A 57,671-nucleotide genomic window follows, 5' to 3' on the forward strand; every position below is an offset into this window, starting at 1 on the left:
AAGGATAAGTCACGAGCAGCTTGGCGAACTGCTGCTGGGTTTCAATCTCGCGGTAACCCCACTGGTCGCGGGGTACGTAAGGCTGGTTCAATATTTGAAAGATTTCCGGTGTGAAATAAGGAAAAGTGCTGAAACGGTCCACATCCTCCACCTGGCGCTGGATCGCCGCATTCAGCTGTCCGGCAATGACGCCGAGATCGGCGTTCACCCGCGACTCCAGCGTGCTGACCGATTTGAAATATGCCATCGTGCCGATCACAATCGACGGGATAATCCCAAGCATGAAGAAGGCGAGCATCAGCTTGCTCTGGTATGTTAAGTTGTTCCACCGCCGCATCATCAGCCTCTCCTCCTGGTCCGTTAAATTTTATTCAGTATAAAGGATTCTGCAGACTGCTGCATGGAAAATAACGGAGTAAATATTTAACATCCTCTCACTCCAGACTTGGCAGAATAGCCAAACCCTTGATATACAAGTATTTATATCTAACATATATATGCCGCAACTTAATTAGTTTAAATTCACCATTGTTAGTTTATCTGCCACAAGCGTAAGGTTGGTCATGGCTAACCGGAGACGTGCGGGAGTGCGGGAACCTAGCGCTGAGCTTATAGCCGCAGCAGAAGCAGCACAACTAATAACACAAGTGTGGTGTAGGACGGTCCCGGCCAGCAGTGAAATGAATGCGGCTTGTGAAGGCCGGCCTCAAAATGAAAATGTTGTACGTTTTGCAACTCGAACCTCCCAATAATGGAGGATTCCTAAGGATTGTTATACGAAATACAAGATTTTTCCCGCTTGGCCGCTTTCAGGAGAGAAAATGTTGCCTTTCGTACAACAATCCTGGATTAGAGCCGCTATCCTGAAGAAAATGTTGTATTTTCTGCAGGATTCTACAGCGTAACCCATCCGCTAAGCGCGGCAGCACAAAAAAAACCGCCAGACCGTTAGGTCTGGCGGGTAACTTTTTCATCGACTGCAAGGCTATAGGTTATACGCCTACTGTGCTTCTAATCGGCTCCAGCGCCTCGGAATGGCCGTACACCGGAACATCACGCTTGACCGGAGCACACCAGTTCACGCCGTTGATGATAACCTGCTGAATTTCCTTGTTGTAATAGGTTGGATAGGACTCGTGGCCGGGCTGGAAATAGAAAATATTCCCGCTGCCGCGCCGGTACGTTGATCCGCTCGGGAACACATTGCCGCCTTCGAACCAGCCGACAAAGATCAGGCTCTCCGGTGCAGGCACGTCAAAGTGCGCCCCGTACATCTCTTCCTGCTCCAGGTCAATATATTCGCCGATGCCTGCGGCAATCGGATGGCTGGGCTCCATCACCCAGAGGCGTTCTTTCTCCCCGGCTTCGCGCCATTTCAGATCACAGCTTGTGCCCATGAGCTTGATGAAGATTTTGGACATGTGGCCTGAATGCAGCACCACCAGCCCCATCCCCTCCAGCACGCGCTTATGAATCCGGTTCACTACCTCGTCACTCACTTCCTGATGGGCAACATGTCCCCACCATACCAGTACATCAGTGTTATTCAGCACTTCTTCTGTCAGGCCATGCTCCGGCTCGTCCAGCGTTGCCGTTCTCGTATCCAGTCCCGCTGCGCTCAGAAAAGAGGCCAGCTGTACATGTATGCCATTCGGATAGACCTGGCGGATTCGTTCTTCCTGCCGCTCATGGCGGTATTCATTCCATACGGTTACTCTGGTCACTATGGACACTCTCCTGTTTCAAAGGTGAATTTTACGGTTAAGTTAAGTTTTTGACTACTTTTTATACCTCTATCATACAAATCCGCAAGCAGGCTTTCTTCCTGTATTCTTGCTCAATTATTCCCGGATATTGTCTTGCGGTATTTAAGCGGAGAGATCCCCGTTGCTTCCTTGAATAAATGGTGAAAGGTCTTCCCGCTGCCGAACCCGGCCGCTTCCGCTACCGCTGACATCGGCAGGTCTTCGTTGAGCAGAATCCATTTGGCCTTATTCAGCCGGTATTCCGTCAAAAAAGTGACAAAGGTCATGCCCGTATTCTTCTTAAACAGCTTGGTGAAATAATACGGGCTGAAGCCCATGTAGCCGGCCACCTCATTCAGTGTAATCGCTTCCTGATAATGCTGCTCCACATAGCTGAAGATCCGCTCCAGCCGCTCCAGCGTCTCTCTGGACTGGGACAATGTGTCTTCCGAGAACTTGGGCTGCTTCTTGACCCTGCTCTTCGGCACCTCCCGCATAATAACCGTCAGCATTTCAAACATCCTGGCCTTAATCAGATAAGCGTAGCCTTCCCGGCGCTGTGTATCCTCCTCATAAATGCTCTCAATCAGAGCCTTTATACTGGCGGCAGCCCCTTTCGGCCACTTTGAACTGGAGAATTCCATCTCCGTGAACATATCCCGCAGCGGATAGTCATTGCCTCCCAGTGCTGCAACCTCCTGAAAGAAATTCAGATCAAACTGTATCACTACCCGCTCACTGTCAGGTGACGCCAGGAAATAATGCACATCTCCGCCGTTGATGAACTGCACTTCCCCCTGCTCCATGCGGATCGGCACATCATTGATTCCCAGATTCAGACTTCCTTTGGTTACATAGATAATTTCGATTTCTTTATGCCAATGCGGATAGGTCAGATCATCTCCTCCGCAGACCAGGCTGCGAAACGGAAAATGCTTGTCCACATCCGGAATTTCCAGATAGATATTCATAAGCGCGGCTCCTTGTCCGGGATATTGATCATTGCACACTCTATATTCATTTTAGAGAAATATGCCTGCCCATGCCAACTTAAAGTATAGGAGAGCCGCACTAGACCAAAGACCAGTATTATTCCCGCCTCCGGGTGCGTGTATTGTATGGATTTAACCTTTATACTGAAGAAGGTAAAATTTGGAGAGGGGTTGCCCTGATGTTACGACGAAGTATAAACGCGTGGAAAATGCTCATGCTTTCTTTGCCCAAAGGAATAATCGCTTTTGTTATTGCCATTACAGGCCTATGTGTAAGTCTGCCTCTGGTAATTATATGGGTTGGGCTGCCTCTGCTGGCCCTGACACTAACCTGGTGCCGCACGTTGATGATCAGCGAACAGAAGGCTGCCGAAGCCTGGTCTCACGGTAAAGGGGAAGCCGCGCAGCATATTATGCCAGAGCATCCGTCTGCCTTCCGCTGGGAAGGTCTGCGGACATTAGGATACCAGCTTCGCCAAGGCCAGTCGTACCGGGGAATTCTGTACAGCATACTGCAGCTGCCCGCAGGCATTCTGGGATTCACCCTTGCTCTTGCCCTGCCCTCGGTTGCCATTAGTGCCCTCCTGTCGCCTGTAGTCCAGAGAGTCAGTTCTTCCGTATTCTCCTATGACCAGAATATGCTGGACCCGGACGTCTTCGTGTTCCTGTCTGGTACAACACCGGATGAACGCTCCTGGATCGTATGCGGAATGGGATTTGTACTGCTGCTGATGCTGCCGTTACTGCTTTCGGGCCTTGGACGTTTGTATACTGCCTGGATCAACATGATCTCTGGAACACACCAGGATGTGAAAGCTCCGCTCGAAATCCTACATAACGCTTAGAGGTTCCACTTCTGACGAAGGTACTTCTCTCCGGTGTTGGGTGAAAATAAAGCATTAGAGGAATAGGTGATTAAACGCTATGAAAGAATGGCCAGCCCCTGAAAAATTATTTTTAAATTGAGACTTAAAATGAAGCAGCGGCAGAACAAGACTTGATAAATCAAGTCTTGTTCTGCCGCTGCTATTGAGTTAACGTTTTCCGTTAGCTTAACGATTGATTACTCGTCGATCCGTCACCAGTGAGTTTAAATAAATGTTCATTTCCACTTTTAGCAACGGGTCCTATACCGCCATCCTCCGTCTAATCATATAAAATCAGCCCGTCAAAAAAACTACTATAGTCGACGTACTCATCGCCCATGGTGTACCAGACTTCCTTACCCGTGCTAGTCTGAAGCTTGATATGGCCGAGCTTGTCGTCACCCATGAATTTCACGTTGTCTCCAGGTTCCAGCGAAAAGGCTTCGTCCGTGCCATCTTTATGAAATTGCACGGCAATTTTCTTTTTGATCGTTAAAGGCGTCGGTGGTTCCATCGGATAAAAATCCTGTTGCTCTTCATGGAGAGAATGTTCGGCATCCAGACGGAATACCAAATTACGGAACCAGGTCTGAAAGTCGTTGCTTTCTTTTGCGCTGACCACTCTCCCATGGCCGTCAAACATAGAGCTGCGTGCCGAGAAATCGGGAAGCTCACCCATTTGCTTGAGGGTTTCACCGTCATAGGTATAGAAAGATGTTGATCGTAAAGAGACCATCTGCGAATCCATTTGAAGTGCAATCTCGAAATACGGATCATCAATATCCAGATCGACAATATCCAGATATGGAAGCAGCTCACTGTCCACCTCCATAGTGATATTATTCACCTTCAGCTTGAAGGCTCCTAATTCCATTGCCGGCGATATTAACTGGATCTCTTCTTCACGACCATCTCCGTTCAGATCCACGTTCATCTTCTTCTGTTTAAAGCCCGAATCGCCTATGTAACCACGTAAATGGACGTCATCTGTATGTGAAGGTTCGAGCCTATAGCCAGCGTATTTGGCTTCGTAGTCACGAAGTAGCGCAACGTTCTGTTTCTCAATCGGGCTAAGATGCTCTTTGTAGGCAGAGTCTGCATGATACCAAGGCTTGGCGGCAAAGTAGTCCTTCAAATCCTTCTGTTTAAATACATACCCATGCCTTGCAAATATCTCGTTGCGTGCAAGCTTCAGAATACGGTTGTCCAGACTGCCGATCTTTTCAGGGGACAGCAACGTATTCGAGCTGTCTTTCAAAATATATTCCCGTATTGCAACTGCAACAGTAGAAGGAGCAGCAGTTGTCTCACTTGCCGCAACTATATCACCAACCGCTCCTTCAGCGGCTTTCTCTTTTTCCGCATAAGTACACCCAGAAACGATTAATGACAGAGCAATTACCCCATATATAATCCGAAACTTCCAAAAATCCATTTTGTTGACCCACTTCGTCATATGAATTTGATTTGATAATCTTTTGACAACGGGAAGCGTTGTGCCGGCAGCTTAACCAGCAACGGCTACACCGTCCCCTGAGGGTCAGCATAGCCGTTGCTCCTAGTCCTAACAAAACTATAGCTTAATCTTCAAAACTACCTTCCGCACAGCCCCGGGCTTGCCTGCTTCAATCCCTGTCATATGTCCGTCCTGCGGATAACACACGATAAGAGCCCCCGGTCCTGCAGTTACCGTAGATTCTACTGCACCGGTGAAGAAGATCGCATCCTTCTCTGCGCTGTAGTCATCTCTTACGTCAAGCTGCTCTATGGCAGCATAGCCGATCCGCTCTGTACCTTCCAGAATATAATGCAGATCCAGATTCACGCGGTGCGCTTCCCAGAAGCATTCTCCGGCATCCTTGGTCTGATATTCGTTGATGAAATAGAACATCTCATCATTGACCTCATGGCGTCCGGCCGCTAGCCCGGTGAAATCGGTATCGCGCAGAAACTGCAGCCCCCTCTGGATCTTCTCTCCGTATGCAGCCTCATCTTTGAGCAAATGGCTAAGTGTATCAACAATCATGCCTGGAATCCCCCTGGAATCTCTGAATTATTCCCCGCCTTGCAGAATACCCAAATAATATATGATCCCGGCAGGCCCGGTCTATGTATTTGTTCACGTACTCCCCGCATATCTATTAAATAGTTACCTTTTAGGAGGCGGTTCAGTGCTTATTATTCTGATGTACATGTTTGCTGTGCTTGGCGTTTCGCTCCTGCTGTCAGCTGCGGTGCTTCAGTTCATACGGTCCCATCCCCAAGCACCCGGCCGGAAAGAGGCCATCCATGCCTTGTCCGCATTCAATCTTAAATTTCCCCAGCGGTTCATCACACCTGATGAATCCCATCTGATCGCCTTGGATGAGGCGGGCCAGACTATGGCCATCGGTCTGCTGCATCCCGGCAGGCAGGAGCCGGCGACAGCCACCACCTACACGTTCGACACCATTCTGGGAGCGGAGATCGTCGAGAATGCCTTAACGCTCAGCAAAGTCAGCAAGACCAGCCGGATTACGACCAGTGCGCCGAGAATCCGCCCCAGTGTAGCCGCCACCCCCGGGTTCGCAGAAGCTGTCCAAGCCATAAGCAATGCCGAAGAGATCAGCGAGCTGACGCTAAAAATCTATTTTAACAACGCGGATACGCCTGTCGTATCGATTCCCTTCCTGCCCCGGCTGCTGCCGGCCAGAAAAACAGATCTTCAGTACTCCGCAGCCTTTCTGGAGGCGCAGCAGGTGCACGAGAGAATCCGCAATATCGTCTCAGCCTGAAATCATGCTTAACGTGAGGCCGCTGTGAAGCTCTCCAAGGTCCGTCCTTGTCTTAGCTTACCGATAATCGTCAGCAGGAAGCTCTCCGCGAGACTGCCCTCCAGTATGGCGTCCGCAGCTTCATCCAGCGTGAACCATGCCGCATGATCCAGCTCAGCGCTCATTGCGCTTAGGTCCTCCGTGTCAGCCACACTGATGAAATTAAGCATCAGCGTATTGGAAGGGGCGAAATACTGGCTGCGCATATATTCATAAGCGATGATCTCAAGCCCTGCTTCTTCCTGCACTTCGCGGATCAGCGCTGCCTCGGCGTTCTCCCCTTTATTCACGTAACCGGCCAGCAGGATATAATCCTTGCGGTTATACTGCTGGATGAGCAGGATTCTATCCAGCTCCCTGTTCAGCACCGCTGTACTCATTGCCGTGCTGAACACCGGGAACCGGAACGCGGCACAGGACTCACAGTAGGGTACCTCCCCCTCTCCGTTACATTCCTTCAGGACCAGACGGCTTCCACATTCGAGACAAAACTTCAAGTGTATCGCTTCTTTCTGTTATGGGTATAGTTCAGACTTATTCTAAGCGATTGCTGAAGAACACACCAGCCGTAATTCAATACCGCACATAGACCGCTTCCCGGCAAAAAAAAGCCCGCTGCCGGCAACACGCGCAGGCAACGGACTTACAATTCTTCATTACTCGGCTGTAAACACATACTCGCCTTGAGCAATAGTGAGCGTACGGCCCGCCAGGCCCGGAGCATCGCCGCTTAGCAGCAGCCGGGTCATCTGCCGGTCTTCCCCGCGCCGGAATTCAAATACCTTATCGCCAACCGCGAGTGAAACGCTATCGCCGGGGGTTGCAGATGAACCGGCCTGGACTTCCGCCAAGCCGAAGATTTCTCCCCAGTGAGCCGCCGCCGCTGCCGGATCAGGTACGGAGAATACAGCACGGCGGACCGTCACTTCTCCTGCCGGATGTGGAACGATAATTCCCGCTGCCGTCAGCTCCTCTTCCCGCAGGGCATCGGTTCCCTTCCACTCGATTATGAAGGGATAGACCAGACCCTGATAATGGCCGCCGATGGTCAGCATGCGCCATTCAATCCACTGCCCCTGTGCGTTCAGCCGTTTGCCATCAAGTACGGGAGACAGCTTCAGGCCCTGCTTTTCCAGCGCTGAGGCGGTTGTTTCAATATCATCGGTGCGGATCGCTACCCTGCTGAACCCTTCATGATCAGGCAGCAGATTCACGGCATCCTTCACCACCAGATTAGGGGTATCCAGACTTGCCGCTAATTCCCGGTCCTCAATCGCCAGAAATTCGATGTAGTTCAGCCCGAAATAGCTTAGCGCGTTATGAGTCCCCCACAGCTTATGCGATCCGCCGTAGGAAGCGGCCAGGCCATTGTCCCTGAAGGCTCCGATGGCCTGTTCAAGATCATTGACATAATGCACGGTATGATCCCACTGCAGCGCGCTCATGACTTCACCTGCCCCAGCTCCGTTGTGCGTTTCACTGCAGCCTTGACACTGCGCTGAAGCCCGGCTGCGAAGTCACTGTCGTTCAGCTCATACAGCGCGTGAATGCCAACTCCGCCCGGAGAGTTGTTGATGTCCAGCAGCTGCCGGGGATGCAGTCCGCTGTGCCGAAGCATGGCTACGGCCCCCTCTACATTCTCCAGCGCCGTCGTCCATGCTTGTTCGCGCGGCAGTCCTGCTAGCACTCCGGCATCGGCCAGGGACTCGATGAAATAATAGACATAATTCGGCCCGGCCACCCCGTACCCGGTAAAGATATCAATCAGTGATTCCTCCAGATACTGCACCTTGCCGAACCCGTTCAGGAACTCCTCCACCTGCTCCTTATCCGCGAAAGCGTTCAGAGCTGCCCCGCTGTAGCCGAGTCCGGTATCGGTCAGCGTATTCGGGATCACCCGGATAATCGGGCGTTCTGCTCCAACGTAACCACCCAGCCTATCGATGGTCACTCCGGCGACAATGGACAGGACCGCCGCTCCGCTTGACGCATAGCTGGAGATGGCCGCGCCAACAGCTGCAAGATCATCCTGCGGCCGGACGGCAATAATGATCAGATCAGCTCCGGCAAGCTCCGCCTCCTGAGACTTGCCGGCTGCCCGCACGCCATAGGCAGTATTCAGATAGGACGTCCGTTCTTCATGAATGTCTGCCACGCTGATCTGCTCAGCCGTATAAGTACCCTTGCTGACAACGGCCCGGATGATCGCTTCCGCCATTTGCCCGCCGCCGATGAAATGAATTCTGCCCGCTGCCATATCAGTTGTTCTCCCAGGCATCCGGAAGGATGAAGCCGTCATATTTATCCTGGGCGTTGATGTAATCCTCGAACTCCTGCGATTCATACGCTGCCTTCAGATCCTTGGCCCACTGGGTATCCAAATCGCCCTTGTTCACCGTTACGGTTACCCGGTGCTGCTCCGGCGTGTTCTCAATCTGGAGCGCTTCGGTAATCTGCCGCTTGGCATTGGCGATATAGTTGCCGTTCACCACGCCGTAATCCACATCGGCCAGCGAGACCAGAATCTGCGCCGAATCCAGCGACTCCAGCTTCAGATCGTATTTGTCCGGCTCCACACTGCTGAGGTTGAAGTCTGTGGTCCCGGCATCCGCCTTGACCTTCACCCAGCCGAGGTCCTCCAGAATTCGTACCGCACGCTCCTGGTTAACCGGATCATTCGGCAGGGCAATCACAGAGCCGTCCTTCACTTCATCAAGCGATTGATGCTTCTCGGAGTAGAGTCCCTGCGGTGCGCTCGGCACGAAGTTCAGCACTGCCATATCCGCATCCAGTTCCGCGTTGATGCCTTCCATGTATGCCGTACTCTGGAAGATGCTGGCGTCAATGGAGCCTTCCTTCATCGCCGGATTGACCTGCATGTTCTGGGAGAAGGTTTTGATCTCCACCTTGTACCCTTCCTTCTCCAGAATCGGCACAATGCCAAGCCGGAACTGCTCTTCATAGGTGCCCACGCCAAAGCCGACAACAATATCCTTCTTCTCTTCTCCTGTAGCCGTTTTGTTCCCGCAGGCTCCCAGCACGACCGACATCCCCACCAGAACCACAGCTGCCAATTTCTTAAGCTTCACGATATTTTTCATTATTTGAACCCCTTTTCATATGTGAACTCATGCGGAATAGAATCACGTAATGCCTGTAAGGAACGATCTTCTACGGTAATCGGGATCGCGCAATTGGGTGCAAGCAGGAACGGCTCGTCCGCCATCAGGCGCAGGGCGAATTCAGCCTGTGCACGGATGCGCCCGGGATCATGGGCTGCGAATAAGGCATGATCCACTCCCCCCACCTTCGTCGGCCTCAGCTCTGCATGCAAACCGGGATTACCCGGTGCTGCGGTATCCCAGCTGATGCCCTCAATGGGATAATTATTGAACCTTTCCGGCTGCGAATAGGCACCGCAAGTATGCAGAATCCTTTTGCCATAACCGGCGGCTTCCAGCACCATCTCATCATACGGACGGGACAGCTCCTGAAACGCTGCTTCATCAAAAACCCCCGGATGAGCGGTGCCGGTCACCGCATAAAAAATCCCGTCCAGCCCCCGTTTGCCCAGCTCCTGCACATAATCTGCCAGCGTCAGGGCGATGGCCTTCAGCGCTTGATGTACACCAGCCCGCTCCTCCTCTAGCAGACTTGCCACGGTCACCGGCTCACGGCTGCCATAAACCGTGTCACCAGCATAAGCCGACTGGCCCGCCAGAAACAGCAGCACGGTAAGCGGCGAGAAAATGGTCTGGGTCAGCGGAGTATCCGGCAGGCCCTGGCGTATAAGGCTTACAGCCTCTAACTGCTCGGCCAGCGGCGCTGCGGCCGCAGCCTGCTGCGCCTGTATATTCCAGACATCCTCCGGCCTCCGGATCACCGCACGGGTCTGCTTGGGAAATACCGTACGGTAATCCGCGGAATCATAGGTGTTGCCCCATGTCTCTGCGTAATACGTAGCCCGCGGATTGATTTTGACCCAGTCCCAATCGAATTGCTTCGTATAAGCTACTGTACTCTCTGCAAGATCACCGGCATTACTCTCCCGGTCTATGAAATGGCGCCAGCCGCTGACAATCGGCCGATCGGCCCGCTCCCCTGACAGCAAGGCCGCAAAACGCTCCTGTCTCGACCACTCTCCCATATGTTCTCCCCCTTCTGGATGCAACACATTGTCTCCGAAATATTAAATAAATAGTTATTCTATCGGATTTAAATGAATTGGCCGTATAATAGCATGGGGAAAAATGAAACGTCAATGAGATATCCATCACTTTCATGAAATATTTCATAAACCACTGGATCGTTAAATAACACATTGACAGGGCCTTTCCATTAAAGGTATTATGCGCAGTAAATAAATCAATCGGAATAATCAGGAATATTCAGGAAGATCTAGATTACTTGAAGAAAGCGGGGCTATACATCCATGCCATTATTAACGCAAGATCAGGAACAGCAGCTGGCTCAGCGTTTGATTCAGGTGCGCCGGGAGCTCCATCAGCAGCCGGAGCTGTCGAACGAGGAATTTCAGACCACAGACAGGCTGCGCCGCTGGCTGGCTGAAGCGGGAATTACTGTGCTTGATCTTCCGCTGCAGACAGGGCTGATTGCCGAGATTGGCAGCGGCCATGGCCCGGTCGTTGCCATCCGTGCAGATATCGATGCTCTGCCTATTGAAGAAGATACGGGGCTCCCCTTCTCTTCCGCGATTCCCGGCAGGATGCATGCCTGCGGGCATGATTTCCATACGGCAGGCATCCTCGGGGCAGCGTACCTGCTGAAGGCACAGGAGAGTGAGCTTGCCGGGACCGTCAGAATACTGTTCCAGCCTGCGGAAGAGACCGGGCACGGAGCAATAGCCGTACTGGAATCCGGCGGGCTCCGCGGAGTAGATGCCATTTTTGGACTGCATAATAACCCCGACCTGCCAGCAGGCTCATTCGGAACACGCAGTGGTGCACTTACTGCCGGTGTAGACCGGTTTGTCATTAAGGTTCTCGGCAAAGGAGGACATGCAGCTCAGCCGGAACGCGGCCAGGATACGATTGTAACAGCGGCGCAGATCATCACCTCGCTGCAGACAATCGTGAGCCGGCTTACCAGTGCGGTTGAATCGGTGGTGGTCAGCGTAACCCGGATACAGGGCGGCAACACCTGGAACGTCCTGCCCGGCGTTGTAGAGCTGGAAGGCACAGTCCGGACGTATAATGAAGCCATCCGCCAAGCCGTGCCACGGCAGATCCGGCAGATTATTGGAGGGGTCGCTGCCGCTGCAGGAGCTGAAGCACAGCTTGAGTGGATACCCGGACCGCCGGCAACGGTCAATGACCCCCGCTGGGCCGGGTTTGCCGCAGCGACTGCGGCCCGTCTTGGCCTCACTGTCTTTGAGCTTGATCCGCAGATGGGGGGCGAGGATTTCGCTTTTTATCTGCAGCAGCTGCCGGGCGCTTTCGTCAACATCGGTACCGAAGGGGTTTACGGCCTTCATCACCCGCGCTTTGACGTCGATGAATCGGCGCTGCTAGAGGCAGCACGCTATTTCGCAGAGCTGGCTGCTGCGGCCCTGAAAGAGCTGGGGAATTAATCCCCCATTCTAATGGCTTCTGCCGGCGCATGTTAATTTCCAAGAAATCACACCCTTTTCGCTGCTTGCGGACAGGGTTTCTTCATGTTATGTGGAATACACTACAAGGGGGCCCGTCCAACACGGGCATCATCACAACCAAGAGACGGAGGGAATTACAGTACATGAACATCATTAATTTCGCGCATCGCGGCGCATCCGCAGTCGCCCCGGAGAACACAATGGCGGCATTCCGCAAGGGTCTGGAGCTTGGCGCAACCGGCATCGAGACAGACGTACAAATGACGAGTGACGGAGCAATCGTAATCATTCATGATGAGAATCTTAGCCGCACCACTACAGGCAGCGGATATGTGAAGGATAAGACGCTTCGTGAAGTGCTGGAGGTCGATGCGGGTTCCTGGTTCAGTCCTGAGTTCACGGGAGAGCGGATTCCGACACTGGATGAGCTGCTGGATCTGCTTCAGGGACGTGAGACAGTACTTAATATTGAGCTGAAGAACGGCACGTTCCTTTATCCCGGTATGGAGGAAAAGGTAATAGCCGCTGTGCGGGAGCAGGGCATGAGTGAGCGGGTAGTCATCTCCAGCTTCAACCACTACTCCCTTGCTTATTGCAAGTCGCTGGCACCGGAGATCCGCACCGGCATACTGTATGGCGAAGGCTTATACCGTCCGTGGGATTATGCGGCTACGCTTCAAGCGGATGCTCTGCATGCCCATTACTCTTCCGTTCTGCCGGAGTTCGTCACCGATGCAGCGGAGAGCGGAATCGTCTATCATCCCTGGACTGTAAATGATCCCGAACAGATGACCTATCTGATTGAGGCCGGAGTGGCCGGCATCATTACCGATCACCCGGATGTACTTGCCGGGCTGCTGGCAGCCAAGGGATTATAGTATTGGCAAAAAGGCCGGAGTGGCTGCTGCTTCCGGATCAGGAGCCGTCTGAAGCACTCAGGCAGCGGCCGCACCAAACAGAAACGGATACCTTCCTCTAAGGGATGGTATCCGTTTTTGCGTAAAGCTATCACTGTCTTATACCAGGCTCGTAGCTGGCTCATACCTGTCTCACACCTGGCTCGAACCTGTCTCACACCTGACTCGTACCCGCCTCATACCAGGTTCATTGCTGGCCCCGGTATTAATGTTGTACGTACTGCAACTTTGCTTGCCACCTGCCCAGCTGTCCTTGAGAATTGTTGCACGAAATACAAGAATTCTCCCGCTAATCGGCTTAAATGAGGGGGAAATGCTGTATTTCATACAACATTTGATGATTAGGGCCGATTTCATGAGCAAAATGTTGTATTTTGGGCAGGATTTCACAAGCTATTGGGCTCTGGAGCTGCTGACCAGCTTCACAGGAGGAAGACTATTCTCCTGCTTATGGACCGCATAACGCCCGCTGCCCAGCTGCTTGGCATTGTACATAGCGGAATCAGCTTCCTGGAGCAGCCGCTTCCGGTCAATTCTGCCTTGGCTCATTGTGATGCCGACGCTCGCGGATACGAACAATTCATGCGTCTCCAATTTGTAATTCCGGGTGATATTCTCCAGAACCTTAAGGGCCAGCTGCTCCGCATCCTTGCGGCTGCAGCGTTTGGCGACGATGACGAATTCATCCCCGCCCACCCTGAATATATGCCGTTTGCCTTTACGCGAAAATTGCTGCAGACTGCCGCCAACGGCTTCCAGCAGCAAATCTCCCGCATGATGGCCGAGCGTATCATTAATCGATTTGAAGCGGTTAAGATCCAGATATAATACCGCAAGCTGTTCACCTGATTTGCAGTGATCCCAGAAATGATCCATTCCATTCTTGTTGAGCAGTCCGGTTAAGGTATCCCGGTAGGCCAGTTCTTTCAGCTGCTCGCGCTCTCCGAGGAGCATACGCACACGCAGGAACAGGTACAATATTCCGGCGAGCGTAAGCACATAGAGTGCCATAGTAATAAACAGATTGCTATCTTCAGCGGTGAACCCCGACAAAGTTCTCTTGCCCAGCAGATGCATGCTGCCAAGACCGGCACTAATAACTAGTACAACCAGGCTCGTGCGGACCGCGCGGGCTCTTTGGTGACATTTGGAGAAATTCCGCGTCAGCCTGAGGATGCTGTACACCGTTAATACTCCAATGAGAATAGATAATACAGCCAGTATATAATTCCGGGCCTCTTCCAAATTACTCTGCCCTCCTTTGATAATCATATGATTTATCGCTTTTAAGCGCTACTGTACAGGGTTAGTCTGAACATATTCTGAACATTTCCGGCAGGTAAGGCCGGACTTTGCATAAATGCTAAGAATATTATCGGCAAAAGCTGCAGGATTTGCGATGGTATGTTCTGGGACATATGGAAGAGAGCCGCCCTTTGCACGGGAGACTCTCTTGTATTCCAGAATCGTCCAGACTGTCTATTCGTTCATATGTTCCACGCCATTGTACAGTTCGCAGGTCCAGCCGCCGGCATCTCTGATTATACGGGTAATTGAAGTATTCTTCAGCACTACACTGAGATCCAGTGAGGGAACAAGTCCTGTCAGCGTACTGCGCAGAATGGCGCCATGACTGACTATGAGGACATTGCGCCCCGGATGGCGGGCGGCAACCTCTTCAACGGCCCGGACACCCCGCTGCTGAGCCAGGTCCCGGCTTTCCAGCTTCATATCCATCGTCTTCCACCCGCTGCCGAACCGCTCGATCCGTTCCTTCTCCGTAGTCCCTTCTATTAACCCGCCGTTCATTTCCCGTATCCCCGGGATCAGACCAGCCAGCGGTATACCCAGTCTCCCGGCAATGACCTCCGCCGTCTGTCTGGCCCGCAGCATATCGCTTGAATAGATATAATCCCACGATTCACCGCTGAGACGCTCTGCAAGTACGGCCGCCTGCCGGAAGCCCTCCTCGTCCAGAGGATTATCCGTGTGGCCCTGTATCCGGCCTTCCTGATTCCAGAGTGTGCTGCCATGCCGAATCAAGCCTATTCTTGTTATCATCGCTTCCCGCCTTTGTGCCAATATCCGTAAGTGATTTAATTATAATCGAACAGCCCGCTCTATGCATGTTCCATTGACGGTCAAGAGAGCCCGCTATATTATAGTATTTCAAGTGCTTCTTTCTGGAGTCCATTCCAGATTCATCCTAAACTGCAGTTAACCTGCTACAATCTGAAGGAGATTTCGTTTACTATGAGGTTTACTATGAAAAGAATGTCCGTCCTCTTCACCGCTTTCTGTCTGCTTGCTGTCCTTCTGTCGCCCCTGCAATCCCGGGCCGCTGCGGCGGCACCAGCCAAACTTACCGTCTATGTTGATAAGGAGAACCATTCGTTCATTCCGCTAAGATTCCTGAACGGCTTCGCCGGCATCCAGTCTGTAGTAAGCTCTGCTGGAGGCCAGATCCAGGTAACACGGGATGATTTGTCTGTTACCTTCACTCCAGGCACGGCCGGAGCCGCCGTCAACGGCAAGCCCGTTACCCTGGGCGAACGTCCCTTTAGCGAGAATGGCATGACTTATATTCCGTTGTCTCTCGTCAGCCAGACGCTTGGCATACAGCTCCAGTGGAATAAAGATTCCGCATCGCTCAAGCTCACGAGCGGCGAGGCAACAGCCACCCTGCCCGTGCAGAACGGCGCCCTGATCAAGAGCGGTACGCCTGCTGTAGTCAGCGGCAATCATACATACAAGGTCGGTGGGCGTTCCTTCGCCGTGCAGACCGTTACGGTCTCCCTGCTGCATCCGTCAGTGAAGCTGGATGCCGTCCTTGCCGGAAATACTGTCGGCAAGACAGAAGCGCTCGCCAGCATCGCTAAGCGCAGCAATGCCGCAGCCGCCATCAACGGCACCTTCTTCGATGCCTACACCAAAGGCACTTATTATGCTCCCTACGGCTATATTATCAGCGGCGGCAAGATGCTGAAGAACAGCCCAGGAGACAAGCGGACGGTCTTTGCCTATGACAGCAACCTTCTGGCTGAGCTGATTCCGGGCAGTGAATTCAAGAACCGCTTCGACAGCGGCTCCATTCAAGGTGCATTGCAGGCAGGCCCGCGGCTGCTGGTAAACGGCAAGGTATCCCTCAATGTGCTCGCCGAGGGCTTCAAGGACCCTAAGATACTGACAGGCGGAGGCTCCCGCAGCGCGCTGGGTCTGACCCGCGACCACAAGCTGATTCTGTTGACCTCCGGCGGGGCAACCATTCCCCAGCTGGCAGAGATTATGAAGCAGGCAGGTGCGTACCAGGCGATGAATCTGGATGGCGGAGCCTCCAGCGGCCTCTACTATAACGGCAAATATCTGACTACACCCGGCCGCCTGATCAGCAACGCATTGGTCGTCCAGACCAAATAATATCCGGCTATAAGCATCTATATGGAGGCATTTCTCTCATCCTGAACAGGCTGGAGAAATGCCTTTTTCACGTTCACCAGCCTGGAATTCATCCACTGATTCCGTAAATCAGGCAGAATAAGGAATCCACCTGCGGGGGATAATACAGCCAAAGAATCCAGAATCCAGCAGAAAGGAGCCCCCGAAGATGCCGCAGAATCAGCAGAAAGGCCGGAAGACAGGCAAAGATCCCGTGGAAACCTCTGTACCCGCACCGCTCCCGCTGAACTCCTCACTTGAGGTGAATTTGCAGGAAATCGGAAAGCGGATCGGCAGCAGCTCGGATATCGTCATCCGCAACTTCACCAATGAATCCTTGAGCTCCCTTTCCCTTACATTTATATATATTGACGGCCTGGTGAATGCCGATTCTGTCAACCAGACGGTGCTCCAGCCCTTGATGGAGAATGTGACGCTGAAAGGAGATTCAATTACCGCCGAAGCTGCCTTCAGCATGATCAAGGATCAGATGCTGCCGGTCGGGGGCGTCAAGGAAGGCAAGACGCTGGAAGTGCTGCTGGCTATGCTTTTTGAAGGCTATACGCTGATTCTGTTCGAAGGACTTCAGGTCGCACTGGCCGCAGACACCTCCGGCTGGGAGAAGAGAAGCATTAACGAGCCGACCTCCCAGGGTGTCATCCGCGGTCCGAAGGAGGGCTTCACGGAAAGTCTGCGCACGGGCACCTCCATGCTGCGCCGCCGGCTCAAAACTACCGATCTGCGGATCGAAGAATATAAAATCGGCCAGCGTACCCAGACCGGAATCGCCATCATCTATTTGAAGGGCATCGCCAGCGAACAGGTGCTGACAGAAATCCGCCGCCGGCTTGATGCCATTAATACGGATGCCATTCTGGAGAGCAATTATATTGAAGAATTCATTCAGGACGGCGGCTTGACCCCCTTCCCTACCATCCAGAACACCGAACGTCCCGATGCGGTAGCCGGAGGCATTCTGGAAGGACAAATCGGGATTATTATTGACGGCACCCCCTTTGCCCTGCTGGCGCCGTCTACCTTCTTCAACTTCTTCCAGTCCAGTGAAGACTACTACCAGCGGTATGATATCTCCTCCTTTCTGCGGCTGATCCGCTACGGGGCTTTCTTTGTATCGATGCTGCTGCCCGCACTCTATATTGCAGTCACTACCTTTCACCAGGAAATGCTGCCGACCACCCTGCTGATCAGCCTGGCTGCCCAGCGTGAAGGGGTGCCGCTGCCGGCACTGGCGGAAGCGCTGCTCATGGAGCTCACCTTCGATGTACTGCGCGAAGCGGGGGTGCGCATGCCGCGCACCATCGGACCGGCTATCTCCATCGTCGGCGCGCTGGTGCTGGGTCAGGCTGCTGTTCAGGCCGGGCTTGTCTCGGCGGCTATGGTCATTGTGGTTTCTTTTACGGCCATCTCGAACTTTGTGATTCCGTCATTGGCGATTGCCAACTCCATCCGGCTGATCCGCTTTGTAATGATGTTCATCGCTGCATCGCTTGGCTTATTCGGAATCATGTCCTTCATGATGGTGCTCCTGATTCATATGGCGGGACTGCGTTCCTTCGGCGTTCCCTATCTGTCTCCGGTAGCGCCGATGATTCCGCGATATCTGAAGGATATCTTCATCCGCGTTCCGCTCTGGAGCATGACCATGCGTCCCAAGACCGATCTCGGCAAAGAAACCCGCAGACAAGGACCGAACCAGAAGCCTCAGCCCGTTGAAGGGGCGAACCAACCAGCACCGGAACAGCCGAAGCCTCAGGGGGAGGGTCCAGCATGAATGGAAAAATCGGCACCACCCAGGCAGCCATGCTGATTGTTAATACGATCCTGCCGACGGCTACTGTCGTGCTGCCCATCATTATTAGCACCTATGCGGAGCAAGATGCGCCAATGGCGATTATTATGTCCACCTTGGCCGGGCTGCTTATTGCTGCAATTGTCGGGACTGTGATTCAGAATAACAATGGCGCTCCTTTTCTGGACTGGGTCAGGGAGAAAAGCTCTCCGGTTGTATCCACCATCCTCGGTCTGCTGATGCTGCAATTCTATCTGGATACCACGGCAACGATTCTGCGAGAATTCGTCAATTTCATCAAAGACAATGTACTGATCAACACACCGGTCACCGTACTCGTGATCCTGATTCTCTTCATCACGATATATATGGTCAGACAAGGCATCGAATCCATCGCCAGAGTGAATACCCTGGTCATTCTGCTCTATTTCGTCTTCGTCCCCCTGTACCTGTTCGGGTTGTTCAGCGATCTGAATGTGCATAATTTATTGCCGATGTTCGATCACAACCTGGCTGAATTAACGCTGGCCAGCCTGACGCCGACCACCTGGATGTCTGAAGTGGCCGTGCTGCTGTTTCTGGCTCCTTACCTGCAATATCCGCAGAGAGCGCGGATTATCGGCTGGACCGGACTGCTGTTCGTCTCTGTTCTGATGATGTTCTCCCTGATCACGGCCCTGATGGTGTTCGGTCCGGATTTCATCAAGCTCAGCGCCTATCCGGGCTTCTCTACCGTGGGCATTATCAGGATCGGACGTTTCATAGAGAAGCTGGATATTCTATTCATTTCTTATTGGGTGCTGTCCATCTATCTGAAATTCGCGATCTTCCTGTTTGTGACAGTAGAATGCTTCAAGCAGACGTTCCGGGTGAGCAGCAGCCGGCCTTTTATCGGAGCGCTTGGTCTGCTCATCGCGCTGGAATGCCTGTTTACCTGGCAAAGCTCGGCCAAGCTTAACATCTACAATAAGGAAGGACGTTTTGTGGTCTTCTTCCTGTTCAATGTGCTTGTGCCGCTGGGGGCTATCCTGCTGTACCGGGTCCACAAGTCAAGGTCCAAGCGGAAGGGGGTAGAAACATGAATACACAGAGAAAGGCGCTGTGCCTCATCCTCTGTCTCCCGCTTCTGTCCGCCCTTCTCTCCGGCTGCTGGGATGACCGGGAGCTGAATGAGCTGGGGGTTACCTCCGGTTCGGCCTACGACTGGGAGAATAACGAGTGGAAAGCTACCTATCAGGTCATCAACCCCTCTTCCGGTGCAAGCGGGATGGGCGGCAGCGGAGGTGGAAGCACAAGCTCACCGCCGTTTGTCACCTTTACAGTAAAAGGGCGGACGATTATGGAAGCGATCGAACGGACCAATCTGACCAGCACGCGCGAGATGTTCTTCTCCCATTCACGGATTACGGTTATCGGGGAAAGTCTGGCCAAGCATGGCATCAATCAGCTGATCGACATGTTCCTGCGCAAGCAGGATGCCCGGGAAACGGTATATGTATTTATTTCCAAAGGCGAAGCTGGAGATATTCTGGATCAGCTGATGCAATTGACCAAGAATCAGGGCTCCGGCATCCAGCTCATGATTGAACAGGAGTCGCGGCTGCTCTCCTATTATCCCGGCACCCGCCTGTTTGAGCTGGCGATGTCCCTCGCCTCTGAGTCCGGGAGTGCGGTATTGCCGGAGATTCTGCTTACAGGACCTGGAATTATGGATGAGACCAGTGAGACCGGCCGGACAGATCTGCCTTCACGCCTGGCGCTGGGCAGACTGGGTGTATTAAAAGGCGAGAAGTTTGTAGGCTGGCTTAGCCAGAAACAGGCCTTCGGCTTGTCTTTTATGACAGACAATATCGAGACTGCAACCATCGCATTCGCTTCCCAGCCCCGGAAGAGTGACAAGCTCGACGCCTCGTTCATTCTCCAGAATTCCTGGACTAATGTACATCCCGTCTGGGCTAAAGACCATTTCATCATGGATATAGATATCAAGGGCAGCGGGGTATTAACGGAGCTTGGCAGCGTTATGGATCTGAATGACCGTAAAGCGATCAGTGAAATGGAAGCATCCCTCGAACGGCAGGTACTCGATCTCGTGAATAACTCCTGGACGGAGGTTAAAAAGCTCGGCGCAGATGTCACAGGCTTCGCGGTAAGAGTCCACCGCAGCGACCGCAAGCGCTGGAAGCAGATTGAGAAGGAGAAAAGCTGGGACAGCGTATTTCAGGAGATTGAGATCCGCCCGCATGTCTCGTTCCAGATTGAACGGACAGGCCTCAGCAACAAATCGTTCAAGTCTGTCCAGCAAGAGTAAAGGAGCTTCACTATGAAAATAGCTATAACTCTTATACTCTATATTCTTGCCTTCTTTTGGGGCTGCACCAAGCTGCGCGGAAAGGGCCGCCAGCTGCACCGCCTGTGGCTGGGCTGCATTCTTGTCTATTGCGCTTATATTAATATTTGCGGAATGACAAGAACCCCCTTCATTAGTGTCGGGATCTTGTATACGGCGTTCTTTCAGCCTATCGGCAGGGCTATAATCTATTGGTTAGGAGGCTGAATGCTGATTATGCCAAAAAAAGAACAGGTGTCCTCCCTGCAAATTGCGTTCATGATTATGCTGTTTGAAATTGGCAGCACGCCGCTGTTCCTGCTTGGAGGCAAGGCCAAGCAGGATTCGTGGCTGGCGATGTGTACAGGTTCAGCCGCCGGATTCATCCTGCTTCTGCTTCTGATGTGGATTCAGCACCGATCTCTGGATACGGATCTGATAGGAATGCTGAAATTTCACTTCGGCAAGGTTGCCGGCTCATTCATCGGCGGTGTCTACGGCCTCTATTTCGCCTATCAGTCCATGCGCAATGTCCGTGATTTAGGTGAGCTCACAGCAATCACCATGCTGCCAAGAACCCCGATGGCCGTAACGATGTTAGTCTTTGTGCTTCTTGCCCTCTATGCAATCTGGAAGGGGGCTGAGGTTATTTTCCGGCTGCCGGAGGTTCTGCTGCCGGTGATGATCTTCTTTTACATTGTGCTTGTTGTGCTGCTCGGAATTATGGGATCGATTGATTTCGGCCGGCTGGCTCCGGTCATGGAGGGCGGACTGATGCCTATCGTCAAAGCCGCACTGCCGGATATCGTCTCGTTCCCGTTTGGGCAGATGATCGTATTCCTGATGCTGTGGTCCTTATGGGAGAAGCCCGGTGTGCCTGTAAAATATACCTTGAACGCCTATCTCCTGATCAGTCTCTTCCTGATCTTCATGAATGCGCTGAATGTGGCGGTCCTCGGTCCGACCATTGCGGGGATCAGCCAGCTGCCTTTTCTCAAAACCGTCCGGACCTTATCGAACCTCAAGTTTGTGGAACGGCTCGATATCCTGGTGACCGTCCAGCTCTTTCTGGGACTGCTGATTAAGATGATGCTCTTCTATTTCTGTTCGGTAAAAGCTATTGCGGAGCTGACCGGCAAACCGGCCAAATGGTGGGTCTTTCCGGTAGGCGCCGTTATCTATGGCGCTTCTTTTCTGGAGCGCGACTACACGCAGCATATCGCCATCGGCCTGGGCCCCAGCCTCAAGCTTGATCCGGTGTTCCAGGTCGCCATCCCCCTGCTGCTGGCCATTTCCATATTGGTGCGCAGCGGGTTTAAGCGATCCACTTCGTAAGCCGGTCCCAGCCAGGCTCCATTACCCGGCGGCGCTGCAGAAGGTTGGCAAAACGGGTGGTTGAAGGTAAACTGGCTGTTAGATCAGTCATTCTGCCTAGGAGGTTCAAGCCAATGGCCAAAGCCGATTATATGTTGTCTATACTCTGGATGCTGAAGCAGCGCAAAAGAACGGCCGCCGAACTGGCAGACGAGCTTGAACTGAGCGTCCGTTCGATCTACCGCTATATCGATGCGCTGTGCGCCAGCGGTGTCCCTGTAGAGGCCGATGCCGGGCCGGGCGGCGGCTTTTGGCTGCCGGAGCATTTCAGCACCGCTCCGCTATTCTTCAACGATGGAGAACGGCGGGCACTTGTACAGGCATCTGCTTTTGCCAGGGGGAGCGGCTACCCTTACGTCGATGCGCTCGACGGGGCAATTGCCAAGCTTAAGCGTTACAGCAATGAGGCCCAGCTGTCGCAGATGGAGCGCCATGAGAGCGGACTTGCGATCCTCCACTCCCCTGGAGAGCACCCTTCGCTGCTGCTTGAAGAACTGGAAGTCTGCACTGCGGAGAGTCTCTCTCTTCAGATGGAATACCGTAAGGGGAACGGTACCCCGGCGTCCTCCCGGTGCATCGACCCTTATGGTCTGGTGATGTGGAAAGGCCAGTGGTATCTCTCCGGCTTCTGCCATCTGCGCCAGGATATCCGCAACTTCCGGGTGGACCGGATCACCGGACTGCAGCGGACAGGGGAAGCCTTCCTTCGTCCTGACGGATTCTCGGCACGGGATTTCTTATTGCAGAGGCTGCTTCCTGCAACGGAGCAGGACTCTGAGTTAACCGCTGTGGTTATCGAAGCGGAAGAAGCCACACTGAACGATCTGTGCAGTCACTGGCTGTTCGGGCATACGCTGGAGCGGCGCAGCACGGGAAGTGCCCGGTTTCTGCTGAATCAGGCTGCCTTACACAGCTTCGCCCCTTATTTCCTGTTGCCTTACGGCAAATCGCTGGCCATTGTGGAGCCCGCGTCCCTCAAGCACAAGCTGTCCAGAGTTGCTGCGGATCTCGCCGAACATTATAAGGATTCTTAATCTCCTGAGGGATCACTGACTGCAGCTGTCAGTGATCCTTGTGTATATTGTTCATGAATCCAATAATGCCAGGAGGAACAGGGAATGAGAGAATTGAAGTATGACTTCTATATTGGTGCTGCCGCTGCAGAGGTATGGGAGGCTCTAGTCTCCCCGGAGAAGGTCCGGCAAATCTATTACGGAAGTGTGATCCGCTCCAGCTTTGTTGTCGGTGAACAGCTGGAGTATGTAGGTCCGGGGGCTGCCGGGGAAGAAACGGTGCATGTCTACGGCACTCTGCTCGAATATGTTCCGCAGCAGACGCTGCGCTATACCCATAAGACCGGACCCTCTTACCTCACGAATAGAGAGGGTTATGAGTCTGTCATCTCCTGGAAGCTGGAGCCGGCGGGCGGCTGTACCAGGCTGACACTGGTTCATGGAGACTGGCATCCGGATGACCCTTCCTACGATGCCAGCAACAGTTCATGGTGGCAGATTCTCAGCAATACGAAGACGCTGGCAGAAACCGGCCGCACCCTGGATTTCGGCAGCTAGGAGTAAGCAGCAGACAGCCTCCATATATTCAAACAATCATCACCACAGAATAGACGCTTCTAATTTTATTACTCTTCCGCTATCCCTGCTATAAAGAGGCCCGTGCCGCTTTTATAGCAGGGATTATTTTATTCTTTCCCTAGGGAAACATTTTTGTTGCAAGGACAAAATTATTTACATATACTAATATTGTGGCAGGCTGCAATAATCTATGCCGCGTGCACAATACACTATATAAATGCATACTCCATACTTATGGTTATATATTCATTCATTCCATTTCATACGAAAGAAGGAGATCTTATGGCTGAAGCCGTTATTCCATTGTCAGAGGCTGTGAACGGCAGTACGCTGCGCATCAGCGGCATTGAAGTTCAGGGTGTGCTGCGGAGAAGACTGCTTGATCTGGGATTCGTCGTCGGGAATAGCGTAGAAGTACTGCGGCGCAGCCCGCTGGGAGATCCTACGGCATTCCGGGTAAGCAATACAACGATTGCCCTGCGCCGGGAAGAGAGCTCATTAATCTATGGTCAATTAATTGGAGGCGGTGAAGGATGAGCCAGTACACGGTCGCTTTTGCAGGCAATCCCAACACGGGTAAGAGCACGCTGTTCAATCTGCTGACCGGCATGCGCCAGCATACCGGCAACTGGGCAGGCAAAACCGTTGTCACCGCCGAAGGCGGGTTCTCCCACAAGAACCACACGTATCTGGCCGTGGATCTTCCGGGCACCTACTCGCTTTACTCCAACTCCGCCGATGAAGAGGCTGCAAGGGACTATATTATTTTTGAACAGCCGGATGTAACGCTAGTGGTCCTGGATGCTACCTCGCTGGAACGCAATCTTAACCTTGCCCTGCAGGTACTGGAGATCACCGGCCGTGCCGTGGTCTGCATCAATCTGATCGATGAAGCCCGCCGGCTTGGAATTGATATCAATCTGAAGCGGATCTCCAAGAGGCTCGGCGTTCCCGTAACCGCTATTTCTGCCCGTAACAAAATCGGTATTGAAGCGCTGCTTGATCAAATCGAGCGTGTGGCCACGGGTGCATTCAAGGCAGAGCCGCTGAAAATCACCTACAGCACTGACATTGAGCAAGGCATAGCCGAGCTGATTCCTATGGTTGAGCAGACCATCGGTTCGAGATACCCCGCCCGCTGGATTGCCCTGCGGCTGCTGGATGGTGATCACAGCCTGCTTACTTCACTCAAAGCCCGCATGAGCCGTAAGGATATTCCCGTAAGCGAGGAGGTAGTCGGCCATGGAATCACCGCATGCCATTAACGGTCACGACCCGGTGGATTCTCTGCTCGCAGCCGCTAAGAAGCTGGCTGATCAAGGGGGAATCCGCGATGAGATTGTCAGCGGGATCTACGGCGTATCCGCCGGCATCTGCAGCGATGCAGTCACCTATCAAGATAAGAAGAAGCTGGGCAGCACCTATAAACTGGATAATATCGTTACCTCCAAGCTCTGGGGCTTCCCCATCATGCTTGCCGGTCTCGGCCTGGTATTCTGGATTACGATTGCCGGAGCCAACTATCCTTCAAGCTGGCTTGCCTCCCTCTTCAGCTGGATCGAAGGTTATCTGACTGCTGGATTTACCGCTGTTCATGCGCCGGCCTGGCTGCACGGCGTCCTTGTGCTCGGATTGTACCGCGGAACCTCATGGGTCATCAGTGTCATGCTGCCGCCGATGATGATTTTCTTCCCGGTGTTTGCGCTGCTGGAGAATTTCGGGTATCTGCCCCGGGTTGCTTTTAACATGGACCGCCTGTTCAAGAAATCCGGCGGCCACGGCAAGCAGGCCTTAACGATGTCGATGGGCTTCGGCTGCAATGCTGCCGCCGTTCTCTCGACCCGCATTATTGAATCGCCCCGTGAACGGATGCTGGCTATTCTGACCAACAACTTCGTACCCTGCAACGGCCGCTGGCCTACACTTATCCTGCTCTCCTCCATGTTCATGGTCGGAGCCGCGACAACCGGAATGCTGCGCACCTTCTCCACAGCGCTGGTACTGATGGGCATCGTGCTGGTCGGCATTACCGTAACTCTGAGTGTATCCTGGGTCATGTCCAGAACAGCGCTGCGCGGTGTGCCTACCCATTACACGCTGGAGCTTCCGCCGTACCGCCGCCCGCAAATCTGGAAGACTATTGTCCGCTCCTCCAAAGAGAAATCGCTGAATGTGCTGACCCGTGCTATCGTCGTCGCCGCTCCAGCCGGTATCATCACCTGGATTCTCGGCAATGTATTTGTCGGCGGAGAGAGCGTGCTTAACCATATGGCTGCATTCTTTGATCCTTTTGCCCAGCTGCTAGGCATGGACGGCTTCATTATCATGGCCTTCATCCTCGGGCTGCCGGCCAATGAGATTGTGCTGCCGATCCTGCTCATGGGCTACATGTCCTCTGGTGCCATGGTCGATATCGAAGGTCTTGGCAGCATCAAGGATATCTTCCTGAGCCATGGCTGGACCTGGCTGACGGCGCTGAATATGATGCTGTTCTCCCTGCTGCACTATCCTTGCGGCACCACGCTGGTGAACATCTACAAGGAGACCAAAAGCATGAAGTGGGCAGTGCTCTCCGCCGTCATTCCGCTCGGCATCGCCATCGCGGTAACCTACCTGGTTGCAGCCGCAGCCCGGCTGTTCGGCTGGGTATGATGGCCGGCTCCCTGCCGCTTGAGGCGGGGAGCCTGGCGATGGGGCGGGGGCGCAGGCGGGACGCGCAGGCGGGACGCCGAGCGGGGCGACGGGCGGGGCGACGGGCGGGGCGACGGGGCGGGGCAATGAATCCGGACGCGCGGACGAGACGCTGTGCGGCCCCTTCCCCTTCCTCCCTTCAAAATCTTGCACGAAATACAACAATCCCATCGCGATAAGCGGCAAAAATCAAAATTGTTGTACAGAATACAACATTCCCCTTATTTTCATTGAATTTATGTAAAAATTCTTGCATTTTCTACAACAATTCTCTCGAATGCCCCGGTATCTCTACCTCAAAGTTGTAATTTGTGCAACATTTGAATCAGTTCATCTTATTATCAGCGATCGGAAGACTGCTATTTAGGAGTAGCGTTACATACGGGCCGCATAACTTCATTTCGCGCACGCCAAACCCTAGAATTACTCTGCAGATACCTAAAACTCCATAAGTTTGCGAAAATCAGCCTTTCAAGCCACTCTTCCCCCATGCTACTCTACAAGCACCTCTACTACTGCTCAACTCCCACTCTACATCTGCTCTCCAACTACTCTCTTACTACACCCATGCTACTCCACAAGTACCTTTACTACTGCTCTACTCCTACTCTACATCTGCTCTCCAGCTACTCTCTTGCTACACCCATGCTACTCCACAAGTACCTTTACTACTGCTCTACTCCTACCCTACATCCGCTCTCCAGCTACTCTCTTGCTACACCCATGCTACTCTACAAGCACCTTTACTACTGCTCTACTCCTACTCTACATCTGCTCTCCAGCTACTCTCTTGCTACTCCCCATGCTACTCTACAAGCACCTCTACTACTGCTCTACTCCTACTCTACATCTGCTCTCCAACTACTCTCTTACTACACCCATGCTACTCGACAAGTACCTTTACTACTGCTCTTCTCCTACTCACCAACTGCTCTCCAGCCACTCTCCCCCTCCCTCATCCTACTCTCATGTCCCTCCTACCCATCCGCTCCAGCTATCGCTAATCCCTCTCCCGTAACCTTCCGTCTTGGCCATTTGACTCCCTATCTGCTTAATGTTAGGGTGATTTGGAAGCCATAAATTTCCGGGAGGGAATGTTCATGACAGCAGTGAAGCTCAGTATCGATTACGATGCATTTGAAGAAGGTAAGCGGATAGAGACGGAGATAGAACAATTGAGCAATAGCCCCGAAGCCGCTGGAGTAAGCAGTCTGACGATTGGCGATTGGGGACAAGCCTACGAGAACAGCTCGGAGGATGCCGTCCAGGCGCTGGTGAAGCACAGTGCAAGTTTCCCTGCGCTGCGCAGGCTTTTTATCGGGGAAATGGGGTATGAGGAATGTGAAATTTCGTGGATTACCCAAACCGACCTCTCGCCGCTGCTTCCCGCTTATCCGGAGCTGCAGTCATTGACTGCGCAGGGAGGCACGAACTTGCGGCTGAGCCAGCTGCAGCATGAGAAGCTCGAAGAACTGATTATTATAACAGGCGGACTCGGCAAAAATGTCCTGGCCGATATCGCCGCCGCCAATCTGCCGAATCTGCAAAAGCTCGAATTATATCTAGGCGTGGACAACTACGGATTTGACGGCGGTCTGGAAGACCTGTATCCGCTGATCGCCCCCGGAAAGTTCCCCAAGCTTACCTATCTGGGACTCAAAAATAGTGAAATCCAGGATGAAATCGCTGCAGCCTTAGCCGATGCACCTATTCTGGATCAGCTTGAGACGCTCGACCTGTCGCTCGGAACCCTTAGCGATACCGGCGCCGAGGCGCTGCTCGCCAGCGGGAAGATCAAAGGACTAAAGCTGCTCAACTTGAGCCATCATTATATGTCTGACGGAATGATTCAGCGCTGGAAGAACAGCGGACTGCCTGCCGATGTCAGCGACCAGCAGAAAAGCGACGACGAGGATGACTGGCGTTATCCGTCGATCACCGAGTGATGCTACCCGCAGAGCGGCTGATTGTGTTCTGCAATCCCGGCGACAGGCGCTCGGAAGGCATCCAGCAGGCGAGAAGCCGCCTCGGCATGCCTCCGGCGGTCCTGATTCCGTACGCCGGGCTGCTGCTGGGCCAGCCGCTGGCTGATTTGCTGGAGCAGGCGGGGTATTGGCCGGACATGCTGCCGGAGCAGGAGCAGCCGCTGGGCGGAGTATCCCAGCAGGCGGGGCAGCGGGTTGATGGAATGCAGGTGCTGGATGCATTGCAGGGACAAGCACAGGTGAATTCACCGGCACCGGACAGGCAGCCGGACCTGACGCAGCTGGCTGCCCAAGGCCGCGATAGCAGCCGGCAATCCAGGCTGGCCGCACCTGCCCCCGCAGCGCCTGCCCCGGACACGGCCCCGCCGCTGCTGCGGCTGGAGTCGCCGGGCGGCAGCTTCGAAACCGAGCGCGCCCTGATCGCACTCGGTGCGCCGGATGCGCCCGACGCAGACGACTCGCTGCATCCTTACGGCGGCCAGCCGGACCTCCGCCCGCTGAGCTTCAAGGCGGCCGGCGCACTCCAGGATATGCCCGGCGTGCTGCATCATCCGTCCCAGTGGTTCCGCGGCTACTGCCGGCTGCTGGCCCGGATTCAGCGTGAAGCCGGGCATCTCCTGCCCTCCGCCCGCTGGACCAACCATCCCGGTGAGATCGCCGCGATGACTGATAAACGCCGGACGCAGCAGCTTCTGGCTGCGGCTGGCGTTCCTATTCCCCGGCCGCTTAAGGGCAGCAGCGGAGAAGCCCCCGTGGACTATGCCTCCCTCCGCGGGCTGATGCTCTCGCAGCGGATGCACCGCGTATTCATCAAGCTGGCCAGCGGCTCAGCCGCATCCGGCGTCATTGCCTATCAGCTCAATCCGGCAACGGGAGCTGAGGTGGCGGTCACTACCATCGGGGTCGAGAGCTATATCACCCGTCCCCCGGTGTATTATAATTCCGGCAAGCTGCGGCGCTATACGGACTCTGCGCTCCTCGCCGGAATCATCAACTGGCTCTACCGCCACGGCGCCTACGCCGAGCAGTGGATTCCGAAGTCCGGCGCAGGCGGGCAATCGTTCGATATCCGCCAGCTGGTTGTTGCCGGTGTGGCCTGCCATTCGGTTGCACGGGTAAGCCGCACACCGATTACGAACCTGCATCTGCGCAGCCGCCGGATGACTCCGGCCGAAGCCGGACTCTCGGAGGACATGCAGGCAGAGGTACGGCATACGGCCGAGCAGTCTCTGGCTGCTTTTCCGCATTCCTCCGTGGCGGGAATTGATGTATTGGTGGGGAGCACCGGGCGGACGTATACGGCGGATGTGAACCCTTTTGGCGACTTATTGTACGATGTGGAATACCACGGCTGCAGCACCTATGAATGGGAAATGAAACAGCTATCCGGGAGGAACCTGGCCCTATGACCGATATGAATGCCGTAGTCGGCACGCACGATATCTTAATGATTACGCTCGATACGCTGCGCTATGATGCCGCTGTTCTGGAGGAGGCCTATTGTCCCAACCTGTGCGGCAGCGGTTCCTGGGAAAAGCGGCATACACCCGGCAGCTTCACCTATGCAGCCCATCATGCCTTCTTCGGCGGATTCCTGCCCACTCCGGCCACTACGAATAAGGCTGAGCATGTGCGGCTCTTCCATTCCCGGAATACCGGGCTCAAGACCCATCCCCATACCTGGCTGTTCGATACGCCGGATATGGTGTCCGGGCTGGCAGCGGCGGGATATCAGACGGTGTGTATAGGAGGGGTAATCTTTTTCAGCAAAAAGGTTCCCCTCGCCCGTGTCCTGCCCGGTTATTTCCAGCACAGCTACTGGCGGATGACGTTCGGGGTGACGAACCCGCGCTCAACGGAGCATCAGGTAAATCATGCGCTCAAGATACTGAATAATACCGCGCTGGACCAGCGATTGTTTATGTTCATTAATGTCTCTGCGATCCACGGCCCGAATCATATGTTCCTGCCTGGTACGAAGCGTGATTCAGTGGACAGCCAGCGCGCTGCACTCCGCTATGCCGACGGTGAACTGGGGCGTCTGTTTGCCGCCTTCCGCGAACGCGGTAACCCGGTGTTCTGCCTGGCGTTCTCCGATCATGGAGAAGCTTACGGCGAAGACGGCTATCAGGGCCACCGGCTCGCGCATGAAACGGTATGGAATGTCCCTTACCGCGAGTTTATTGTATAGCGACACCATCCCGCAACAGGAAGGAGAACGTATGACGTCAATCCGGCAATCCCTTCATCATAAGAGCAATGACGAAAGACCTCCCTTCTCCCCCGGGGAGCTTCAGGAATGGACCGGGCAGATTACGGCCAATCCTTACCGCAATTATCTCTATTCCTATCCGCACAAAACCGCTTACCGCGGGTTCGCGGCCCCCATTTCTTTAGAGGAGCTGTGGCGGGACGAGCCTGCGGAGAGTTTTTTCTTATATATGCATATTCCCTTCTGCGGCGCACGCTGCGGCTTCTGCAACCTGTTTACCCTGCCTGACAAAAGAGCGAATGTTCACGCCGAATACGTAGACGCGCTGGAACGGCAGGCGAAGCAGTGGGCTGCTTTTACCCGTCACAAGCCTTATGCGCGCTTCGCCATCGGCGGCGGAACACCAAGCCTGCTGGCTCCCGCACAGCTGAACCGGCTGTTCGGCATTGCTGCGGATATCATGGGCGTGGACCTTGCAGCCACCTCCATCTCCGTCGAAACCTCACCCGAGACGCTGACGGAAGAGAAGCTGTCGATCCTGAAGGAGCATACCGTCGACCGGGTCAGCATGGGGATTCAGAGCTTCGTGGCCGCTGAGTCGGCTGCCATCTACCGGCCGCAGGACCCGGACGTGGTATACCGGGCGCTTGAGCTGCTGGGTAAATATGATTTTCCCATCCTCAATCTGGACCTGATCTACGGGCTTCCGGGTCAAACGGTGGAATCATGGCTGTATTCGCTGAATCAGGCGCTGCTGCATGAGCCGGAGGAAATCTTCATCTATCCGCTCTACACCCGTGAGCACACAATTGTGAAGCCTGGCGATCTGCTGCGCCAGACTGATATCCGCCATGAATGCTATCAGACCGCAGGCCAGCTGCTGGCAGAGCACGGCTACCGCCAATATTCGATGCGCAGGTTCGCCAAGGAGAACGCTGGAACTGCTAAAGATATTCTCGATTACAGCTGCCAGGAGGAAGGCATGGTCGGCCTCGGCTGCGGTGCCCGCTCTTATACCCGGAATGTGCATTATGCCTCCCGCTACGGCGTCAGCCGCAAAGCCACGGAGAGCATCATCGCTGACTATGTAGCAGCCGAACGTTATGATACTGCTGACTACGGGATTGTACTGAGCCTTGCAGAACAGAAACGGCGCTTCATTCTCAAAGCTATCCTGCATAGCGAAGGTCTCACCGTGGCAGATTACAGCCGGAGATTCGGTTCTGCGCTCCTGGAAGATCATCCCGAGCTGGGCCTGCTGGTACAGAGCGGCTTCGCCAAGGATGAAGAGGGCATCCTGCGGCTGACTCCGGATGGGCTCGGCTACTCCGATTCCATCGGCGACTGGTTCATCTCCGGCGAGATCAGGGAGCAGATGAAAGGGTTCATCCTGCCATGAAGGCGGTCCTCTACTACCGCGGCTCTCTCTCCTCCTGCAACTATGACTGCCCTTACTGCCCCTTCGGCAAAACAAAAGACAGTGCCGCCACCCTCGCCAAAGACCGTGAGCATCTTACGGCCTTCGTCCGCTGGGTGTCGGAGCAGGGAGCGGCAGGCTACCGGCTGTCTATTTTCTTCAATCCCTACGGCGAAGGACTGACACACCGCTGGTACCTGGACGCGCTAATCACTCTATCCCATCTGGAGCATGTGGACAAAGTCGCCATCCAGACGAATTTGTCAGCCCGGCTTGATTTCACCGCAGAGCTGAATCCGGCCAAAGCCGCCTTCTGGGCGACCTATCATCCCGGTCAGGTGAGTGAGGAACGGTTTCTGGCGCAGTGCATGACTGTATACGGGCAGGGCATTCCCTTCAGCGTGGGCAGTGTAGGTGTTCATGGCGCTTTTCCGGCTATTGCTTCGCTGCGTGCCGCCCTGCCGGAGGATGTCTATCTGTGGGTGAACGCCTACAAGGACAAGCCGGATTATTATACGCCAGAGGATGTAAGCTTCCTAAGCGGGATAGATCCTTATTTCCGGATCAATGCCGTTGACTACGACAGTCTGGGCAAAAGCTGCAATGCAGGCAGCAACGTCTTCTATGTGCAAGGGGCAGGTCTCGTGAAACGCTGCTACAAGGACCGAGCGGTCATCGGTAACCTCTACCGTGACGGCCTTGAGGGTCTAGCCGCGCAGCGGAGCTGCCGGATGAAGGTCTGCGACTGCTACATCGGCTATATCCATATGCCGGAGCTTGGCCTGGAGCAGATTTACGGCTCCGGATTGCTGGAGCGGATTCCTTACGGCGCAGGAGAGAGAATCCCAGACGAAATGAGGGAAATGGGGATTCAGCGGTGAGCGGGTTGGGTTCGCGGATTGGATTGGCGGGTTAGGTTGGCAGATTCGATAGAATTGACAAGGCGATGGATAGATACCGCTAAGGTAGGCGAGTTCCAAACACAATTTCTCTTATATGTGGGGGAATGCAGACGCAGAGAGGCCACGAATAGGTGTATTTCGTACAATTAAAAGGAGGATAAACACCGGAATTGTGCGGATAAGTGTATTCTGTACAACTAAAAATGGCCTAAGGCGCTCATTTGGGGAAATTCAGTCCTTTTAGTTGTAGAAAGTGCAGCTATTAGACTGGAAAGACAATAACTGGTGACTTTAGTTGTAGTAAATACAGTTATTGTCGGATGAGGTTCCTGGTTTCGAGCAGAAGTCTGGTTCTATCTCCCAGGCCGCTATTTCGAAAGAGTACCGTTCAATGGATAGAACAAATGTGGCTACAATATGGCCACAAGGTGGCTACAATGTGCTTACAATGAAGCGAAAAGTTACGGGAGGACAAAGCAATGACAGCTCAGCTACATGCTCAGACACAAACAGGGGTAACGATATGGCTCACCGGCCTGTCCGGAGCGGGCAAGTCCACGCTTGCCGCTCTGCTCAAGGACCGGCTGCAGGAGCAGGGCCGGGCAGTGGAGTGGCTTGACGGTGATGAGCTGCGGCGCACACTGGGCCGGGGCCTCGGCTTCAGCCGCGAGGACCGGTTCGAGAATATCCGCCGGGCGGTCTATATTGCCGGCCTGCTGAACCGGCACGGCGTGGTCACCGTGGTCTCGGTGATCAGCCCTTATGCCGACATGCGCAGCTATGCCCGCGGGGAGCTGCCGGGGTTCGTGGAGGTCTATGTAGACTGCCCGCTCCCCGTCTGTGAAGCGCGGGATGTCAAAGGGCTGTACGCCAAGGCCCGCTCCGGTGAAATCCCGGCCTTCACCGGGATCTCCGATCCTTATGAGGCTCCGGACCGCCCGGAGCTGAGGCTGCTCACGGCAGAGCGTACACCAGAGGAATGCGTGGAAGAAATGATAGACTGGCTTACGGAGAACCGGCTCTATCAGCCTTGGCGCTAGAGTTAGAGTGCGGACATTCTCCTGCTTCGCCTGCGCTATGAGCATAATAGAAGGGAGACTTATAGCGTTTAGCCATGAGCCTCCCTTCTTATTTATATGAAACTCCCATTCCTCCAACAAACTAGCCGCGTTGCTCAGGTATCCTCCAACGTTGCTTTCCCCCGTCACATCTTACTCCGCCTCATCCCGCTTTAATCTTCCTTACACTATTTCCGTGATTTGTTACTTTGACGGCGCTGCCAGGTTAGCCCTACTGCTATCAAGATCACCATCCCCGCACCCGCTCCCACATATAGCAGCCATGATGCTGTTGCTGAATGATTGTCTACAGGTACTGAAGGTGCATCACCTTCAGCGGTCTCCGGCGGAGCTGTCGGCGACCCGCCGCCGGTACCTGGCCCCAGCTCATTCAGATCTTCCTGCGCGTCAGCATACAGGGCAGTCCGGCTGCACAGGCTCGTAGTCAGCTCACGCTGTTCTTCATTCCCCTTCACTAGGTTTCCATCTGCTTCCGCTCCTCTTGCATAAACCATGTAGCGTTCACCCTCGGCGAACTCAAAGCCGCAGCTGTCTCCGGACTGCGCCGTACTTACGGTCACTTGATTACCCAAATCACCCTTCCAGCGGGCACCCACCTGAAAGGTAACCTGCATGGGATCGGCGCTGGATTGGATAATTCCGGATGGTTTGGCGACCGATATTACGGTGCCTTCAAACACAGTCGCACTGTTTTCCATAGCCTCCAGCGGAGGAGCTGGTATGACACAAGAACAGGCATAGGTAACCTGCGGACGTACGGTCAGTAGTGTCATGAAGACAAGCAGGGCACACAGGAACATGAGCAGGACGCCCCGGATTCTTTTTATCGCAATCATCATAATCACTCTCCTTATTCCCCAGACGAAATTTCCAGAGAAAGGTTACTCTATAAACCATAAAATCCCATGCCAGCAAAAATGTACGCGGGTATAATAGGACAGTCAGCGTAATAAAAGCTACGTGATAACGGCTGCATCACGGGCATGTGATAGCAAGCTGCGACCAGACAGCTACGTGATAACGGCTGCGTCATGAGCATGTGCTACCAGCTATGCCTGACGGATATATGATAGCGGCTGGCTCATCATGTCTGCAGGCTAAACCCCAAGGCTTACCCGCGTCTACTTTCTGCATCTGCTTTCTGCATCTAATTTCTGCATCTACTTTCTGCATCTGCTTTCTGCATCTGCTTTCTGCATCTAATTTCCGCATCTACTTTCTGCATCTGCTTTCTGCATCTGTTCTTCGTATTTACTCTCTAAATTCACTCTCTATGTTCACCCTCCGCCTCGATCTCCCGCGCAATTGCGGTCAGCTGCCGCATCCCTTCGCGCAGCAGCGCTTCGCTGGCGAAGGAGTAGCTGAGGCGCAGCCAGGACTTCATCTCGCCCAGCGGATCACAGATTTCACCGGGAACGAAGGAGATGGACTGCTCCATACAGCGTACAAACAGCGCATCTACGGACACCGTGTCCGGCAGCTTCACCCACAGGTTCAGACCGCCCTGCGGCGCTGTCCATTCCCAGCCGGCGGCAGCGAGCTCCTCCTCCATGATCTCCTTATGCACCTGAAGCGCGATCCGCAGCTTGCCGAGATGCTGCTGCAGGCGCGGCGAGGTGTAGTAGTGGAGGAAGATCTTCTGATTCAGCAGCGGCGTCCCGTTGTCCGCCAGCGACTTGGCGGCAATCAGCCGCTCCATGAACGGATAACGGCAGGCTACTGCGCAGATCCGCAGCCCGGGGGCCACATACTTGCTGAAGCTGCTGATGTAGATGACCCAGCCTTCGGTATCATAGGCAAAAAACGGCGCCGGCGGCTCCTCCTCAAAGTGCATATCACGGAACGGATCATCCTCCACCAGCAGGCAGCGGTAGCGCTCCGCCAGCTCAACGAGCAGCTTGCGCTGCTTAGCAGGCACCGTATAACCCGTCGGATTATGGTGCGTCGGGTTAATATAGAACATCCGCGGCTTATGCCTGCGCATCAGTTCCTCGACCGCCGCCAGATCATACCCCTGCGGCGAGATCTCCACCGGAACCAGCCGCGCGCCTGCCCGGCGGAAAATATCCAGCGCCACACTATACGTCGGGCGCTCCACCAGCACGGCATCCATCGGGCCGAGCATGATTCCGGCGATCAGATTGATCGCCTGCTGCGCGCCCGAGGTAATCAGCAGCTCGCTGGCCGACAGCTGCAGCCGGTACCGGTCATGGAAATGGCTGCTCAGCGTTGTGCGCAGCTCCTCATCCCCCTGCACGGTAGAATAGGTACCCATGACCTTCGGGTAGAGGTCGAATACTTTTTTGACATAATCGGACAGGAACAGGTTGGGCAGCAGACCCGGATCAATCAGCGCTTGAGAGAACTGGTAAGTCACCGGCTTCCGCTGAATATCGGACATCGGACTCTTGACCATATACCCCAGCACTGCTGCTCCTTCTTCCACTGAGTTGGCCAGCCGGCTGCCCGGCGATACATAATAACCGGATTTGTCTTTGACATACAGCATGCCGTTCTCCGCCAATACCCGGTAAGCCTTAAATACCGTCAGCCGGTGGACACCCAGCTCATCCGCCAGCAGCCGGATCGACGGCAGCTTGTCGTGGGGCATCCACTCCCCGCGCCCGATCCGGTTCGCCATGAACTCATAGACTTGGCGGAACAAGGGATTACTTTGCTCTGCTCCCACTGACTTCTTCATATACCCCCGCCCTCTCCACAATATACTAGCAGCCGCCCTGCTGCCCACAGCTCACCTTTCACCGTTCGCCGCTCACTCCAGCGCACACTTCCGCCAACTGCTCTTTGCCCTATTGTACAGCATTCCGCCCGGCAACTGTTCTGTGTTCTGCAAACTGTTCTGCGCCTATGAGGATATGATTAACAGAATACTTTAGGAGATTGCCACATTACCACCACAAAGGGGCACGGAAACATGATTATGTTAGCTTATTCACTGGTCTGTCTGATCTTCGGCACAACCTTTCTCGCGATCAAAATCGGCGTAGACGCCGGAGCGCCGCCGTTCTTCTCTGCGGGACTTCGTTTTTTCACGGCAGGGGCAGTGCTGTTCCTGTTCATGGTAGTGAAAGGCAAAGCCAGCTTCTCGCTGCTGCTGCGCAAGGAAATGCTGTTCACCGGAGCAACGCTGACCTTCGGCACCTTCGCCGCACTTTACTGGGCCGAGCAATATGTATCCTCCGGACTCGCGGCTGTATTATCGGCAACCGGGCCGATGATGATTCTGCTGATGCAGATGGCTTTTCTCCGGCAAAAGGCTCCCGGCTACTCGCTGTTCGGCTGTATCATCGGCTTCACCGGCGTACTGCTGCTTGTGCTGCCGAATCTGGCGGCTGATGTCACTCCGCTCTGGCTGATCGGCTGTGTTGTCGTTCTGATTGGAGAGCTCTGCTATGCGGCAGGGGCGATCTACTCCAAAAAAGTAACCACTACCTTCTCCGGAGTATCCCCTGTGGCACTGAACGCGGCCCAGATGATGTACGGCGGAGCGTTATTGTTCATCATATCGCTGTTTACCGAGCCGCTGCATCCCGCCTTCCTGTTATCGTTCAAAACCGCAGGCTCCCTGCTCTACCTGACCGTTGTCGGCTCCATGGTTGGGCATACCCTGTTCTACTGGCTCGTCTCCAAGACGAATCCCGTCTTTCCGTCGACCTGGCTGTATATCTCTCCGCCGATTGCCGTCGGGGTGGGCTTCCTGTTCTATAACGAAGCGGTAACCTGGGTAACGCTGCTTGGTGTATTCACCATTATCGCTGGCACGGTCCTTGTGAATGCAGGCGCGCTGAAGCAGCTGATTTTCAAACAAAAACCGGCAATACCCGTACTACAAAAAACAAGCATTGAAGCTCTTCCACAGGATTAATTAATCCTGCCCCTGTTTAGCAAAAACAGCCTGGACCCTTACAAAGGGATCCGGGCTGTTCTGTTATTTTCACCCTATGGCTCAAGCACCATGAAGCTTAACGCTACTCCTCAGAGCTGAAAAACAAATTCAGCGGCAATTCCTCATCGTTCTGGAAACTGTTCGATATCCTGTAGGTGATATACAGCTTGTTCTCACCCTCGCCATATGTCCACGATTCTCGGATAAAGCCTATTGACGGCATGAGCGGAAGCGCCATCCGGTCAATCGTCTGAACCGATTGCTCGACTTTGTCAGCCTCTTCATCATTCGCAGGCTTGTAATGGTCCAGAAAAGCAAGCACTAGCTCCCTCGCATTCTCGTACCCGGACTCCGATCTGGGAAAGACCGTCCCAATCCGGTAACCGATAATTGTATCGTTGGTAACATCTGCCGTAATCTGCTGGATGAACTCCATTTGATTAACGGTCAGGATATCATCCTGCATAATCTTACCCAAATTAGGATCATATTCCCCAACAGCATCCGTAACTTCCAGAACGGCAAGCCCGTCTTCGAGCGGCTGGTTGAACACAGCCCTGTGCTCTTCCACCTGTGTGAACAATTCTGCGTACTTCGGGGTGTCCTTGCTGCATCCGGCAGATAACAACGTTAGGATGACTATCCCGCATATGAGAACGAAGCTTGATTTTCTCAAATGAATACACCTCCTTGCCTGATCAAACCTTACCATACATGTGAGGAAAGAGCATTAAATAAATACCATATATTAGAATATTCTATTTTTCCCTGAACGCAAATCTGATTAAGCTACCTATTTTTTTAGAAAATTATTATATATGACGTACTATATATTGCATTTATGATCATTGTTGCGTATTATATAAGCAAGTTAGGGAATTTAATTCCAAATAGGACGTCTGAATGAAGAGGGGGAATCGGCGCACGGTGCTCCTTTTCTGCCAAGGGAGTGCCCGTATCTATAACGTAAACCGGAAAGTGGAGGAAAACTGTGATCGAACTGACAACCCGGCAATTGCAAATTATTGAGATTGTGAAAAAAAGAGCGCCGATTACCGGTGACCAAATCGCGGAAAGCCTGGGCCTGAGCCGGCCGACCATCCGGGGGGACTTGTCCATCCTGGTTATGCTCGAATATGTCGATGCGAAGCCGAAGGTCGGTTATTTCCCCGGTACCAAAGCCGCAGCGCGCCATAACAGCCGGGGGCTGCTGCAGGATACCAAGGTTAGCGATATCCAGAGCATCCCGGTCATTATCCGCGAGAATACGACGATTCAGGACGCCGTAGTTACACTGTTTCTTCAGGATGTCGGTACGCTGATCATCTGCGATAGCGACGGCAAGCTGACCGGTGTCGCCTCGCGCAAGGACTTCCTGAAGGTCACGCTCGGTAATCCCGGAGCGGTAACCATGCCTGTGAGCATGGTCATGACCCGCCAGCCCAAGGTAGTAACTGTTTCGCCCGATGACACGGTGCTTGACGCCGCGCAGCGCATGATATACCACGAGGTAGACAGTCTGCCGGTAGTTGTTCCCCGCAGCGGGGAAGGGTCCGGCTCAGGTCTGGACGTAGTAGGGCGGCTCACGAAGACTTCCATCGTGAAGCTTCTCCTCGAGCTTGAAGCCAAAGGATAACGGAGGAATCGATAGAGCATGGAGCCATCCACCCATTACATTACGATATGCTCGGATTCTATTGGAGATACGGCGGAAGCTGTCGTGCAGGCCGTCATTCACCAATTTCAGAATCAGCGTGTCACGATCAGAAGATACGGCAATGTCAGACATGAAGATGAACTACGCAAATTAATGGAAGAGACCGCCCAGCTTCAGGGTTTCGTAGCTTATACCCTGGTCCAGCCGGAGCTGCGGGAGATGATCCGCGAGGAGGCGGTCCGCCTCGATCTGCGGATTGTGGATATTATGGGCCCGATGATGCAGGCGTTCATCGATACCTTCGATGATGCTCCGGAGGCCCGGCCCGGACTGCTGCATCAGCTGGACGAGGAATATTTCAGCCGGATCGAGGCGATTGAATTCACCGTTGCCTGTGATGACGGACGTGATCTCGGGGCCATGCTGAAGGCGGATATTGTTCTGCTCGGCATGTCCCGCACCTCGAAGACACCGCTCAGCATCTTTCTGGCCCACCGCGGCAAGAAGGTAGTGAATTATCCGGTCGTCCCGGAGGTCGGTCCGCCGCAGCAGCTGCTGAGCCTGCCGCCGAACCGGATCATCGGTCTGACCATGAAGCCGGAGTACATGCTGAAGATCCGCTCTGAGCGGCTGAAGATGCTGGGCTTGCCTACCGGCTCGCAATATGCCAGCCTCGAACGCATTACTGAAGAAATGGAATATGCGGCAACACTGTTCGCCAAGCTGGGCTGCCCGGTCATTGATATTACAGATAAGGCGATTGAAGAAACCGCCGGCATCATTATGGGTTATATCTAATCTAACTATTCTAACTACACTGGAGGGAATCATTATGGAACGCGAATTGGCACTGGAAATTGTACGGGTCACTGAATTGGGTGCTTTATCCTCAGCACGCTGGATTGGCCGGGGCGACAAGAATGCGGCAGATGATGCTGCCACAACCGCAATCCGTTCCATGTTCGATTCTGTCTCCATTGACGGAACCGTAGTGATCGGCGAAGGCGAGATGGATGAGGCGCCGATGCTCTATATCGGAGAACGTGTCGGTAACCGGAATGGCCCTTCCGTCGATGTAGCGGTAGATCCGCTGGAAGGGACCGAGGTCGTCGCCTGCGGACTGCATAATGCACAGTCGGTGATTGCAATTGCTGACAAGGGCAGCCTGCTGCATGCGCCGGATATCTATATGGAGAAGCTGGCCTGCGGACCGGAGCTGGCCGGTAAGCTAAGCCTGGACGATCCGGCCGAAGTAACGCTGCGCAAAGCCGGCATGATTACCGGCAAAGCGCTCTCCGAGCTGACGGTGATGGTGCTGGACCGCAAGCGGCATGAAGGCTTGATCAGCATCCTGCGTGAAGCAGGCGTGCGCATCAAGCTGATCAATCACGGCGATGTCGCCGGGGCAATAGCCGCTGCGCTGCCGGACAGCGATGTAGATCTGTACATGGGCTCCGGCGGAGCACCGGAAGGTGTACTCGCCGCCGCCGCACTGCGCTGCCTGGGCGGCGAGCTTCAGGGCAGGCTGCTGCCCGAAGGCCCCTTCGAGATGCAGCGCTGCCTGCAGATGGGTCTGGACAATCCGGCACGGGTGCTGTCCATGGAGGATATGGTCGGCACCGGCGATGTCATCTTCGCCGCCACCGGGGTAACCTCCGGCGAGTTCCTCAGCGGCGTCCGCTTCATCGGCAAGGAACGCGCCGAGACCCATTCGGTGATCATGCGGGCGCAGAGCCGTACGATCCGCTACATCCGCAGCATTCATTTCCTGCCGGGCAAAGAGATTCCGGCTGTTACTCCGGCCAGAGCCAATGCGGCCTTTATGTAGGCACAGGGGCAGCGGATAATTGTATTTCGTACAGTTAAAACAAGTTATACGCCCAGATTTATTACGCTAAGTGTATTCTGTACAGCTAAAATAGCATGAGGTGAGCCTTTTGAGAGAAACTGGTCAATATAATTGTATAAAGTGCAACTAAAGCACTTCCCGGGCAATTATCAGTGATTTTAGTTGCAGAAAATACAGTTAAAGCCTCGCCGGATTGGGCCCTTTGCTTCAAGCTGAATTTCATTCTGATCCGAAGATTACCGGTTCAATGAATATACAAAAGGGTTTCCGTGAAGTCCGGCTGGACTTCGCGGAAACCCTTTTATTTTCTCGCTGAAACAGTTCCATGCTTAAAGTGACGGCAAAACCGTTCCCACTCGCTTTAGCCTAATGACAAATCCCGTCATCTAGCCTGTCAGAATGTTATAACGTCCCTGCTATTTAACGGCTGCGGCTGTGGTCTCTCAGCAGCTCGTCACTGCCGTCCACCTTCACATCACCGCTCTTGTCGACCCGTGCTTCCTCGCGTCTGACCGTATCCTGTACCTGCTCGGTTCCCTGAATCTCACGTTTGTGAATTTCGACTTCACCGGTAACGACCGTATTCTTACGGACCTCCACCTGCTCCTCGCTCACCGGAATTCGGATCGTTTCATCCGCGCCAACCGGCTCTGCTGTTGTGTCATTATTGACGGCACGCCGCTCAATGACAATCTCTTCATGGGTAACCGGGACATTGATCGTTTTCTGCTCTTCGATGATTTCCTTGTGTACGTTGACCTCACCGGTCTGCACCTTGTTCTTGGATACATCCAGCTGTTCTTCACGCAAACGCAGCTTGCGGTCTTCATCCAGATCATTGAACCCGCCAGTTCGTGTACTATCCAGCGTCCCGTCTATGCCATTCGGCGTACCGGAATATACATCTCCCGTCATTCCCGGCCGGTTCACATCATCCAGTGCTCTTGTCCCCGGGAGATCATGCTCCGTTGCCGAATTCATCGTATCCAGCCCTGTATCGTCCCTGCCTTCAAGACCGGAGCCGTTGAACGCGGCATCCACGGTATCTGTTACCGAATGACGTGCGGTATCCGCAGCATCGCCGGTTGTATTAGGATCATCCATATAACGGTCTGCGTTCGCTGAATTATGGTTGCGGAAAATGGAGTATACATCACTTGCCCGCGTGTTATCTGCATCAACCATGACTAGAATGCGACCTTCATTCACATAGTTGTCGTAACTCTCTGCTTCATCCTCGGGAATACCCAGCCCGATCAGACCGCCCACAAGCCCGCCTGTTCCTGCACCCACGGCTACTCCCGTCAATGTCGCGGCAATCGGTCCGGCAGCAATAATCGGCCCGATCCCCGGTATCGCCAGTGCGCCGATGCCTGCCAGCAGCCCGGTGACACCGCCGAGTATACCGCCTGTTGCTGCACCGGATGCCATGCCTTCAGGCGCCTTGGTTCCTGTCTCATCACTGATCGCTTCAACATCCCGTTTGTTTCTCGCTATCACTGAGATATCCTCTGTCAGAAACCCGTGACTCTTCAGGTCTTCAATGGCCCGTGAAGCTTCATGCTCGGTATAGAATACACCTACAATTTTCTTGTTCATAACGATTCCCTCCTGGTAGCTTATTTTGTGAATAAGGTTAGTCTCACTTTAACTTTCACATCCCTTACTTAACCAAACAGGCATCCGCGAAACTGATATTTTATAAACTTGTAAACGTAACCTCAAAATTATTTATGAAACAGGAAATAATCGGGGAAATAATTTCCAAGCGGATTTCCTCCTGCATTCCGGACACATTTTACTCATATTCCCCGTTTCGGAGTCAGCATAGATAACACTTAATTATCCGCCTCATGGCATTTATTAAGCCTTTTAGAACAATGGTCTCAACCGCATTACAGCACCGCCAAAAGAGGCTATACTCCTCATAAGACAGGTCAGCCACTCAGATATCTTTTAGGGGGAACCGCGATGAATATGCGTTTGAAGGTGCTCAAGAAACATTTACTTTTCTGCTGCAGCGAACACTGCAATAACCAGGATGTTGAAGAGGTCATGCAGGAATTCAAAGAGCAGATGGTGGAACACGGGATTAACAAAACGGTCAAAATCAACAAAACCAGCTGCCTCGGCCTATGCGGCAACGGGCCTTTTGTCATCGTGTATCCTGACGGAATCTGGTACTACAATGTAACCACCGACGATGTGGCGCGCATTGTGGAGGAGCATCTTGTGAACGGTGTGCCTGTGGAAGAGCTCGTTATGCTCAAAATGGAAGCCTGACCCTGCCGAAGCTCCGGCATCTGTGTTATGAAATATGTACGTATGGTCCCTCTCCCTTTCAGCGGAGCCGGGACTTTTTGCGGTTGATCTGCCTTGGGGTCCCCGCAAAGTACCTGAGTAATCATCGAAGCCAGAGCCCCACTTTGTGGGGTTATTTTGCGGTTGATCAGCCTTGGTGAAACTGATGTATAATGGGGAATATACGCTTTTTAGGCAAAGAACACTCCCTATACAGGAAAGAGGCTGAAGCATGGCCATATTCAAATATAATTCCCATCGTCCACACCGCACCAGTCCCGATCTACATCTCCATTATTGGGGACAGGAGCAATGCGCACCCGGCCATTCCGTCGGACCCGGGGTCCGTGATTTGTACAAAATCCACTTCATTCACGAAGGCACCGGCAAAGTTATTGTCGGGGAAGCGAGCCACACGCTGGGGGCAGGACAAGCCTTCCTCACCTATCCCCATGTTGTGACGCATTATGCCGCAGACCAGGACAGCCCCTGGACCTATTCATGGATTGCTTTTACCGGAGAAGAAGCCGGATATCTGTTGTCGCGGACTTCGCTGTCGCCGGAGCAGCCGGTGTTCCCGATGGATCAAGAGCTGATGCCCTCTCTATTCGGGAGGCTGTCTGAAGCCGCCGATTGCCAGGATGTGCTGGATCTGCCGCTCAAGGTAATCCTCTATGAGTTCTTATCCCTGCTGCTGCGCACGGTTCCGGCCACTGCAAACCTGGTGATTCCGCGTCAAAAGAGTGTCTATGTCGAGCAATGCCTCCACTACCTGCATGCCCATTACTGTGAGAATGTCACCGTGGAGAGCATGTCCGCTTCTCTGAAGCTGGACCGCAAGTACCTCTCCACATTGTTCAAACGGACGATCGGTCTGCCGCCGCAGCAGTATCTGCTTAATTTCCGGATTGCCAAGGCCTGCGAATTGCTGACCGAGACCAGCTGTACCATCGGCGAAATCTCGCATTCTGTCGGGTATCAGGACGCACTGCTCTTTTCCCGTATGTTCAAAAAGGTTAAAGGCTGCTCCCCCAAAGAATACCGCATCCGCCACACCGATACTGACATTGTTCTATAAACATCATCCATGCTGACATACGATTATCCGCACGGATTCGCTACAATAAGGAGGTGGCCCGGCCGGAGAAGCAAACGCTAACATTCCCCGGATAGGGAGCGCCAGTTTGTACACATTAATCACAGAACACACTAACCAACAAATTGTAGGAGGTAAAATATGTATATCGCAAGTCCTGAACGCTATGACACTATGAAATATAACCGCACCGGCCGCAGCGGCCTGCTGCTCCCGGCGATTTCGCTTGGACTCTGGCATAATTTCGGCGGCAACGATGTGTTCGAGAACGGCCGGGCTATGGTCCGCCGCGCTTTTGACCTGGGGATTACCCACTTCGATCTCGCCAATAACTACGGTCCGCCCGCAGGCTCCGCCGAAGAGAGCTTCGGACAGATTCTGAAGAAGGATCTCGCCGCATACCGCGATGAGCTGATCATCTCCAGCAAAGCCGGCTACTATATGTGGCCCGGCCCATACGGCGAATGGGGCTCCAAGAAGAATCTCGTATCCAGTCTGGATCAGAGTCTGAAGCGGCTGGGCCTGGATTATGTGGATATCTACTATCACCACCGTCCGGATCCGAATACACCGCTCGAAGAAACCATGTCTGCACTGGATCTGCTAGTACGCCAGGGTAAAGCGCTGTATGTCGGTATTTCGAACTACAAGCCTGAAGAAGCGCGTGAAGCCGCGCAGATTCTCCGCCGTCTCGGCACTCCCTGCCTGATTCATCAGCCGAACTATTCGATGATGTCACGCTGGATCGAAGACGGGCTGCAGGATGTGCTCGCTGAAGAAGGCATCGGCACTATCGCCTTCTCTCCGCTGCAAAAGGGTATCCTGACCGACCGTTACCTGAAAGGCATTACCGCGGATTCCCGCGCAGCCGGACCAAGCGTGTTCCTCTCCGAGAAGGAAATCACGGCCGAGGTGATCGCCAAGGTAAGCAAGCTGAACGATATTGCCGCTGCCCGCGGACAGAAGATGTCCCAGCTCGCCTTATCCTGGGTACTCCGCGGCGGCAAAGTGACCTCCGCCCTGATCGGCGCGAGCAAAGTCAGCCAGATCGAAGATGCTGTAGCTTCCCTGAATGCGCCTGAACTCAGCGCAGAAGAGCTGGAGCAGATCGAGAACATTCTGCGCGGATAATCCGGCGTCTGGAAGGCTGAAAGACAACATTTACGATTACTTATAACGGCAATCCTGCCCGCCCGGCTGACAGCCAGCGGCGGCGGGATTGCCGTTTTGGCGTATCAGGATGATATAATAGACACACAATTACAGTAACGAAAGGACGTCAGGTCAGATGAACACTAACCGTTTGGGACAATCTGATTTATATGTAAGCGCCATGGGCCTCGGCTGTATGACGCTGGGGACGGATGAGGTGAAGGCCGCTGCTATTATTCACGAAGCGCTTGATCACGGAATCAATTTCCTGGATACCGCCGATCTCTACGATGAAGGCCGCAATGAGGAAATCGTCGGCCAGGCGATCCGGCACCGCCGTGCAGATATAATTCTGGCCACCAAAGTGGGCAACCGCAGAATACCCGGCCAAGAGGGCTGGAGCTGGGATGCTTCCAAAAGCTATATCCGCTCGGCGGTGAAAGAGAGTCTGCGCAGGCTGCAGACCGATTATATCGATCTGTATCAGCTGCACGGGGGAACGCTGGAAGATGAGATTGACGAGACTATCGAAGCTTTTGAAGAGCTGAAGCAGGAAGGAGTAATCCGTCATTACGGGATTTCCTCCATCCGGCCGAATGTCATCCGGGAATATGTGCAGCGCTCGGGCATAGTCAGTGTGATGAGCCAGTACAGCATCCTCGACAGACGCCCGGAGGAGAGCATCCTTCCGCTGCTGGCCCGGGAGGGTATCAGCCTGATTGCGCGGGGACCGCTGGCCAGCGGTATCCTGACAGAACATGGCCGCAGCAAGGCGGAGCGGGCATATCTGGACTATACTGCTGCGGAGCTGTCAGAGCTGCACGGCCAGCTGATGCAGCAGACTACCCTCACCCGCACCTTGACGCAGACAGCGCTGCAATATCCGCTGGCTGATCCTGCCATTGCCGCGATTATTCCGGGGGCGAGCAGCCTTGCGCAGCTGCGGCAGAATATTGCATCCGCTACCTCACCGCCGCTCTCTGCCCTTGAGCTAGAGGCTGTCCGTAAGGTGAGCAAGGCAGGACGGTATACAGTGCACTTGTAGAGTTGAATGATTCCAAAGCCAAAGTAGCTGCCTTTGAAGCTGCAGGAAATCTGCAGTCATTGGACAGCTTCTTTTTCATACCTCCGGGGAACAAGTTTGAATTACAGCGATAAATCCGGTTAACCGTGCTTTCTCTTCTTAACGATCCATATAATCACCGAAGCGGCAAATACCAGGGCAGTAATGAGCCATGTCAGCAAAAAGGCCATACCCAGCCCAATATTCGCATCGAGCGCGTCTCTTCTGCTCTCCAGCACCAGCATCACCGCGAGCGGCGCCCCGCTGGCAATCAGCAGAACCGTCATACTGTAACGGGCAAAGTTCGTCCGTTTGTGAATGGCAGCATACAAGCTTATGAAACCAATAACCAGAAGTACAAATGTCAGCAAAGCTTCCCAGGTTAGTCTGTCCATCAAATCACACCTTCCATCTTCAAGCTAGCGCTCTATGAATCGCTGGGATAACAGCCAGTATAGCCGCTTTGGGAAGCAGACGCAAATCGTGCCTCGCTTCCATTTCAATACAAAAAACCGCCTGGTGTCTGCACCACAGGCGGTCTGAATATTGAGAATCAATAAAACTATAGTTTGGAGATCAATTGTACCGCTTCAGCACGCGTAGCCTTCTGCAGCGGATTAAATTTGTTGCCGCCTTGTCCCAGGATCAGCCCAAGCTTCTGGGCAGCGCTGGCATACGGCCGCGCCCAGGCAGCGATGGAACTATAGTCGGTAAATTTAATCTCCGGCTCTCCCGCATTTAGCGGTGTCTTATTCTTATATACATAAGCCTTCATCAGCATCGCTACCATCTCTTGCCGTGTAATCGGCTGATCCGGTGCGAAGCTTGATCCGGAAGTACCGGTCACAATGCCGGCCTCTGCGGCAGCGGCGATCTCGCCGGCATACCATTTGGTTGAAGTCACATCGGTGAAGCTGCCCGCACTCCCTGATTTCAGACCTAGGCTCCGGGCAATAAATGCTGCAAATTCAGCACGTGTTACATTCTGATTCGGAGAGAAGTCCAGATCACTTGTTCCTGTGACCACTTGCTTCGCAACCATAGACTGTATTGCCGCAGCTGCCCAATGAGACGCTGAAATATCTCTGAACATTTTGCTGTATTGCAGTACGGCATATTGGCTGAAATGACTGGTTTCTGCAATCCAGAAGCCATTATCTAAATGTCCAGGCATGTATTGCAGGTCTCCTGGGTCGCCCAAGTAATAAATCCCGGTCAGATTGCCGTCCAAACCTGCATTAACCTTCAGCTTCAGCGTAACCGGAAGGTCAAGCTTGGACAAACCGGTTACTTTCCCGTCCGCTGTAATCAGCGATAATCTTATTTCAAACGCAGCACCTGCGGAAGTAATTATCGTATTTGCCGATTTTGCGGTAATGGCGTCCGTCTTCTTGGCAATTTCCTCACTGGTCAGTGGAGAAAATTCAACAGAGACCTTAGCATCCTTCCATGCCTCTGCCGGAACCAGGCCTTTCAGCTGGTCCAGTACTCCACCCGGAATTTGAATGGACAAGTCATCTTTGACAACGGCCAGAGCGTTATTTTTATCAATTGGCACCAAGCCAGCCGGCAGCAACAGCTGCTTAATGTCACTGGCTACGGAAACTGTAGTCTTGCCATTCTCACTGTTCAACACCGTGCCCAGCGGCTTCGCAACACCTGCTGTGTCAACAACGGTGATTACAGGAGCTGCTGGAGTTGAAGCGGCCCCGGTAGTAGCCGGGCTGGCGATACCACCGCCACCGCCGCCACTGCCTCCACCACCAGTGTTACTTCCACCGCCAACCGTACCGCTTCCCACACTCTGCGGAGCCGGGAAAAGATAGGCTTGATAGGAACGGCCTCCGTCTTTATTTACGGCTGCAACGTTCACATGATAATTTTTACCGTTTTGTAATCCCTGAATCAGATAATTCGTTTGATGAATGGGCGAGTTCGTCAGCAATTGACCGTCAAGCCATACAAGATATCCATCCAGATCGGCTTCTGTGTTACTGTTCCAGGTCAGATTCAACGTCCCGTTCCCTGGTGTTGCTGCGAACCCTGTTGGCTTGTCCGGGAAAGTACCGATTGGTATTTCATGCGGAGAATACGAGAACTTATAAGGAGTTACATTATAATAGCTGTCTAAATAAAAATAGAGTTTAGCATATCTTGAATTGGTGTCAGGCAAATGAATCTCTTTGCCTGACGCGGTCGATGAAAGCCTCAAAATATACTTGCTGTCAGTGTTAAGCGTACCGTTAAATCCAAAACCAAAAGATGCACTGTAATAATAATAATGATCAATGGGATAGCTTCGCCCAATCTCATCTACTAGTTCAAAATCAGAGGCATCCATTTCTGATTCATCAAATAAATAAGGAACATTAGTATAGTCAGCAGACATCGCTCCTGGGAAAAAAATGTGGAATTCAAATCCTGGATCATTCTCCAAATGCTGTGCGCTTGCTTTGAATGCGAACAATCCGTCTTTCGGCATCAGTGCTGAACCTTTCTTTTTGCCGCTGAACAGAACTTCTGCCTCCTCAAGCAGTGCCGGTGCATACATATCTTCGTATCTGTAGCGTTCCGACTCATGACCCAGCAAATCCACAGCACTTAATTCGAATTTCTGAAAAGAGGAGTATGGAAGATTGTAAAATTCATAGTAGTTACTATTCCATACCGGTGCTATAAGCTGATTATTGTTATAAATATTGTAATACGAAACACCGAATTCGCTCTCCATATCCCAAAAAGGAGCGACCGTTGTTGCACCATTTTCAAACCTGTAAAAATGATTCTCGATTTTTGGAGTAGTGACCTTGTTATCAAAAGAATACACAACCCCCGATACACTTGCGTTAAACTGTCTGGTATCGCCCGATTCTACAATTGCACTGCCGGGAATCAGCCCGGTGGCAATATTTCCATTCACCTTGGCCCAGTATACATGAGCGCTGTTAGAATGGTAGACCTCACCAATGACTGATCCAGGGACTTGAACCTTACTTCCATCGGTGTTATCCAGACTCAGTGAAATATCCGACTGATCAGAGTAAATCACTCCTGAAATCTCTCCTGTGGAGGCATTGTAATAAACTTTCAGTATACTGGCCGCATAGGTCAGTACAGGCGCGCTTAGTGCCAGCAGCATAAGAACTGCAAGCGAAGCGCTAATTTTACGTAAAATGTTGTGCAGAAAAATTCCCCCCGGTGAATATGTAGGATTCGAATTTCGAAAATCCTTCACTACTATACGAGGAACTCCAGAATATTACAATGTGATTTTTAATATATAAACTGTCATTCTTGCTGTTTCTCTGCCTGCTTCAACATTGCTTTGTAATTTCTGTTCTCCGGGATCATATCTGAAGCAATATGCATCTCCTGTACGGCCTTGTCCATGTACATTGGATCTCCCTTATCTTGCGCTATTGTTGAATACAGGGCTGCCAGCCGGTAATGCGCCTCATGAGACCATGGCAGCATTTTTTCTGCTCCCAGCAAGGATTCCTCCGCCTTATGCCAGTCCTTCCTGAGCATCTGCGATTCTCCTCCGGCAAGCCGGTTATAACCCAGGGTCAGCCATGTAAAAGCTAATATAGCGCAGACCACCGGCAGTGCTGCAGCTGCACCCGTCCTGCGGGAGATGCAGACTGGTCTGGCAGAGAACCCGTCAGCCTCTGCTCCGGTAAGGAGCAGAATGAATAGCCCGAAGATCAGCGGATAAGCCAATTCGATATCAAAGGCTATATGGATTCCAAACAAGATTATTGCCAGCAGTGCGCTCCGTCCTGTGTGCCCTCTGCGCAAACTTGCCCAAAGCGAACTGGTAATCATTGCAATGAAGGTTAAGCCCCCCAGTATGCCGGTATCCAAAGCCACCTGCAAATACTGCTGATGTGCGTACTTCACAAATACGGAAGGGTACAGCACGGCCCAGCCGCCCCCTCCTACACCAAGCAGCCAATGCTTCCGCCATAATTGCAGCGCATCATTCCAATAGATCCGGCGCAGCGTGAACTCAGGCGCATTCCAGGCAATCTCCCGATAAGCTGCCCCACCGACCCACACGATTAGGGCAATGCCACCAACCAACAAGACTGCCGCTGTCAGAGCACCCATTATTGCAATCTTCTTGTTCTGCCCTGTAATCCCTACATAAAGCACCGCCCCAATGACAGCCAGAATGATCACAGCCCTGGAACCGGAGAGCAGCAGCCCCCCAGAGGAGACAACGCAGGCCAGCCAGTAACGTTTATATCCCGATAGCTGATAAGCACGCCAGCCGGCCGCTATGGCTGCAGCTGCTATCACAGCATAGCTATTCGCATACCCAAGCGTCGATTCCAGTCTTCCCTCCCTGAACAAGCCAAAGACAAGTCCCCATAGGGTCAGTGCTGCACCGCACCATGCCCATGCCGACCATACCCGGTCCCGCTGCTCCGGTGACAATGTGGCAAACAGCAAAGACAAGGGGAGCAGCGGCGATATTTTGGCCGCCTCCAGCACTGCCTGTTCAAGATCAACCGCCCATACCGCAGAGATCCAATACATCGCCGTGAATACCAGCAGAAGAACGTGCACAGGCAGCAGCATTATCCTGCCGGAGTGTAGAATACAGCTAAACGCAGCAGCATAGAGCAGAACATCCAACACCAAAAAGGACCGGGTATGAAAATAACCCGCTCCAAGCAACCCCGCAATCATATAGATCAGTACAACATAGTAAGGCATTGCTGCCAAAGATTTTATTTTCGCCATAGTAATAGACTTTTTCGACAGACTTTGCGGAAAAACCTCTATGCAGATTCTTCATCCGCCAAAAAACGTTGTAATATACACCATCGCCAGCAGGCCGAATATAAACGAATAGGTTGAAGGCCGCTCATAACCGTGGCCGTGGCTCTCCGGGATCAGCTCCTTATAGACAATGAAGAGCATCGCTCCGGCCGCGAAGGCCAGCCCGTAACCGACCACATTCTGCACATAGCTGGCTGTAAAATATCCGATGACCGCCGATACCATCTCCATCAGGCCGGTCAGGGCAGCAATAGTCAATGCCTTGCGCCGGGTCGCACGGGCATTCATCAGAAATATTGCCAGGATCAGGCCTTCGGGCATATTCTGGGCACCGATCGCAATAGCTACCATGGGCCCCAGGCTCGCCTGCTCACTGGCATAGCTGAAGCCGGTACTCAGCCCCTCGGGAATATTATGAATGAACAGCGCGATCATCACGAGCAGCGCTTTGGAATCCAGATTGCTGAGACCGGGCTTGTTCTCCACATCAATATGCGGAATATGGCTCTCGATCAGATCAAGCAGAAGCACCCCGGTAATCAGACCCAGAGTAAGAGCGATGATTCCCGACTCTTTGATCGCCTGCGGCATCAGTCCGAAGGTGGTCGCGGACACCATAATACCGGCGGTAAAGGCCACCAGCACATCTTTCCACAGCTCAGACAGCCGCTTCACGAACAGGATGGGAATCACGCCAAGAACCGTAGCCATTGCAGATAAAAAGCTGCCTAGAAACGCACTCGCCAAGTCTTCAACCCCTTTTGTGGACAGGACTTATAGACAAGCTTATGCTTCCGGCAGCCTTAAATATAACCAGGCTTCCATTATTTTCTTCCCATACAGATTGAACCGGTGGCGCCCAGCCAGAGTTCAATTGCATTTTGTACAACAGATCAGCCCTAGATATGCTTGAAAAATTGAATCTATTGTACTCTGTACAGCAGATTCCAGTAGAAAGGGTGTTATGGAGCCGGACTCCAGCAATCAATTGTATGAAATACATTAGAATCTGATGGTGATGAATGACGTGAATTACTCCAGCTTCGCCCACTTCTCAAACAACCGGTCTACCCGCCCGCCGATGGCCTCCTCGGATACTGCCTTGATTTTTCCTTGTTCAAAAACCACCTTCCCGCCCACGACTACTGTCCGGATCGCTCCCGGCTGCATGGCATAGACCATGTTCGCGAACAATTCCCGCTTCGGAGCCAGCGACAGATCCTGAAGGTCGAGCACCGCGAAGTCGGCGTGCTGCCCGGTTTCGAGCGAGCCCACCGGCAGCTGCAGAATCTCACCGGCACTCCGGGTGCCCATCCGGTACACCTGTCCGGCAGTGATGCAGGTACCGTCCAGCCGGCTGACCTTCTGCAAAAGCGCACACATGCGCATCTCCTCATACACGCTGATCCGGTTATTGCTGCAGCCTCCGTCAGTCCCGAGTGTCACTCTGACGCCTGCCTTCAGCAGGTCTGGAATGCGGGTCACCCCGTCAGCCAGAAACATATTACTGGACGGACAGTATGCCAGCGACCCGCGTCTTGCGCCAATCAGTTCAATCTCGGAATCCTCCAGCCAGACCAGATGAACCGCAATCATCCGCTCGTCGAGAACGCCCAGGGAATCCAGATAATGCACAGGCCGCAGGCCATAGTCACGCTGGATCTCTTCTACCTCGAACATTTCTTCCGCCACATGGATATGAAAAGGCGTATCCAGCTCCATAGCCAGCTTATGCCCGGCCCTAATCATCTCCGGTGAAGCCGCATGCGGGCTATGCGGAGCCGGATGTACCGTAACCATGGGATTGCCCTGATACTTCTTGGCTAATGACCGCGTCCGCTCTACAGCCTCCGGAACCTTCTCCCGGTAAGCAAGTGGTGCCCCGGTCCAGTCATACATCGTGCGGGCAAATACAAGCCGGATCCCCAGATCACCCGCGGCCCGGATCACAGCTTCATCGTAGACAGTTCCGCCGTTATGCACATAGAAGAAATCACAGACGGTCGTGATTCCGTAGCGCAGCATCTCTCCGAAGGCAAGCAGCGCGCCGGTATAGATGGCCTCTTCATCGAGAAGGGATGTGTACTTGTACAGGGCCTGATCCCGCCAATCCAGAAACGGCTTATCAATCGCGATCCCGCGCAGCAGGCTCTGGAAGGAGTGATTATGTGAATTAATAGTACCGGGGACGATAGCTCTGCCCTCCCAGTGGATGTGCCTGGCATCGGGATAGCGATCCCTCAGCTCTTCACGTTCTCCCACATCCGTAATTATCCCGTTCTCCACCAGCAGAGCGCCATTCTTCTTGAATTCGTCCTGCGTGTACAGAACATCTGCTGAATATATTTCGCGCATGGTTTGGTCCTCCTAACGGCTTAGTTGCTCATCGAGTGCCAGAATAGACTGCAGCAGGACATTGCCCGCCTTCTCAATATCCGCTATCCGGCTCTCTTCCTCCGGGCAATGGCTTTTGCCGCCCAGGCTCGGTACGAAGAGCATTCCCGCGCGGGTCAGCGAAGCCATATGCGTGGCATCATGACCAGCCATGCTGCCCAGCTGCAGAACTGGAATCCCCAGCGCCTCTGCCTGTGCAGCACTCACATCAATGACCCGTGCATCCATTGGCTGCGGCGCCTGATCCAGAATCAGCCGCCGCTCCAGCCGGAGGCCTCTGCTTCGGGCAATCCCCTCAGCCTGCTGGCTCCAGTCCTCTATCATCTCCTGAACGTGCTGGCGGTCCGCTCCCCTGGCCTCCAGGTGGAAGAGTACCTTCTCCGGAATAATATTGGCGGCATTCGGTTCATTGCTGATCCGCCCGATCGTGCCTACGGCTTCATCCGCCTGATGCTTCCGGCAGACCGCTTCGAACGCCAGCATCATCTCGGAAGCGCCCATCAGTGCATCCTTCCGGTCCTGCATTAAGGTGGTGCCGGCATGATTCGCTTCTCCCGTGACGGTAATCTCCTCGCGGTAAATTCCCGTGATAGCGGTGACGATTCCCACTGGAATACCCCGGTCCAGCAGCCGCTTACCTTGCTCAATATGGACTTCGAGAAAAGCCGCAAGCGCCTCGGGGTCCCTCCGGCATTGTTCGAAATGCTCAGGATCGCCGCCTGCCCGCCGCAGCGCCTCCGTCAGCAGCTGCCCCTGATCATTGCGCACTCCTGCAAGATCACCCCGGCTGAGCTTGCCCGCGACCGCCCGGCTGCCGAACGTGGATAGTCCGAACGGATTGGGTTCTTCCGCGCTGAAGGAGACCAGCTCCAGCGGATGCCGGGTGCTGATCTTGTTCTCTTCCAGTACATTCATGACCTCCAGAGCCAGCAGAACCCCAAGCGCACCGTCATATTTCCCGCCGTTTGGAACCGTATCGATATGGGAACCGAATGCGATCACGGGAAGGCTCTCCCGTGCTCTGCCGGAAGCACCAAAGCTGCTCGCGGCGGCTAAATTTCCTGACTGATCTGAAATCCTCTGCCCATCCGGAACTCCTGAAACCTCTAAGTCTTCCGAAACCTCTGGACACTCCATAACTTCCGAGTCTCCGGAAACAGTCCACTGTCCCGCTCCCCTCCGGGTGGCCCAGATATTCGCAGCTTCATCTACCCTGACCCTAAGCTGCAGATCCAGCAGCTTACTCTTGAGCCACTGCCGGGCAGCCAGTTCAGCCTCAGTGAAGGTCGTCCGGTCCAGCCCTCCGGTCTGCTCATTCTGGCCGAACCTGGCCAGCTCCCGGATGTTATTCTGCAGACGTTCCGCATTAATCCGCAAGGCTCTCATCACCATACCCTCCGTCCGTTCTGAATGACTGCCTCACCCTTCTTGAACACGGTATCCACCAGATTCACTGCATAATGGTACTGGAGGTAGAGAACATTCGGCGCATCGAACATTACCAGATCTGCCTGTTTGCCAACCTCAATGCTGCCGATCACATCTGCACGGCAGATCGCATGTGCCGCGTTGATTGTACAGGCCGTCAGCACCTCCGCCGGAGTCATGCCCATCGTCAGGCAGGCCAGATTCATAATAAACGGCAGCGATTCCGTCGGGGAGGAGCCTGGATTGCGGTCAGTCGACAGCGCAACAGGCACACCGGCATTGATCATCGCCCGCGCATCCGCAGGCTTCGCCATCAGGAAAAAGGCTGTACCAGGAAGCAATACGGCGATTACTCCGCTCTCCGCCATCGCCTGTATGCCAGCTTCGGAAGCATGCAGCAGATGATCAGCTGTCACTGCCCCCAGCTCGGCGGCCAGCTCCGCTCCTCCGCAGGATACAATCTCATCGGCATGGAGCTTGGGCTTCAGCCCCCAGCTCCGGCCTGCCTCCAGAATGTCCCTGGACTGTTCCACCGTGAATACTCCCTCTTCGCAGAACACATCACAGAACTCCGCCAGCCCCTCCCGGGCCACAGCCGGAATCATCTCTTCAATCACACTGCGGACATATCCATCCGCATCGCCGCGATATTCCACCGGCACGGCATGGGCGCCCATGAATGTGGACACCACATCTACCGGATGGGAAGCATCCAGCCTCCGGGCCGCCCGCAGCTGCTTCAGCTCATCCTCCAGCCGCAATCCGTAGCCGCTCTTGGCTTCAATGGTGGTTACCCCATGCGCCAGGAAACGGTCCAGCCGCTTCACGGTTTCGGCGATCAGCTGCTCCTCCGTAGCTTCCCGGGTCCGTTCGGTGGAATACAGAATTCCACCTCCGGCATTTAGAATGTCCATATATTTAGCGCCCTGCAGCCGCAGATTCAGCTCAAACTCCCGGGAGCCGGCAAAAACGGCATGGGTATGGGGATCGACCAGCCCCGGCGTAACGGTCTTCCCTTCCGCTGAGAACACCATCACCTGCTTATCTCCGGCATGCTGCTCCACATAGCTGCGCGCATCCTCATCACTGCCGACGAAGGTGAAGATACCGTCTTCGATCACGATCCCCCCGTGCCCGATTAGCCCAAGCTCCTCCATCTCCTTGCCCGTCTTCGGCTTATTGCTGGCACCGCCAAGCGTCGCGACTTGGGTGGCGTTCTGAATATAGATCATCACTTGACTCCTTTCGGGTCAATCAGCATAGGCATCACAATGCCTTGAGCCTTGGCTGTCTCCACCGCCAGGGGATAACCCGCATCCGCATGGCGGACTACGCCCATCCCCGGATCTGAGGTCAGCACCCGTTCAAGCCGTGCTTCCGCTTCCTTCGTTCCATCCGCCACTACGACCATTCCGGCATGCTGCGAATAGCCCATGCCGACGCCTCCGCCGTGGTGCAGCGATACCCAGCTGGCGCCTGCAGCGGTATTGACCAGCGCATTCAGCAGCGGCCAATCCGATACCGCATCACTGCCGTCACGCATCGCTTCCGTCTCCCGGTTGGGGGAAGCGACAGAGCCTGCGTCGAGATGATCCCTGCCGATAACAATCGGCGCAGACAGCTCTCCGGCTGCTACCATATCATTGATAATCCGCCCGAACTTCGCCCGTTCACCGTAGCCGAGCCAGCAAATCCGTGCAGGCAGCCCCTGGAAGGAGATCTTCTCCTGCGCCAGAGTAATCCAGCGCTGCAGCCCTTCGTTATCCGGGAATGCCTTCAGAATAGCCGCATCCGTCTTATAGATATCTTCAGGATCGCCCGACAGGGCGACCCAGCGGAACGGTCCTTTGCCTTCGCAGAATTGCGGGCGGATATAGGCCGGGATGAAGCCCGGGAAGTCAAAAGCCTGCTTCACGCCTTCATCATAGGCGACCTGGCGGATATTATTGCCGTAATCGAAGGTAACCGCCCCCCTCCGCTTAAGCTCCAGCATCGCTTCGACGTGGCGGGCGATACTCTTTCGCGCCAATTGTATATATCCCTGCGGGTCCTCAATTCTTAGCTCCTTAGCCGTATCCACCGTGAAGCCTTCCGGCACATAGCCGTTCAGCGGATCATGGGCCGAGGTCTGGTCGGTCAGAATATCCGGGACGAAACCCCGGGATATCATCACCGGCAGTACCTCTGCCGCATTGCCGAGCAGGCCCACCGAAAGCGCCCGCCCGCTGTCCCGGGCTGCTTCAGCCAGCGACAGCGCCTCATCCAG

General features: G+C 53.8%; 53 protein-coding genes (2 of these 53 cut by a window edge). 29 read left to right on the top strand and 24 right to left on the bottom strand.

The window, feature by feature from the left end; genetic code table 11:
• The 3 genes from GC101_RS11950 to GC101_RS11960 form a co-directional block, all read right to left on the bottom strand.
• Nucleotides 1-340, bottom strand: partial view of a cache domain-containing sensor histidine kinase gene (locus tag GC101_RS11950; RefSeq protein ID WP_246354305.1) — the 5' portion only. 1,511 nt of this gene lie to the left of the window's left edge; 340 of the gene's 1,851 nt are visible here — the first part of the coding sequence; it begins with the start codon at nt 338-340; the stop codon falls past the left edge of the window.
• A gap of 652 nt (nt 341-992) precedes the next feature.
• Nucleotides 993-1,724, bottom strand: coding sequence for a ThuA domain-containing protein (locus GC101_RS11955; RefSeq protein ID WP_039309665.1), 732 nt, complete (start codon nt 1,722-1,724; stop codon nt 993-995).
• Between the two features lie 113 nt (nt 1,725-1,837).
• A complete protein-coding gene (locus GC101_RS11960; RefSeq protein ID WP_171717452.1) occupies nt 1,838-2,716 on the bottom strand; it encodes an AraC family transcriptional regulator in 879 nt (292 codons plus the stop codon).
• Between the two features lie 200 nt (nt 2,717-2,916).
• Here GC101_RS11960 and GC101_RS11965 point away from each other — a divergent pair, with 200 nt between their 5' ends.
• Nucleotides 2,917-3,582 carry a sensor domain-containing protein gene (locus tag GC101_RS11965; protein WP_171717453.1) on the top strand — a complete coding sequence of 222 codons (666 nt, stop codon included), beginning with the start codon at nt 2,917-2,919 and terminating at the stop codon, nt 3,580-3,582.
• Between the two features lie 301 nt (nt 3,583-3,883).
• On the opposite strand, the gene GC101_RS11970 is transcribed toward GC101_RS11965, so the two are convergent.
• Together GC101_RS11970 and GC101_RS11975 are read right to left on the bottom strand one after the other, a co-directional pair.
• Nucleotides 3,884-5,038: a YARHG domain-containing protein gene (locus GC101_RS11970; protein ID WP_171717454.1), complete on the bottom strand. Its 1,155-nt coding sequence runs from the start codon at nt 5,036-5,038 to the stop codon at nt 3,884-3,886.
• 138 nt (nt 5,039-5,176) lie between these two features.
• Nucleotides 5,177-5,629, bottom strand: coding sequence for a NanQ anomerase/TabA/YiaL family protein (locus tag GC101_RS11975; RefSeq protein ID WP_171717455.1), 453 nt, complete (start codon nt 5,627-5,629; stop codon nt 5,177-5,179).
• A gap of 145 nt (nt 5,630-5,774) precedes the next feature.
• Here GC101_RS11975 and GC101_RS11980 point away from each other — a divergent pair, with 145 nt between their 5' ends.
• Nucleotides 5,775-6,377 carry a hypothetical protein gene (locus tag GC101_RS11980; protein WP_171717456.1) on the top strand — a complete coding sequence of 201 codons (603 nt, stop codon included), beginning with the start codon at nt 5,775-5,777 and terminating at the stop codon, nt 6,375-6,377.
• A gap of 8 nt (nt 6,378-6,385) precedes the next feature.
• Here GC101_RS11980 and GC101_RS11985 read toward each other — a convergent pair whose 3' ends face one another.
• The 5 genes from GC101_RS11985 to GC101_RS12005 all read right to left on the bottom strand — a co-directional run bounded on the left by GC101_RS11985 (nt 6,386) and on the right by GC101_RS12005 (nt 10,563).
• Complete coding sequence (locus tag GC101_RS11985; protein WP_171717457.1) at nt 6,386-6,913, bottom strand: NAD(+) diphosphatase; 528 nt, start codon at nt 6,911-6,913, stop codon at nt 6,386-6,388.
• 159 nt (nt 6,914-7,072) lie between these two features.
• On the bottom strand, nt 7,073-7,861 hold the full coding sequence (locus tag GC101_RS11990) for a VOC family protein (protein ID WP_171717458.1): 789 nt from the start codon (nt 7,859-7,861) through the stop codon (nt 7,073-7,075).
• Nucleotides 7,858-8,673, bottom strand: a complete 816-nt coding sequence (gene proC / locus GC101_RS11995) for a pyrroline-5-carboxylate reductase (protein ID WP_171717459.1) — start codon at nt 8,671-8,673, stop codon at nt 7,858-7,860. The genes GC101_RS11990 and proC overlap by 4 nt, the downstream gene beginning before the upstream one ends.
• A gap of 1 nt (nt 8,674) precedes the next feature.
• Nucleotides 8,675-9,517: a MetQ/NlpA family ABC transporter substrate-binding protein gene (locus GC101_RS12000; RefSeq protein ID WP_171717460.1), complete on the bottom strand. Its 843-nt coding sequence runs from the start codon at nt 9,515-9,517 to the stop codon at nt 8,675-8,677.
• A complete protein-coding gene (locus tag GC101_RS12005) occupies nt 9,517-10,563 on the bottom strand; it encodes a uroporphyrinogen decarboxylase family protein (RefSeq protein ID WP_171717461.1) in 1,047 nt (348 codons plus the stop codon). The genes GC101_RS12000 and GC101_RS12005 overlap by 1 nt, the downstream gene beginning before the upstream one ends.
• A 285-nt stretch (nt 10,564-10,848) precedes the next feature.
• Here GC101_RS12005 and GC101_RS12010 point away from each other — a divergent pair, with 285 nt between their 5' ends.
• Together GC101_RS12010 and GC101_RS12015 are read left to right on the top strand one after the other, a co-directional pair.
• Nucleotides 10,849-12,006, top strand: coding sequence for an amidohydrolase (locus GC101_RS12010; protein WP_171717462.1), 1,158 nt, complete (start codon nt 10,849-10,851; stop codon nt 12,004-12,006).
• 164 nt (nt 12,007-12,170) lie between these two features.
• The gene (locus GC101_RS12015; protein ID WP_171717463.1) at nt 12,171-12,905 is read left to right on the top strand and encodes a glycerophosphodiester phosphodiesterase; all 735 of its coding nucleotides are present in this window, start codon (nt 12,171-12,173) and stop codon (nt 12,903-12,905) included.
• 432 nt (nt 12,906-13,337) lie between these two features.
• Here the strand turns inward: GC101_RS12015 and GC101_RS12020 are convergent, their stop codons facing one another.
• Both GC101_RS12020 and GC101_RS12025 read right to left on the bottom strand, forming a co-directional pair.
• Nucleotides 13,338-14,189, bottom strand: a complete 852-nt coding sequence (locus GC101_RS12020; RefSeq protein WP_171717464.1) for a GGDEF domain-containing protein — start codon at nt 14,187-14,189, stop codon at nt 13,338-13,340.
• A 234-nt stretch (nt 14,190-14,423) separates the two neighbouring features.
• Nucleotides 14,424-15,005, bottom strand: coding sequence for a histidine phosphatase family protein (locus GC101_RS12025; protein ID WP_216626577.1), 582 nt, complete (start codon nt 15,003-15,005; stop codon nt 14,424-14,426).
• Between the two features lie 204 nt (nt 15,006-15,209).
• On the opposite strand from GC101_RS12025, the gene GC101_RS12030 reads away from it, so the two are divergent.
• The 17 genes from GC101_RS12030 to cysC all read left to right on the top strand — a co-directional run bounded on the left by GC101_RS12030 (nt 15,210) and on the right by cysC (nt 33,731).
• The gene (locus GC101_RS12030) at nt 15,210-16,361 is read left to right on the top strand and encodes a phosphodiester glycosidase family protein (protein WP_171717465.1); all 1,152 of its coding nucleotides are present in this window, start codon (nt 15,210-15,212) and stop codon (nt 16,359-16,361) included.
• A gap of 187 nt (nt 16,362-16,548) precedes the next feature.
• The gene (locus GC101_RS12035) at nt 16,549-18,171 is read left to right on the top strand and encodes a spore germination protein (RefSeq protein ID WP_171717466.1); all 1,623 of its coding nucleotides are present in this window, start codon (nt 16,549-16,551) and stop codon (nt 18,169-18,171) included.
• Nucleotides 18,168-19,271 (top strand): GerAB/ArcD/ProY family transporter, encoded by a 1,104-nt coding sequence (locus GC101_RS12040; RefSeq protein WP_171717467.1) that lies wholly within the window; start codon nt 18,168-18,170, stop codon nt 19,269-19,271. The genes GC101_RS12035 and GC101_RS12040 overlap by 4 nt, the downstream gene beginning before the upstream one ends.
• Nucleotides 19,268-20,500, top strand: coding sequence for a Ger(x)C family spore germination protein (locus GC101_RS12045; protein ID WP_171717468.1), 1,233 nt, complete (start codon nt 19,268-19,270; stop codon nt 20,498-20,500). Before GC101_RS12040 ends, GC101_RS12045 begins: the two co-directional genes overlap by 4 nt.
• A 12-nt stretch (nt 20,501-20,512) precedes the next feature.
• A complete protein-coding gene (locus GC101_RS12050) occupies nt 20,513-20,746 on the top strand; it encodes a hypothetical protein (protein ID WP_171717469.1) in 234 nt (77 codons plus the stop codon).
• 9 nt (nt 20,747-20,755) lie between these two features.
• Nucleotides 20,756-21,853 (top strand): GerAB/ArcD/ProY family transporter, encoded by a 1,098-nt coding sequence (locus tag GC101_RS12055; RefSeq protein ID WP_171717470.1) that lies wholly within the window; start codon nt 20,756-20,758, stop codon nt 21,851-21,853.
• Between the two features lie 113 nt (nt 21,854-21,966).
• Nucleotides 21,967-22,926 carry a helix-turn-helix transcriptional regulator gene (locus tag GC101_RS12060; RefSeq protein ID WP_171717471.1) on the top strand — a complete coding sequence of 320 codons (960 nt, stop codon included), beginning with the start codon at nt 21,967-21,969 and terminating at the stop codon, nt 22,924-22,926.
• A gap of 84 nt (nt 22,927-23,010) precedes the next feature.
• The gene (locus GC101_RS12065; RefSeq protein ID WP_171717472.1) at nt 23,011-23,463 is read left to right on the top strand and encodes an SRPBCC domain-containing protein; all 453 of its coding nucleotides are present in this window, start codon (nt 23,011-23,013) and stop codon (nt 23,461-23,463) included.
• Nucleotides 23,464-23,766: 303 nt separating this feature from the next.
• On the top strand, nt 23,767-24,021 hold the full coding sequence (locus GC101_RS12070) for a FeoA family protein (protein WP_171717473.1): 255 nt from the start codon (nt 23,767-23,769) through the stop codon (nt 24,019-24,021).
• Nucleotides 24,018-24,749, top strand: a complete 732-nt coding sequence (locus GC101_RS12075) for a FeoB small GTPase domain-containing protein (protein ID WP_171717474.1) — start codon at nt 24,018-24,020, stop codon at nt 24,747-24,749. The genes GC101_RS12070 and GC101_RS12075 overlap by 4 nt, the downstream gene beginning before the upstream one ends.
• Nucleotides 24,727-26,136 (top strand): ferrous iron transporter B, encoded by a 1,410-nt coding sequence (locus GC101_RS12080; RefSeq protein ID WP_171717475.1) that lies wholly within the window; start codon nt 24,727-24,729, stop codon nt 26,134-26,136. Before GC101_RS12075 ends, GC101_RS12080 begins: the two co-directional genes overlap by 23 nt.
• 1,139 nt (nt 26,137-27,275) lie before the next feature.
• Nucleotides 27,276-28,121: an STM4015 family protein gene (locus GC101_RS12085; RefSeq protein ID WP_171717476.1), complete on the top strand. Its 846-nt coding sequence runs from the start codon at nt 27,276-27,278 to the stop codon at nt 28,119-28,121.
• A complete protein-coding gene (locus GC101_RS12090; protein WP_246354309.1) occupies nt 28,121-29,569 on the top strand; it encodes an STM4014 family protein in 1,449 nt (482 codons plus the stop codon). Before GC101_RS12085 ends, GC101_RS12090 begins: the two co-directional genes overlap by 1 nt.
• Nucleotides 29,566-30,351 (top strand): STM4013/SEN3800 family hydrolase, encoded by a 786-nt coding sequence (locus GC101_RS12095; protein ID WP_171717478.1) that lies wholly within the window; start codon nt 29,566-29,568, stop codon nt 30,349-30,351. The genes GC101_RS12090 and GC101_RS12095 overlap by 4 nt, the downstream gene beginning before the upstream one ends.
• 31 nt (nt 30,352-30,382) lie before the next feature.
• On the top strand, nt 30,383-31,771 hold the full coding sequence (locus GC101_RS12100) for an STM4012 family radical SAM protein (RefSeq protein WP_171717479.1): 1,389 nt from the start codon (nt 30,383-30,385) through the stop codon (nt 31,769-31,771).
• The gene (locus tag GC101_RS12105; RefSeq protein ID WP_171717480.1) at nt 31,768-32,670 is read left to right on the top strand and encodes an STM4011 family radical SAM protein; all 903 of its coding nucleotides are present in this window, start codon (nt 31,768-31,770) and stop codon (nt 32,668-32,670) included. The genes GC101_RS12100 and GC101_RS12105 overlap by 4 nt, the downstream gene beginning before the upstream one ends.
• Nucleotides 32,671-33,170: 500 nt before the next feature.
• The gene (gene cysC / locus GC101_RS12110; RefSeq protein ID WP_171717481.1) at nt 33,171-33,731 is read left to right on the top strand and encodes an adenylyl-sulfate kinase; all 561 of its coding nucleotides are present in this window, start codon (nt 33,171-33,173) and stop codon (nt 33,729-33,731) included.
• Nucleotides 33,732-33,937: 206 nt separating this feature from the next.
• On the opposite strand, the gene GC101_RS12115 is transcribed toward cysC, so the two are convergent.
• Nucleotides 33,938-34,609: a hypothetical protein gene (locus GC101_RS12115; RefSeq protein WP_171717482.1), complete on the bottom strand. Its 672-nt coding sequence runs from the start codon at nt 34,607-34,609 to the stop codon at nt 33,938-33,940.
• Between the two features lie 425 nt (nt 34,610-35,034).
• Nucleotides 35,035-36,471: an aminotransferase-like domain-containing protein gene (locus GC101_RS12120; protein ID WP_171717483.1), complete on the bottom strand. Its 1,437-nt coding sequence runs from the start codon at nt 36,469-36,471 to the stop codon at nt 35,035-35,037.
• A gap of 234 nt (nt 36,472-36,705) precedes the next feature.
• Here GC101_RS12120 and GC101_RS12125 point away from each other — a divergent pair, with 234 nt between their 5' ends.
• Nucleotides 36,706-37,656: a DMT family transporter gene (locus tag GC101_RS12125; RefSeq protein ID WP_171717484.1), complete on the top strand. Its 951-nt coding sequence runs from the start codon at nt 36,706-36,708 to the stop codon at nt 37,654-37,656.
• Nucleotides 37,657-37,759: 103 nt separating this feature from the next.
• Here the strand turns inward: GC101_RS12125 and GC101_RS12130 are convergent, their stop codons facing one another.
• Nucleotides 37,760-38,353: a hypothetical protein gene (locus GC101_RS12130; protein WP_171717485.1), complete on the bottom strand. Its 594-nt coding sequence runs from the start codon at nt 38,351-38,353 to the stop codon at nt 37,760-37,762.
• Between the two features lie 315 nt (nt 38,354-38,668).
• On the opposite strand from GC101_RS12130, the gene GC101_RS12135 reads away from it, so the two are divergent.
• From GC101_RS12135 to glpX, 3 genes are read left to right on the top strand one after another with little or no spacing between them, the layout of a single operon-like run.
• Nucleotides 38,669-39,313 carry a helix-turn-helix transcriptional regulator gene (locus tag GC101_RS12135; protein WP_171717486.1) on the top strand — a complete coding sequence of 215 codons (645 nt, stop codon included), beginning with the start codon at nt 38,669-38,671 and terminating at the stop codon, nt 39,311-39,313.
• A gap of 18 nt (nt 39,314-39,331) precedes the next feature.
• Nucleotides 39,332-40,132, top strand: coding sequence for a pyruvate, water dikinase regulatory protein (locus GC101_RS12140; RefSeq protein ID WP_039302045.1), 801 nt, complete (start codon nt 39,332-39,334; stop codon nt 40,130-40,132).
• Between the two features lie 34 nt (nt 40,133-40,166).
• Nucleotides 40,167-41,162: a class II fructose-bisphosphatase gene (gene glpX / locus GC101_RS12145; RefSeq protein WP_171717487.1), complete on the top strand. Its 996-nt coding sequence runs from the start codon at nt 40,167-40,169 to the stop codon at nt 41,160-41,162.
• Nucleotides 41,163-41,603: 441 nt separating this feature from the next.
• Here the strand turns inward: glpX and GC101_RS36905 are convergent, their stop codons facing one another.
• Nucleotides 41,604-42,782, bottom strand: coding sequence for a YsnF/AvaK domain-containing protein (locus tag GC101_RS36905; protein WP_171717488.1), 1,179 nt, complete (start codon nt 42,780-42,782; stop codon nt 41,604-41,606).
• A 372-nt stretch (nt 42,783-43,154) separates the two neighbouring features.
• Here GC101_RS36905 and GC101_RS12155 point away from each other — a divergent pair, with 372 nt between their 5' ends.
• The 4 genes from GC101_RS12155 (at nt 43,155) to GC101_RS12170 (ending at nt 46,777) form a co-directional block, all read left to right on the top strand.
• The gene (locus GC101_RS12155) at nt 43,155-43,466 is read left to right on the top strand and encodes a (2Fe-2S) ferredoxin domain-containing protein (protein ID WP_042134087.1); all 312 of its coding nucleotides are present in this window, start codon (nt 43,155-43,157) and stop codon (nt 43,464-43,466) included.
• Nucleotides 43,467-43,716: 250 nt separating this feature from the next.
• Nucleotides 43,717-44,562, top strand: a complete 846-nt coding sequence (locus GC101_RS12160; RefSeq protein ID WP_171717489.1) for an AraC family transcriptional regulator — start codon at nt 43,717-43,719, stop codon at nt 44,560-44,562.
• A gap of 159 nt (nt 44,563-44,721) precedes the next feature.
• The gene (locus GC101_RS12165) at nt 44,722-45,711 is read left to right on the top strand and encodes an aldo/keto reductase (RefSeq protein ID WP_039302057.1); all 990 of its coding nucleotides are present in this window, start codon (nt 44,722-44,724) and stop codon (nt 45,709-45,711) included.
• A gap of 157 nt (nt 45,712-45,868) precedes the next feature.
• Nucleotides 45,869-46,777: an aldo/keto reductase gene (locus tag GC101_RS12170; protein WP_171717490.1), complete on the top strand. Its 909-nt coding sequence runs from the start codon at nt 45,869-45,871 to the stop codon at nt 46,775-46,777.
• Nucleotides 46,778-46,896: 119 nt separating this feature from the next.
• Here GC101_RS12170 and GC101_RS12175 read toward each other — a convergent pair whose 3' ends face one another.
• From GC101_RS12175 to hutU, 8 genes are all read right to left on the bottom strand, one after another.
• Nucleotides 46,897-47,190 (bottom strand): hypothetical protein, encoded by a 294-nt coding sequence (locus GC101_RS12175; RefSeq protein WP_171717491.1) that lies wholly within the window; start codon nt 47,188-47,190, stop codon nt 46,897-46,899.
• Between the two features lie 167 nt (nt 47,191-47,357).
• On the bottom strand, nt 47,358-49,844 hold the full coding sequence (locus GC101_RS12180; protein WP_171717492.1) for an S-layer homology domain-containing protein: 2,487 nt from the start codon (nt 49,842-49,844) through the stop codon (nt 47,358-47,360).
• 239 nt (nt 49,845-50,083) lie between these two features.
• The gene (locus GC101_RS12185; protein WP_171717493.1) at nt 50,084-51,544 is read right to left on the bottom strand and encodes an O-antigen ligase family protein; all 1,461 of its coding nucleotides are present in this window, start codon (nt 51,542-51,544) and stop codon (nt 50,084-50,086) included.
• Between the two features lie 51 nt (nt 51,545-51,595).
• Nucleotides 51,596-52,330 carry a ZIP family metal transporter gene (locus GC101_RS12190; protein ID WP_081969841.1) on the bottom strand — a complete coding sequence of 245 codons (735 nt, stop codon included), beginning with the start codon at nt 52,328-52,330 and terminating at the stop codon, nt 51,596-51,598.
• Nucleotides 52,331-52,615: 285 nt separating this feature from the next.
• Entirely contained in the window at nt 52,616-53,938 is a 1,323-nt protein-coding gene (locus tag GC101_RS12195) for an amidohydrolase family protein (protein WP_171717494.1), read from the bottom strand.
• A 12-nt stretch (nt 53,939-53,950) separates the two neighbouring features.
• Nucleotides 53,951-55,363: a Zn-dependent hydrolase gene (locus GC101_RS12200; RefSeq protein ID WP_171717495.1), complete on the bottom strand. Its 1,413-nt coding sequence runs from the start codon at nt 55,361-55,363 to the stop codon at nt 53,951-53,953.
• Nucleotides 55,363-56,637, bottom strand: a complete 1,275-nt coding sequence (gene hutI / locus GC101_RS12205) for an imidazolonepropionase (protein WP_171717496.1) — start codon at nt 56,635-56,637, stop codon at nt 55,363-55,365. The genes GC101_RS12200 and hutI overlap by 1 nt, the downstream gene beginning before the upstream one ends.
• Nucleotides 56,637-57,671 carry the 3' portion of a urocanate hydratase gene (hutU, locus tag GC101_RS12210; RefSeq protein ID WP_425497145.1) on the bottom strand. 645 nt of this gene lie beyond the right edge of the window, so the window shows 1,035 of its 1,680 coding nt (coding positions 646-1,680); the start codon falls outside the window, past its right edge; the stop codon is at nt 56,637-56,639. Before hutU ends, hutI begins: the two co-directional genes overlap by 1 nt.

Source organism: Paenibacillus phytohabitans (assembly GCF_013141775.1).
Lineage (GTDB): Bacteria > Bacillota > Bacilli > Paenibacillales > Paenibacillaceae > Paenibacillus_AQ > Paenibacillus_AQ phytohabitans.

Coding starts and splice junctions, on each gene's coding strand:
- GC101_RS11960 (WP_171717452.1), bottom strand. CDS start 2,716: ATGAATATCTATCTGGAAATTCCGGATGTGGACAAGCATTTTCCGTTT.
- GC101_RS11965 (WP_171717453.1), top strand. CDS start 2,917: ATGTTACGACGAAGTATAAACGCGTGGAAAATGCTCATGCTTTCTTTG.
- GC101_RS11970 (WP_171717454.1), bottom strand. CDS start 5,038: ATGGATTTTTGGAAGTTTCGGATTATATATGGGGTAATTGCTCTGTCA.
- GC101_RS11975 (WP_171717455.1), bottom strand. CDS start 5,629: ATGATTGTTGATACACTTAGCCATTTGCTCAAAGATGAGGCTGCATAC.
- GC101_RS11990 (WP_171717458.1), bottom strand. CDS start 7,861: ATGAGCGCGCTGCAGTGGGATCATACCGTGCATTATGTCAATGATCTT.
- proC (WP_171717459.1), bottom strand. CDS start 8,673: ATGGCAGCGGGCAGAATTCATTTCATCGGCGGCGGGCAAATGGCGGAA.
- GC101_RS12000 (WP_171717460.1), bottom strand. CDS start 9,517: ATGAAAAATATCGTGAAGCTTAAGAAATTGGCAGCTGTGGTTCTGGTG.
- GC101_RS12005 (WP_171717461.1), bottom strand. CDS start 10,563: ATGGGAGAGTGGTCGAGACAGGAGCGTTTTGCGGCCTTGCTGTCAGGG.
- GC101_RS12010 (WP_171717462.1), top strand. CDS start 10,849: ATGCCATTATTAACGCAAGATCAGGAACAGCAGCTGGCTCAGCGTTTG.
- GC101_RS12015 (WP_171717463.1), top strand. CDS start 12,171: ATGAACATCATTAATTTCGCGCATCGCGGCGCATCCGCAGTCGCCCCG.
- GC101_RS12025 (WP_216626577.1), bottom strand. CDS start 15,005: ATGATAACAAGAATAGGCTTGATTCGGCATGGCAGCACACTCTGGAAT.
- GC101_RS12030 (WP_171717465.1), top strand. CDS start 15,210: ATGAAAAGAATGTCCGTCCTCTTCACCGCTTTCTGTCTGCTTGCTGTC.
- GC101_RS12035 (WP_171717466.1), top strand. CDS start 16,549: ATGCCGCAGAATCAGCAGAAAGGCCGGAAGACAGGCAAAGATCCCGTG.
- GC101_RS12040 (WP_171717467.1), top strand. CDS start 18,168: ATGAATGGAAAAATCGGCACCACCCAGGCAGCCATGCTGATTGTTAAT.
- GC101_RS12045 (WP_171717468.1), top strand. CDS start 19,268: ATGAATACACAGAGAAAGGCGCTGTGCCTCATCCTCTGTCTCCCGCTT.
- GC101_RS12050 (WP_171717469.1), top strand. CDS start 20,513: ATGAAAATAGCTATAACTCTTATACTCTATATTCTTGCCTTCTTTTGG.
- GC101_RS12055 (WP_171717470.1), top strand. CDS start 20,756: ATGCCAAAAAAAGAACAGGTGTCCTCCCTGCAAATTGCGTTCATGATT.
- GC101_RS12060 (WP_171717471.1), top strand. CDS start 21,967: ATGGCCAAAGCCGATTATATGTTGTCTATACTCTGGATGCTGAAGCAG.
- GC101_RS12065 (WP_171717472.1), top strand. CDS start 23,011: ATGAGAGAATTGAAGTATGACTTCTATATTGGTGCTGCCGCTGCAGAG.
- GC101_RS12070 (WP_171717473.1), top strand. CDS start 23,767: ATGGCTGAAGCCGTTATTCCATTGTCAGAGGCTGTGAACGGCAGTACG.
- GC101_RS12075 (WP_171717474.1), top strand. CDS start 24,018: ATGAGCCAGTACACGGTCGCTTTTGCAGGCAATCCCAACACGGGTAAG.
- GC101_RS12080 (WP_171717475.1), top strand. CDS start 24,727: ATGGAATCACCGCATGCCATTAACGGTCACGACCCGGTGGATTCTCTG.
- GC101_RS12085 (WP_171717476.1), top strand. CDS start 27,276: ATGACAGCAGTGAAGCTCAGTATCGATTACGATGCATTTGAAGAAGGT.
- GC101_RS12090 (WP_246354309.1), top strand. CDS start 28,121: ATGCTACCCGCAGAGCGGCTGATTGTGTTCTGCAATCCCGGCGACAGG.
- GC101_RS12095 (WP_171717478.1), top strand. CDS start 29,566: ATGACCGATATGAATGCCGTAGTCGGCACGCACGATATCTTAATGATT.
- GC101_RS12100 (WP_171717479.1), top strand. CDS start 30,383: ATGACGTCAATCCGGCAATCCCTTCATCATAAGAGCAATGACGAAAGA.
- GC101_RS12105 (WP_171717480.1), top strand. CDS start 31,768: ATGAAGGCGGTCCTCTACTACCGCGGCTCTCTCTCCTCCTGCAACTAT.
- cysC (WP_171717481.1), top strand. CDS start 33,171: ATGACAGCTCAGCTACATGCTCAGACACAAACAGGGGTAACGATATGG.
- GC101_RS12115 (WP_171717482.1), bottom strand. CDS start 34,609: ATGATGATTGCGATAAAAAGAATCCGGGGCGTCCTGCTCATGTTCCTG.
- GC101_RS12120 (WP_171717483.1), bottom strand. CDS start 36,471: ATGAAGAAGTCAGTGGGAGCAGAGCAAAGTAATCCCTTGTTCCGCCAA.
- GC101_RS12125 (WP_171717484.1), top strand. CDS start 36,706: ATGATTATGTTAGCTTATTCACTGGTCTGTCTGATCTTCGGCACAACC.
- GC101_RS12140 (WP_039302045.1), top strand. CDS start 39,332: ATGGAGCCATCCACCCATTACATTACGATATGCTCGGATTCTATTGGA.
- glpX (WP_171717487.1), top strand. CDS start 40,167: ATGGAACGCGAATTGGCACTGGAAATTGTACGGGTCACTGAATTGGGT.
- GC101_RS36905 (WP_171717488.1), bottom strand. CDS start 42,782: ATGAACAAGAAAATTGTAGGTGTATTCTATACCGAGCATGAAGCTTCA.
- GC101_RS12155 (WP_042134087.1), top strand. CDS start 43,155: ATGAATATGCGTTTGAAGGTGCTCAAGAAACATTTACTTTTCTGCTGC.
- GC101_RS12160 (WP_171717489.1), top strand. CDS start 43,717: ATGGCCATATTCAAATATAATTCCCATCGTCCACACCGCACCAGTCCC.
- GC101_RS12165 (WP_039302057.1), top strand. CDS start 44,722: ATGTATATCGCAAGTCCTGAACGCTATGACACTATGAAATATAACCGC.
- GC101_RS12170 (WP_171717490.1), top strand. CDS start 45,869: ATGAACACTAACCGTTTGGGACAATCTGATTTATATGTAAGCGCCATG.
- GC101_RS12175 (WP_171717491.1), bottom strand. CDS start 47,190: ATGGACAGACTAACCTGGGAAGCTTTGCTGACATTTGTACTTCTGGTT.
- GC101_RS12185 (WP_171717493.1), bottom strand. CDS start 51,544: ATGGCGAAAATAAAATCTTTGGCAGCAATGCCTTACTATGTTGTACTG.
- GC101_RS12195 (WP_171717494.1), bottom strand. CDS start 53,938: ATGCGCGAAATATATTCAGCAGATGTTCTGTACACGCAGGACGAATTC.
- GC101_RS12200 (WP_171717495.1), bottom strand. CDS start 55,363: ATGAGAGCCTTGCGGATTAATGCGGAACGTCTGCAGAATAACATCCGG.
- hutI (WP_171717496.1), bottom strand. CDS start 56,637: ATGATCTATATTCAGAACGCCACCCAAGTCGCGACGCTTGGCGGTGCC.